Source organism: Micromonospora sp. NPDC049240, assembly GCF_040647835.1.
Classification (GTDB): Bacteria; Actinomycetota; Actinomycetes; order Mycobacteriales; family Micromonosporaceae; genus Micromonospora.
In genome coordinates this window covers 225,456-283,126 of record NZ_JBEZCX010000003.1, presented here as the reverse complement: position 1 = coordinate 283,126, position 57,671 = coordinate 225,456, and the positions used below count along the sequence as shown (strand labels likewise).

Sequence of the window (57,671 nt, the reverse complement as noted above, 5' to 3'; positions counted from 1 at the left end):
GGGGCTGCCGAAAGGCCGCCCGTGCTCAGCTCCAGGAGGTATCCATATGCGACTCTCCGGGTCATCGCGGCGTACCGCCACCGCCCTCACCGTGGCCGGCGCGCTGATCGTCGGCTCACTGGCCGGCGCTCCCGCAAACGCCGCACCCGAGACGTCCGCCACCCCCGAGAAGGCCACCGCGCTCGCCGCCGCACTCGGCGACCGCTCCGCCGGGACGTACGCCGACGCCGCCGGCGCCATGGTCGTCACGGTGACCGACGCCGCCGCCGCCCAGAAGGTCCGCGCGGCCGGCGCCACCCCGAAGCTCGTCACCCGGGGCGCGGACGACCTCGCCCGCGCCACCTCGGCGCTCGACAAGTCCGCCCGCATCCCGGGCACCGCCTGGTGGACCGACCCGGCGACCAACCAGGTGGTCGTCTCGGTCGACAGCACCGTCACCGGCGCGAAGCTGGACCGGGTCAAGGCCGTCGCGAAGCAACTCGACGGCACGATCCGGATCGAGCGCGAGGCCGGCACGCTCGGCACCCGGACGGCCGGCGGCGAGGCCATCTACGCCCAGGGCGGCGGACGCTGCTCGCTCGGCTTCAACGTGCGCAGCGGCAGCACCTACTACTTCCTGACCGCCGGGCACTGCACCGCGATCGCCGCCAACTGGTACGCCGACTCCGGGCAGAGCAGCCAGCTCGGCACCGGTGGCACCGGCAGCTTCCCCGGCAACGACTACGGCATCGTGCAGCACACGAACGCCGGCGCGGCCGAGAGCAGCGTCTCGCTCTACAACGGCAGCACGCAGGCCATCACCGGCGCGGCCGACGCGTTCGTCGGGCAGTCGGTGCAGCGCTCCGGCAGCACCACCGGCCTGCACGGCGGCACGGTCGAGGCGCTCGACGCCACGGTGAACTACGCCGAGGGCAGCGTCTCCGGCCTGATCCGCACGAACGTCTGCGCCGAGCCGGGCGACAGCGGCGGCTCGCTGTTCAGCGGCAGCAGCGCCATCGGCCTGACCTCCGGCGGCAACGGTGACTGCTCCTCCGGCGGAACCACCTACTTCCAGCCGGTGACCGAGGCGCTCAGCGTCTACGGCGTGAGCATCGCCTGAGCACGTCCGCGTACGGGAAGGGGTCGTCGGGAAACCGGCGGCCCCTTCCGGCCTCCTTTGCCGGAACGGCAAGGATCCTTGCTGCCGGCCCGGCCCCCGCGCACGATGGCGGAGCCGGGCCGCCGACGTGCCCGGCGGCGAAGGAGGCAGGCATGACCGGGCACCACCACCAGCACCACCAGGACCCGCCGGCGGACACCGACCCGGCCCGGTTCTGGGACGAGCGGTACGGACAGGCGGAGCGGATCTGGAGCGGCCGGGTCAACCCGGTGCTCGCCGAGGTGGCCGCCGACCTGCCCCCGGGCACCGTGCTCGACCTGGGCAGCGGGGAGGGCGGCGACGCGGTCTGGCTGGCGACCCGGGGCTGGCACGTCACCGCCGTGGACATCTCGACCGTGGCGCTGGAGCGGCTCGCGGTCGAGGCCGCGCGCGCCGACGTGGCGGACCGGATCACCACCGCCCGCCACGACGTGACCCGGGACTTCCCGGCCGGCCGCTTCGACCTGGTGTCGGCGCAGTTCTTCCAGTCCCCGCTGGTGCTGCCCCGGGACCAGGTGCTGCCCCGGGCGGCCGGGGCGGTGGCGCCCGGCGGCCGGCTGCTCGTCGTCGAGCACGGCGCGCCGCCGCCGTGGTCCGGGCTCGACGCCGACGACCCGCGGTTCGCCAGCCCGGAGCGGATCCTCGCCGCGATCGACCTCGACCCGGACGGCTGGCGGATCGAGCGGCTCGGCGCGGCACGCCGCACCGCCACCGGGCCGGACGGTCACCCGGGAGAGCTGGTCGACCACGTGGTCCTGGCCCACCGCCGCTGACCGTCCGCCCCGGGCCGGGTCAACAGCAGCACCAGCGTGCCGGCCGCGCACAACGTCGCCGCCATGGCGTACGCCCAGCGGAAGCCGACCTGCGCGGAGAGCCCCAGCAGCGGGCCGGCGAGCACCGCGCCGATCGGGAACGTGTTGGTGAACAGCGTGGTGGCCCGGCCGGGCTGACCGGGCAGCAGATCCTGCACGTACGAGATGCCGACCCCGGAGACCGCGGCGATGAACAGCGCGTTGACCGGCTGCGCGACGAGCAGCACCGGCACGCTCGTCGCCCCGGCGGCGACCGCGTAGTAGGCGATGCCGCAGCCGGCCCCGACCAGGATCAACGGCCGGAGCCGGACCCGCGCGGTGAGCGCGCCCAGCCCCAGCATGAGCGGGATCTCCAGTGCGGCGCAGAGGCCAAGCACGAGGCCCGCGTCCGCCGGGTCGCCGCGCAGCACCCGGCCGATGAACAGCGGCAGCACCTGCACGCCGAGCGTCAGCGGGCACTGCAACATGGTGAAGGCGGCCACCGTCAGCGCCAACCGCCACCGCGACGCGCCCGGCGGGCCGGCGGCCGGCTCGTCCGGGGCCGGCCGCGGCGGCACCGGCAGCTCCTCCAGCCGGAGCACGGCGATCAGCGCGGCCAGCGCGTACATGACCGCGGCCGCGCCGTAGACCAGCCGGAAGCCGCCGACGGAGAGCAGGATCGCGGCCAGCGGCGGCCCGGCCACCCAGGACAGCGAGAAGATGGTACGCATCACGCTGACGCCGAGCGCGGCCCGCCCGGGACTGTCCCGGTCGAGCAGTTGGCGGGTGTAGGCGAACGACTGCGGGAACAGCGAGTTGGCCAGCGCCATGACGGTCGCGGTCAGCACCATCAGGACCCAGTAGTCGCGGACGAACGCGATCAGGCCGGCGCCCACCATCCCGGCCAGCGACGCGCCGATCAGCAGCCGACGCCGGATCGGCCACCGGTCCGACAGCCGCCCCACCAGCACCGCCACGGCCACCCCGGACAGCGGCGTGACGACCAGGAAGACGGTGACCCGCACCGGATCGGCCCGCACCTCGGTGTCCAGGAACAGCGACAGGAAGGGCATCACCACGGAGACGGAGGTGCCGACGGTCAGGAACAGCAGGGCCAGCGGAAGCAGCCGGAAACGGCCGGCGCGCACCGCCGGCCTGGTGTCGACAGCCATGCGGCGCACGGTACGCCCTACCGGTGACAAACCCGGTCCGGACGTGATTCTTACCGTCCTCGAACACCACGCCGCTAACGTCGGCGGCATGAGGGAACGGGAAGCGGTGGCGCACCTGTTGCGCCGGGCGACGTTCGGGCCGACCGCCGACGAGGTGGACGACGCCGAGCGGGCCGGGCTCGCCGCCACCCTCGACCGGCTGCTCGACCCCGCCGGTCCGGACCGGGGCGCGGCGGCCACCCCGACGCCCGCGCTCGGCCCCGACCCGGCGGCGGCGCTCGGCCAGGACGCCACCCGTGAGCAGCGCCAACAGGTCAACCGCGAACGTCGTGAGCAGGTGAGCACGCTGACCGCCTGGTGGCTGGCGCGGATGATCGCCGCCGAGCACCAGGGCGACGAGAAGCTGCTGTTCTTCTGGCACGGGCACTGGGCCACGAGCGTGCGCAAGGTCCGGTCGGCGCCGCTGATGCTGCGTCAGTTGGAGACGCTTCGACGGTTCGGTCGAGGCCCGCTGGCGCCGCTGCTCGACGCCATGGTCCGGGACCCGGCGCTCATCCTCTGGCTCGACGGGCAGCAGAACACCCGGCGGGCGCCGAACGAGAACCTGGCCCGTGAGCTGCTGGAACTGTTCACGCTCGGCATCGGCGGCGGCTATGGCGAGGCCGACGTCAAGGAGGGCGCGCGGGCGCTCACCGGCTGGACGGTGGACCGGCGTACCGGCGTCGCCCGGTTCGTGGCCCGGCGGCACGATCCCGGGCCGAAGACGATCCTCGGCAGCCGTGCCTCGTTCGACGCCGGCTCGTACGCGGCGCTGCTCGCCGGCCGCCCGGAGACCGCCCGGTTCGTCGCCGGCCGGCTGTGGTTCCGCTACGCCGGCGCGCAGGTGCCGCCGCCGGCGGACCTCGCCGGCCCGGACACCGTCGGCACGCTGCGCCGGATCTTCACCGCGCCGGCGTTCGCGCAGACCCGCGACACGCTCGTCAAGCAACCCGTGGAATGGCTGGTCGGCGCGGCCCGGCAGCTCGGTGTGCGCCCGGCGGCGTTGTCGGAGGCGGGCCGGCGCCGGCTGCTGGCCGGGCTCAACGCCCTGGACCAGGTGCCGTTGCGGCCACCGAGTGTCGGCGGCTGGCCGGCCGGCACGGCCTGGCTGACCACCTCGTCGTTGCAGGCCCGGATGAGGGTCGCCGACCAGGTGGCCGGCGCGGCCGATCCGGCGGTGCTGGCCCGGCTCGCCGCCGCGCCGCCGGCGGGTCGGCCCGACGCGTTGGCGCGGCTGCTGGTCGTCGACCGGTGGAGCGATCGCACCCGGGCCGCCCTGGCCCCGCTGGCCGGACAGCCCCGCCGGCTGTTGGTCGCCGGCCTGGTCAGCCCCGAGTACGCGGTCAGTTGAGAGGAGCGATCCGTGGACGTCCTGACCCGACGGCGGTTCCTGGTGGCCAGTGGCGTGGTCGGCGCGAGCGCCCTGGCCGGCGGCGCCGCCGCGTACCGCCTGAACGACCTGCTCGCCACCGCCGGGGACCGGGATCCGCAGGCCCGCACGCTCGTCCTGGTCACGCTGTACGGCGGCAACGACGGCCTGAACACCGTCGTGCCCCACGCCGACCCCGCCTACCGGAACGCCCGGCCCGACCTGGCGTACTCGGCCGAGGAGGTGCTGCGGCTCGACGACGGCACCGGTCTCAACCCGGCGCTAGGCGGGCTGCACCGCGCGTACGGCGCGGGACGGCTCGCGGTGGTGCGCGGCGTCGGCTACCCGAAGCCGGACCGGAGCCACTTCCGGTCCATGGACATCTGGCACACCGCCCAGCCGGACCGGCCCGGCACCACGGGTTGGCTGGGCCGCTGGCTCGACCGGGCCGGCGCGGACCCCCGGCTGGCGGTGTCGTTCGAACCGGCCCTGCCGCCACTGCTGGCCGGGGAACGGGGGGCGGGGGCGTCGGTGCCGGTGACCGAGCGGGAGGGCCCGCCCCGGCTCGCCGCCGAGACGCTCACCGCGCTCGCGGCCGTCGCGCCGGACGACTCACCGGCCCGGGCCCGCGCGGCGGCCTGCTTCGCCGACCTGGGCGCGGTGGACGCGATGGTCCGGCAGGTCCGGGCCACGCCGGCGGGGGAGGACGCCGAGGACGACGGGGAGACCGCGTCGGCCACCGCGACCGGCGGCGCCCGGGCCTCCCTGGACGCGCAACTCGACCTGGTCGCCCGCTGTGTCGAGGCGGGGGTCGTCACCCGGGTCTTCTCCGTCTCGCTCGGCGGCTTCGACACGCACGCCGACGAGAAGCAGCTCCAGGAGGTGCTGCTCGGGCAGCTCGACGGCGCGTTGAGCCGCTTCACCGACCGGATGTCGCGCACCGAGGCCGGCCGCAAGGTGGTGGTGGCGGTCTACTCGGAGTTCGGCCGCCGGGCCCGGGCCAACGCCTCCGACGGCACCGATCACGGCACCGCCTCGAACGTGCTGCTGCTGGGCGCGCCGGTCGACGGCGGCCTGTACGGCGAGCCGCCCAGCCTCACCGACCTCGACGACGGCGACCTGAAGTTCACCACCGACTTCCGGGACGTCTACGCCACGCTGTTGGAGCGGGTGCTGGACACCGATGCGGGGGCGGTCCTCGGGGGCTGGCGGGGGCGGCTCGCCGACGCGCTCTGAGCCGGCGACGCCCGGTCAGCCGACCGCGGTGGCCGACGGCGGCGCGCTGCCGCCGCGCGGCACCTCGGCCGTCATCAGCCGGATGATCTCCGCCCGGTCGGCTTCCGACGGCAGCCCCCACTCCGGCCGGTAGCCGTACACCTCATCCAGCGGGGTGGCGGCGGTCCGGCCGTCGACGATCTCGACCGAGTCGGTGCCGATCAGGCCGGGATGCTCCACGCCGCACGCCTCCGCGACCTTGACCAGGTCCCGGCGCAGCGTCCGCACGTAGTTGGCGGCCCGCACCGACTTGCGGGCCGGGTCCAGGCCCCGGGCCAGCCAGGCGTTCTGGGTCGCGACTCCGGTCGGGCAGGTGTCGGTGTGGCACTTCTGCGCCTGGATGCAGCCGATCGCCAGCATCGCCTCCCGGCCGACGTTGACCATGTCGGCGCCGAGCGCGAACGCGACCACCGCGTTGTCCGGCAGGCCGAGCTTGCCCGCGCCGACGAAGACCACCTGCTCGTGCAGGCCGCGCTCGGCGAACGTCCGGTAGACGCGGGAGAAGCCCTGCTGGAACGGCAGCGACACCGAGTCGCTGAAGATGAGCGGGGCGGCGCCGGTGCCGCCCTCGCCGCCGTCGACGGTGACGAAGTCGACGCCCCGGCCGGTGTCCCGCATCAGCGTGGCGAGGTCCTCCCAGAAGCCCAGGTCGCCGACCGCCGACTTGATGCCGACCGGCAGGCCGGTCTCGGCCGCGAGCAGCTCCACCCAGTCCAGCAGGCTGTCGCAGTCGGAGAACTCGGCGTGCCGCGACGGGCTGACGCAGTCCTGCCCGGCCGGGATGCCCCGGGTGGCGGCGATCTCGGCGGAGACCTTCGCCGCCGGCAGCAGACCGCCCAGGCTGGGCTTGGCGCCCTGGCTGAGTTTGATCTCCAACGCCCGCACCGGCGCGCCCGCCACCAGCTCCCTGAGCCGGTCCAGGCTGAACCGGCCGTGGGCGTCGCGGCAGCCGAAGTACGCGGTGCCGAGCTGGAAGACCAGCTCACCGCCCTTGCGGTGGTACGGCGACAGGCCGCCCTCACCGGTGTTCTGGAGGCAGCCGGCCAGCGCGGCGCCCCGGTTCAACGCCTCGATCGCGTTGCCGGAGAGCGAGCCGAAGCTCATCCCGGAGATGTTGACCACCGACTCCGGCCGGAACGCCCGCGCCCGCCCGCGCGCCGCGCCCAGCACCTTGGCGCAGGGCAACACCACGTCGTGCCCGGCGGCCGGCGCGGACGGCGGCACGGCCCGCCCGAACGTGCGGTGCTTGATGATCGGGTAGCCGCGGGTGTGCTCGATGTCGTTGTCGGTGCCGAACCCGAAGTAGTTGTTCTCCTGCTTCGCCGAGGCGTACACCCAGCGCCGCTGGTCGCGGGTGAACGGCCGCTCCTCGTCGTTGCCGGCCACCACGTACTGGCGCAGCTCGGGCCCGATCGACTCGATCAGGTAGCGGGCGCGGCCGAGGACGGGAAAGTTGCGGCGCAGCGCGTGGTCACGTTGCAGCAGGTCCCGTGCGGCGAGCGCGGCGACGGCGGCGACGGCGGCGGGTACGGCTCTTCTGGCCCAGCTCATCACGCCACTCTTTCCGCCCGGGCCACCGATCAAACTCGGGCGGGAACCCGAGCGGCGCGAGCGGTGTCAGGGAAGTGTGCCGGACCGTCCACCGTCCACCGTCGACCTGCCGGCGGCCGGCTGCTGGCACCTGTGGCTGGCCTGGTCCGGCCGGTCCGACGCGATGGACCTCGGCTACCGGGCCGCCGGCTGGGGCCGGGGTCGGCGACGGGTTCGTGCCCCGGCGGCGGGGCATGGGCCGGTCCGGTCCGGGTAACGCCGGGTCATGGCGAAGTACACGAAGCCGGAACTGCGGGAGCGGCTGAAGGAGGAGATCAAGGCCTCCGACAAGGGCGGCCGGCCGGGGCAGTGGTCGGCCCGCAAGTCGCAGTTGCTGACCAACGAGTACAAGAAGCGCGGCGGGGGCTTCGCGGGCCCGAAGGACGCACGGCAGCGTTCCCTGCAACGCTGGGGCGGCGAGCAGTGGCAGACCCGGTCCGGTGACACCCGTGCCCGACACAACGGTGAAACCGATCGTTACCTGCCGAAACAGGCCTGGGATGAGCTGTCGGAGCAGGACCGGCGGGAAACCGACCGCCGCAAGCGGCGCGCGTCGCGCACCGGCCGGCAGTACGTGCCCAACACCGGCCCGGCCAAGCGGGCCCGCCGGGACGCGACCGCGGCCGAGCAGGTCAACGAGCTGCCGGTGGCGGAGGCGGCGAAGCTGGTGCGCGATCTCGACAAGCGCCAGCTCGACGCGGCGTTGCGCCGGGAACGTGGTGGCAAGGCCCGCAGCACGCTGATCCGGCGGCTGGAGTCGGAACTCCGCCGCCGGACCGCGTGAGCACCGACTACCGGCGCGGCTGCTGCGGGACGCGGGGCAGCACGAACGGCGGCCCGGAGAAGATGAGGTCGGCCTTCAGCTCCTGGTACGACCGCTTCGGCTGGTAGTTCTCGTCGTACACGGTGGCCAGGCCCTCCGGCGGGTCCGAGAACGCGCCCGGCACCCAGGAGTGCTTGTCGGTGAAGCCCCAGAGCGTGAACGACAGGCAGTGCCGCTCGGCCAGGCAGGCGCGCAGCAGCGTGCTGAAGTTGGCCGCGGACGCCTGCAACCGGGGGTTGATCTCGGCGGAGTCGCCGGCCCGCACCCCGGCGGTCAGCTGGCTGCGCACGTCCACCTCGGTGAACGCGGTGGCCAGGCCCAGGCCGGCGAACTTCCGCAGCGCGGCGGCGACCTGGAGCGTGTCGTAGTTGCCGTACTGGGTGCCCAGGTGGCCCTGGCTGCCGACGCCGTCGATCGGCACGCCCCGGGCCCGCAGGTCCCGCGCCATCTCGTAGACGAACTGCGTCTTGTCGTCGGCCGGGTTGCCGGAGCCGAACGCCTCGATGTTGTAGTCGTTGTAGAACAGCAGCGCGTTCGGGTCGGCGGCGCGCGCCCAGCGGAACGCGTCGGCGATGTAGCCGGGGCCGAGGTGCTCGGCCCAGAAGCCCTTGTAGTGCAGCGTGGACGGGGTGTCCCAGGGGTCGCTGACCGCCTCGTTCACCACGTCCCACTGCCAGATCCGGCCCTTGAAGTGGCGGACCACGGCGGTGATGTGGTCACGCAGGATGCGGCGCAGCTCGGCGGTGTCGATGGAGCCGTCCGCGACGCCGCTGGTCAGCCACGCCGGCAACTGGTTGTGCCAGACCAGCACGTGACCGCGGACCCGCTGGTGGTGCTGGCGGGCGAACGTGACCAGCTCGTCGGCCGGCCCCCAGTCGTAGGTGCCGCGGGTGGGTTCCAGGCTCTCCCACTTCATCACGTTCTCGGCGGTGACGGTGGAGAACTCGGACCCGACCAGCTCGCGGTAGCGGGGTTCGGCGGCGTTGTCGAGCGCGGCCATGTCGACCGCGGTGCCCACGTACAGACCGTGCCGTTGGGCCAGGGCCCGCAGGCTCTGCGCGGTCGGGTCGTAGGGGCGTCCGGCGGTGGCGGGTACGGCGTTGAGGGCGGCGGCGGTCGCGACGGCGACCAGGCCGGCGGCGATCCAACGGCTCGGCTTCACAGGTGTCCTTCCGGCAGCGGGCGAAACTTCCGGGAACTTTTCCGAAACTCGGCCGGAACATTACGGCCGTCGATGTGGCGTCGTCAATCGCCCGGCGCGCCGGTGTCTTGACACCTGCCGTTGTGAACGTGAACATAGATGGTTGTCTGTATGGGGAGGTCTTCGCGTGAACGAGGTGCGGCGTAGTCGGTTGCTGATCGCGCTGGTGGGCGTGCTGATCGCGCTGGTGGGTGGCGTGGCGGTCGCCCCGGCGCCGGCCGCCGCCGCCACCGACGGGTTCCGGGGCATGAACTGGGCGGTCCTGGGGGACAACTTCAGCACCGGCCCGCTCGTCGTGCAGGGCCTGAGCATGTCCGACAGCAACGCGACCGTGCGGGCCAAGGCCAACGCCCTCTACGACGACATGGCGGCCACCATGGGCGTCAACACCGTCCGGCTGCCGATCAACACGCACACCGTGGGCACGGCGTGGTGGGAGGCGTACCGGGGCGCGATCGACGCCGCCACCGCACGGGGCTTCAAGGTCATCCTCGCCTACTGGGAGGACGGCGCCGCCTCCGGCGGCCGGATCACGAACCTCGCCGCCTGGAACGCGATGTGGTCCACGGTGACCAACACGTACGGCGCGAACCCCAACGTCTACTTCGAGCCGATGAACGAGCCGCACGGCTACAGCTCGGCGGAGTGGCGCGACGTCGCGGCCAACTGGCTCAGCTACCACTACTCGGCGGTGCCCGGCCGGGTGCTCGTCGGCGGCACCGGCTTCAGCCAGGACCTGCGCGACGTCTGCAACGATTCCCGCTTCGCCGCGACGCTGTTCTCCTTCCACCACTACGCGTTCTTCTACGAGGCGATGAGCTACGACGCCTTCCGGAGCCACATCCAGACCCGCCTCGGCAACTGCGCCTCCCGCGCGGTGGCCACCGAGTTCGGCGCGCCGATGAACGACGGCCGCGACTACGCCGACGCCGCCAGCACCGACAACTTCGTCCGCCACATCCGCGCCATGGCCCAGGTCATGCGGGACAACCGGATGGGCGGCACCTACTGGCCGGCCCTCGGCGGCAAGCCCGGCACCATCGGGTACGACTGGTACTCGATGTTCTCGCTCAGCGGCAGCGGCACGAACCTCGACCTGACCGTCCGCAACCCCTCCGGCGCGGACCGGATCCGTTACGGGTGGGGCGACACGGTCGGCGGCGGACCGACCACGCCGCCCCCGTCGACCGGGACGTTCTACCGGGTCACGGTGCGCCACAGCGGCAAGGCGATGGACGTCCAGGCGCCGAACACCGACAACGGCGCGCGCGTCGGCCAGTACACGTACGGCGGCAACGCGTGGCAGCAGTGGCAGTTCGTCGACGCCGGCAGCGGCTGGTGGCGCCTCGTCAGCCGGCACAGCGGCAAGTGCCTCGACGTGACGGGCGCCTCGACCGCCGACGGCGCGGAACTCATCCAGTACACCTGCGGCAGCGGCGCGAACCAGCAGTTCCAGATGGTCGCCAACGGCACCTGGTTCCAGCTCCGGGCCCGACACAGCGGCAAGTGCGTGGACGTGCCGGCCCTGTCGACCGCGGACGGCGTGGTCCTCAAGCAGTATCCGTGCAACACCGGCGCCAACCAGCAGTGGTCGCGCACGCCCGTCTGACCGTGGTCTAGTCGAGCGGGCGGCAGGAGGCCCGCACCACCAGCTCGGTGGGCAGCCGGATGTGCGCGTCGCGTTCGACGCCGGCGATCAGGTCGATCAGCAGGCGCAGCGACTCCGCGCCCATCCGTTGCAGCGGCTGCCGGATCGTGGTCAGCGGCGGGTCGACGAGCGCCGACTCGGGGACGTTGTCGAAGCCGATCACCGACAGGTCGTCCGGCACCGGGATGCCCATGCTCCGGGCCACGTCCAGCGTGGAGATCGCCGAGAGGTCGTTGCCGGCGAAGATCGCGGTCGGCCGGTCGGGGAGCGCGAGCAGTTCCGCCGCCGTGCCGGCCGCGCCCTCGATCCGGAAGCCGCCGACGCGGACCAGCCGCTCGTCCACCGCCACGCCGGCGTCGGCCATGGCCTGGCGGAACCCGGCCTCCCGCAGGCGCGCCGACTCCAGGTCGGGCCGACCGCTGATGTGCCCGATCCGGCGGTGGCCGAGCGACAGCAGGTAGTTGGTGGCGAGCACCGCGCCGGCGAAGTTGTCCGAGTCGACGGTGGGCAGCCCGGACGGGCCGGTGTGCGGGTCGACGGCCACGACGTGGAAGCCGTGCTTGGTCTCGACCACGGTCGGCGTCACGATCACCGCGCCGTCGATGAGCGTCCCGGACAGGCGGGCCAGTGACCGACGTTCCCACCCGATGGCGGCGCCCTCGCCGTCGCCGCTGGAGTAGGCCAGCAACTGGTAGCCGCTGCCGGCCACCTCGCGGGAGGCGCCCTTGAGCAGCTCGGTCGAGAACGGCTCGAACTCGGCGACCAGGATGCCCAGCACGTTCGTCCGGTGGCTACGCAGGCTCTGCGCGCCCAGGTCGGCCTCGTACCCGAGGTCGTGGATGACCTGCCGGACGCGCTCGACGGTGGCCTGCGCGACGCCGTACCTCCCATTGACGACCTTTGATACGGTCGCCACCGAGACGCCGGCGGTACGGGCCACGTCCGACATCTTGACGCGCTGCGGGAAGGTCACGACGACGATGATAGAGGTCTCGGAGGGCTCTGGCGCGACGGTTCGAAAACGTTATCGATACCGATTGACATCGAGTTACGTGGCTGTAACACTCCCCGACAGGTAACCCGACTGAGTGGTCGAGGAGACATCTAATGGCGATGAAACGCCGCGCCGGTGCCGTGCTGGCACTGTTGATGACCAGCGCCCTCGTCGCCGCCGGATGCAGCGGCGGTGGCGACGACGACAAGGCGGCTCCGGAGAGTGAGCTGTACAAGAACCCGGTGACGCTGACCTGGTGGCACAACGCCTCCCAGGACGGCCCCGGCAAGACGTACTGGGAGAAGGTCGCCAAGGACTTCTCCACCGCCCACCCGACCGTCAAGATCGAGATCGAGGCGATCGAGACCAACCAGCTCCAGCGCACCCGGCTCCCGGCCGCGCTGCTGAGCAACGACCCGCCGGACGTCTTCCAGGCCTGGGGCGGCGGCGAGATGCGGGAGCAGGTGGAGGCCGACTACCTCAAGGACATCACCGACCAGGTCAAGACCGAGGTCGCCGACATCGGCTCCGCCGCCGAGATCTGGCAGGTCAACGGCAAGCAGTACGGCCTGCCGTACCGGATGGGCATCGAGGGCGTCTGGTACAACAAGGACATGTTCGCGAGGGCGGGCATCTCGGCGCCGCCGACCACCTTCGAGGAACTCAACGCCGCGGTCACCAAGCTCAAGGCCACCAACGTCATCCCGATCGCCCTCGGCGCCGGTGACAAGTGGCCGGCCGCGCACTGGTGGTACAACTTCGCGCTGCGCGCCTGCTCGGTGGACACGCTGAAGAAGGCCTCCACCGACCGGAACTTCGACGACCCGTGCTTCGTGAAGGCCGGCCAGGACCTCAAGACCTTCATCGACACCAAGCCGTTCCAGAACAACTTCATCGCCACGCCCGGTCAGAACGACCCGACCAGCGCCAACGGCCTGCTCGCCAACGGCAAGGCCGCGATGGAGCTGATGGGCGACTGGAACCGGGGCACGCTGGACACGGTCGCCACCGACAAGGCGAAGCTCGGCAAGTTCCTCGGCTGGTTCCCGGTGCCGGCGATCTCCGGGTCCGCCGGTGACCCGAAGGCGGCCCTCGGCGGTGGCGACGGCTTCGCCTGCGCCAAGCAGGCTCCGGCGGAGTGCGTCGAGTTCCTCAAGTACCTCGTGAGCCCCGAGGTGCAGAAGGGCTACGCCGCCACCGGCACCGGCCTCCCGGTCGTCAAGGGCGCGGCGGACGGCGTGACCGACCCCGCGCTGAAGTCCATCCTGACGGCCACGTCCGAGGCCACCTACGTGCAGCTCTGGCTGGACACCGCCTACGGCAGCACCGTCGGCAGCGCGATGAACGACGCCATCGTCGCCATCTTCGCCGGCAACGGCACGCCGGAGAAGGTCGTCTCCGCCATGAAGGCGGCCGCGAGCAAGTGACCTCCACCGACCAGACCCGGTTCCCCGCCGGCGGCGTCACCGCGCCGCCGGCGGGCTCCCGGCCCGCCGGACGCGCCTCCTCCCGTCGGGCCGAGACCCGCCGCAAGTGGTACGAGATCGTCGGGCTCACCACGCCGGCGCTCGTCGTCTACGTGACGTTCGTGCTGGTGCCGATGGGCTTCGCGTTCTACTACAGCCTGTTCCGGTGGCGCGGGGTGGGCCCACCCACCGAGTTCGTCGGCTTCAAGAACTACGTCCTCGCCTTCCAGGACCCGATCTTCCTCGACGCGCTGCGCAACAACGCGATCGTCGTGTTCGGGTCGCTGCTGGTCCAGGGTCCGCTCGCGCTCGGCGTCGCGCTGCTGCTCAACCGCCGCTTCCGCGGGCGCGGCGCGTTCCGCCTGCTGGCGTTCGTGCCGTACGTGCTCGCCGAGGTCACCGTCGGCATCATGTGGAAGCTGATCCTGACCGGCGACGGCACGGCCGACGAACTGCTGCGGGCGCTGGGCCTGGGCGGGCTGGTCCAGGCGTGGCTCGCCGACCTCGACGTGGTCATCTGGACCCTGCTGTTCGTCCTCACCTGGAAGTACGTCGGCTTCGCCATCATCCTGCTGCTCGCCGGCCTGTCCAACGTGCCGGAGGAGCTGACCGAGGCCGCCGCGATCGACGGCGCGAGCTGGTGGCAGACCCAACGCCACATCACGCTGCCGCTGCTCGGCCCGACGATCCGGATCTGGATGTTCCTGTCGGTGATCGGCTCGCTCCAGGTCTTCGACGTGGTCTGGGTGACCTCGGTGCCCGCGGTGCGCTCCCTCGGCGCGTCGGCCACCATGGCCACCTACATGGTGGACAACGGCTTCTTCGCCCGGCTGTGGGGCTACGGCAACGCGGTGGCCGTGATCCTGTTCGTCATCTCCTTCGTGGCGGCGCTGCTGTTCCAGCGCTTCCTGCTCCGCCGCGACATCGAGGGCGCCATCACCAGAAGGGCGAACTGACCGTGACCGCGAATTCCGTCCTGCCCCCGTCCGCCGGGCGCCGGCCGATCTCCTGGGGCACGCCGCTGACGTACGCGCTCGCGCTCGCGGTCGCGGCCGTGTCGATCGCCCCGATCGTCTACGTCATCGTCGGCGGTTTCCGCACCACGCCGCAGATCGTCGCCGACCCGGCCGGGTTGCCCGACCCGTGGGTGTGGGACAACTACGCGCGGGTGCTGACCCAGAGCGACTTCTGGCGGCAGGCGTTCAACAGCGCGGTGATCGCGTTCGGCACCACGCTCGGCGTGGTGGTGCTCGGCCTGTGCGCCGCGTTCGTGATCGCCCGCTACACGTTCCGCGGCCGGGAGGCGCTCAACACGTTCTTCACGCTCGGCCTGCTCTTCCCGGCCGGCGCGGCCATCCTGCCGCTCTACCTGATGCTGCGGGACCTGAACCTGATCAACTCGTACTACGCGGTGATCCTCCCGCAGGTCGCCTTCTCGCTGCCGATCACGATCGTCATCCTGCGGCCCTTCCTGGCGGCCATCCCCCGGGAGTTGGAGGACGCGGCCTCGATCGACGGCGCGGACCGGCTCGGCTTCCTCTGGCGCATCGTGCTGCCGTTGTCGCGGCCCGCGCTCGTCACCGTCGGGATCCTCGCGTTCGTCGCGAGTTGGAACGCGTTCCTGCTGCCGCTGCTCGTCCTCGGCGACGTCAGCCTGCACACCCTGCCGCTGGGGGTGCAGAACTTCTCCAGCCAGTACACCACCGACACCGCGGGCGTCCTCGCCTTCACCTCGCTGGCGATGCTGCCGGCACTGCTTTTCTTCACGCTCGCCGAGAAGCAGATCGTCGGTGGCCTGCAGGGTGCGGTCAAGGGCTGAGCGGCAGCGGTACGAGCACAACCGAGGGAAAGGCACACCATGACAGAGGTCCACGCGGTGGTGGACGGGCCGGCGCCGGCCCAGCAGCGCCGGGACGGGCAGGCCGGCGAGACACGCGTACGCGAGCTGCTCGGCCGGATGACGCTCGACGAGAAGATCGCGCAGCTCGTCGGGTTCTGGGAGAAGGAGGACGGCGAGGCGGTCGCGCCCCTGCAGGGCGAGTTCGCCGACACCGGCCGGCTGGAGGACTTCTCCCGGCACGGGCTGGGTCACCTCACCCGCGCCTACGGCACCCGCCCGGTCGACGCCGTGGCCCGCGCGGCCTGGCTGTGGAAGTTCCAGCGGGACCTGGTGACCGGCACCCGGCTGGGCATCCCGGCGCTGGTGCACGAGGAGTGCCTGACCGGCCTGGCGGCGTGGAAGGCGGCGACCTTCCCGACGCCGCTGGCCTGGGGCGCCGCGTGTGATCCCGATCTTGTCACCGAGATGGCGGCGGCGATCGGGGCCTCGATGCGGGCGCTCGGCATCCACCAGGGCCTGTCCCCGGTACTGGACGTGATCCGGGACCCGCGGTGGGGGCGGGTCGACGAGTGCATCGCCGAGGACCCCTACCTGGTCGGCACCATCGGCACGTCGTACGTGCGGGGGTTGCAGTCGCAGGGCGTGCACGCCACGTTGAAGCACTTCGCCGGCTATTCCGCGTCGCGCGCCGGGCGGAACTTCGCGCCGGTGCACGCCGGCCCCCGGGAGCTGGCCGACGTGCTGCTGCCGCCGTTCGAGATGGCGATCCTCGACGGCGACGCGCGCAGCGTCATGCACTCGTACGCCGAGATCGACGGCGTGCCGGTGGCCGCCGATCCGACGATGCTGACCGGCGTGCTGCGGGACCGCTGGGGCTTCGACGGCACCGTGGTCGCCGACTACTACGCGGTCGCCTTCCTGAACCTGCTGCACCACGTGGCGGCCGACAACGCGGACGCGGCCGCGCAGGCGCTCGCCGCCGGCCTCGACATCGAGCTGCCCACCGGCGACGCCTACCTGACGCTGCGGGAGTCGGTGCGGACCGGCGCCGTCGACGAGGCGCTCGTCGACCGTGCGGTGCTGCGCGTCCTGCGCCAGAAGCGGGACCTCGGGCTGCTCGACGCCACGTTCGACGACGAGCCGCCCCGCGTGATCGACCTCGATCCGCCGGAGCACCGGTCGATCGCCCGCCGACTCGCCGAGGAGTCGGTCGTCCTGGTCGCCAACCAGGGCGTGCTTCCGTTGGCTCCGGGCCGGCGGGTGGCGGTCGTGGGCCCGAACGCGGACCGGCAGGGCGCGCTCTTCGGGTGTTACTCCTTCCTCAACCACGTGCTCGTCCAGCATGCCGGCGTGGAGACCGGCATCGAGGTGCCGACCGTCCTCGACGCGGTGCGCGGCGAGTTCGGCCCGGACCTCGTCACCTGGGCCGGCGGTTGCGACGTGGACAGCGACGACCGGTCCGGTTTCGACGAGGCGGTCGCCACCGCGTCCGCTGCCGACGTCGCCGTCCTGGTCGTCGGCGACCACGCCGGTCTCTTCGGGCGTGGCACGGTCGGGGAGGGCTGCGACCGGGACGACCTGGAGCTGCCCGGCGTCCAGCGGGAACTGGTCGAGGCGGTCCTGGCGACCGGGACGCCGGTGGTCCTGGTGCTGCTCACCGGCCGGCCGTACGCGGTCGGCTGGGCGCTGTCCCGCTGCGCGGCCGTGGTGCAGGCGTTCTTCCCCGGCGAGGAGGGCGCCGGCGCGATCGCCGCCGTGCTCTCCGGGCGGGTCAACCCGTCGGGCCGGCTCCCGGTCAGCCTGCCCGGCTCGGCCGGCGCGCAGCCGTACTCCTATCTGCACCCGACGCTGGGTGAGGGCAGCAACGGCACCAACCTGCCGGCGACGCCGGTGGCGCCGTTCGGGCACGGCCTGTCGTACACCACGTTCGCGTACACCGATCTCGCCGTGCCGGCCACCGTGCCGACCGACGGCGCGCTGCGCGTCACGGTGCGGGTGACCAACACCGGCGCGGTCGCCGGCGACGACGTGGTCCAGCTCTACGGCCGCGACGTGGTGGCCTCGGTGACCCGGCCGGTGGCGCAGTTGCTGGGCTACCGGCGGGTCCGTCTGGAGCCGGGGGAGTCGGTCACCGTCGCGTTGACGGTGCCCACCACCCGCCTGGCGTTCTCCGACCGCACGCTCACCCGGGTGGTGGAGCCCGGCGAGGTCGAGGTGTGGGTCGGCACGAGCGTGCGGCGGGACGCGGGGGCGTCCACCACGCTCACCGGGCCCACGGTCCCGGTGACCAACGCGTCCGCGCGCTGGACGACCACGGAACTGAGCTGACCTCCGGGCCGCCGGTCGTCCACGGGGACGACCGGCGGCCCGGCCCACCGCACGTCCCCGCGGTGGGGTAATTCGCCGGAAAACGACCCTACGTCGGTTTTGCACTCCGTAGGCTCCGGACGTCGTTCAGCCCTCGCAAGGTGGGCTCCTGGTGCCGGGCCGCAGGGGATGCGTGAGTCACGATGATGGACGCGGACACCATGGTCCTGCCCCGGCTCGGGCCGGCCGACGGCGGCGTCGAGGACCCGTGGGGAGAGGACCGGTCACCACGCCCGCGCCGGGCCGCCGCCCGCGTGACGGCCGGCGCCACCCGGTGGCGGATCGCCGCCTGGCTGCTGCCGGCGCTGCTGACCGGCGGGCTCGGCGGGGCCGGGCTCGGGACGCCGGGGCTGCGGACCGAGGAGCTGGCGACCTGGCGCGCCGCCACCTCCCCGTGGCGTGACGTGTGGGCCGGGGACCGGACGCTGGCGCCGTACCACCTGCTGATGCGCGGCTGGGCGGAGCTGTTCGGCGCGGGCGACGTCGCGCTGCGCGTACCGTCGCTGCTGGCGATGACCGCGGCCGCGGCGCTGGTCGGCGCGCTGGCCGCGCGGATGTTCGCGCCCGGTACGGGGGTGCTGGCCGGCGCGCTGTTCGCGGTGCTGCCGTCCGCGACCCGGTACGCGCAGGAGGCCCAACCGCACGCGTCGGCGCTGTTCGCCGCCGTGCTCGCCACCTGGCTGCTGCTGCCGGTCCTGGACCGGCCGACCGCGCGGCGGCTCGCGGCGTACGCCGGCGCGGTGGTCCTGCTCGGCCTGTGTCAGGCCGGGGCGGTGCTGCTGCTCGCCGGCCACGGTTGGGTGGTGCTGGCGTTCCGGCGCGCGACGGCCGGTCGCTGGCTGGCCGCGGTGCTGCCGGGCCTGCTCGTCGTCGCGGCGTTGCTCCGGTCCGGCGCGCGGGTCGACGGCGGGTTGCTGCCGCCCGGCGTCCGCGTCGATCCGGGCGCGCTGGCGGCCACCCCCCGGGAGCTGTTCGGCGTCACCGTGCTGGGTGCGGTGCTGGCCGGGTTGGCGCTGTTCAGTCTCCCGCTCCGGTACGCCGCCGCGATCTGCACCGCGTGGGCGTTGGTCCCGGCGCTCGGGCTGCTGCTGGTGGCGCGGGTGGTCCCGGTCTGGTCGCCGGCCGGCCTGCTCTTCACGGTGCCGGCCTGGGCGGTGCTCGCCGCGGTGGCGCTGTCCCGGCTGCGGGCCCACGGGGCGGTCGCGGGGCTGGCGGCGGTCGCGCTGGTGGGCGCGCCGGCCCAGGCGGCCGTGCGGGGGCCGGACGGGCACGGCCAGGACCCCCGCCGGGTCGCGGCGATCGTCGACGGGCTGGGGCGGCGCGGGGACGGCGTGCTCTACGGCGACCCGGCGGCGCGGACGCTGGTGGCCCGGTACGTGCCCGCCGACCGCCGCCCGGTCGACGTGCTCGCCACCCGGTCGGTCGACGTGTTCGCCACCCGGCCGGGTCCCGACTGTGGCGGGTGCGACGTGGCCCCGCGCCGGCTGTGGCTGATCCAGCCCGGTCACCCGACCGTCGGGTGGGCGCCCGGGGACGGCGACGGCGCGGCGGCGCGGGCCCTGCGGGTCGGGTACCGGCCGGCGCAGGTCTGGCGGCCCGCCGGGTTCACGGTGGTCCTGCTGACCGACCAACGGCGGACATCGCCCTGATTCGCGCCTTTTCCACCTGGTTGTCTGCTTAGCATCGGTCCGGGTTCCTGGCGAGCCCGATGCAGACCATGGGGGAAATGTGGCTGTCGCCGCTGATACACGCCTGTCCCGCGCCACCCGGCCGGCGCCGTCGGGTGACCGCGCTCGGTCGGGCGTCCCGCCCGGGCGGCCCGTCCCGCCGGGGACCGACCGCCGGCAGCGCAACATCCGGGCCCGCCTGGCGTACGCGCGCTGCGGCGCCACCGCCGGCCCGCTGCGCCCACCTCGACGCCCCGACGCGCCCGTCGAACTCCGTCCCGCCGCCTCGGTCGCCGCGCGGGCGGTGCTCACCCTGCTGGTGCTCGTCAACAGCGCCGCCGGCCTGCTCCTCGTCGGCTGGCTGCTGCTGCCGCAGCACGTGCCCGGAGCGGGCGTCGTCGGGCCGGGCGGCTGGTCGACGCTCGCCGCCCGGCTCGCGTTCTGCGTGGTCGTCGGCGTCGAGCTGATCCGGCTGGCGCAGAACGTGGTGGTGTGGGTGTTCGCCTTCCACGCCAAGGATCCGGTGCCGGTCGATCCGCCGGTCGGCCTGCGGGTGGCGCTGCTCACCACGATCGTGCCGAGCAAGGAGCCGCTCGACGTCGCGGAGCGGACGCTGCGCCGGCTCCGGGAGATCGTCTACTGCGGGCGGGTCGACGTGTGGATCCTCGACGAGGGCGACGACCCGGCGGTGCGGGCGATGGCGGCGCGGCTGGGCGTCCGGCACTTCACCCGCCGGGGGCGGCCGGAGTACAACCAGCCGCGCGGCGAGTTCCGGGCCCGGACCAAGTCCGGCAACCACAACGCCTGGCGGGCCGAGCACGAGCACCGCTACGACGTGGTGGCCAACGTGGACCCGGACCACGTGCCGCTGCCGCACTTCCTGGAACGGACGCTCGGCTACTTCCGCGACCCCGACGTCGCGTTCGTGGTGACCCCCCAGGTGTACGGCAACATGCACCAGAACTTCGTCGCCCACGGCGCGTCGGTGCAGCAGTACCTCTACAACGGCCTGATCGCCCGGGGCGGCAACGGGCTGGACGCGCCGCTGCTCACCGGCACCGGGCACCTCTACCGGCCGGCGGCGTGGCGGACCGTCGGCGGCTACCAGGACTCGATCATCGAGGACCACCTCACCAGCATCCGGATCCACGCCGCCGTCAACCCGACCACCGGCCGTCGGTGGAAGGGCGTCTACACCCCGGACGTGGTGGCGCTGGGGGAGGGGCCGACCTCCTGGGCCGACTACTTCAACCAGCAGCGCCGCTGGGCGGCCGGCATCTGCGAGATCCTGCTCCGCCGCGAGCTGCGCGCGCCGCGTGAGCTGCCGTCACGCCGCCGCTGGCAGTACCGCCTGCTCCAGTTCTACTACCCGAGCGTGGCGGTCAGCCTGCTGCTGGGCAACGCGGCCACCGCGCTGTACCTGCTCACCGGCATCGACGCGGGCCGGCTCGACCCGCAGGTGTGGGGCACGCTGTGGGGCTCGACGATCGGCACCTGGTTCCTGCTCTGGCTCTGGCTGCGCCGCTTCAACATCGCTCCGCACGAGCGGGAGGAGGTGGGCATGGTCGGCATGGCGCTCGCGTTGTTCGCCGGGCCGGTCTACCTGGCCGCGGCCGTGGGCACGGTGCTGCGCCGTCGGCTCGGCTTCGTGGTGACCGCCAAGGGGACACTGCGCACCGCCGAGTCGCCGCGTACCTTCCGGCTGCACCTCTGCTGGGCGGCGGCCGCCGCCGGCCTGCTCGGGGCCAGCTTCGTGCTGGACCACGACCACCCGCTGCTGCGGGTCTGGCCGGCGTTGACGCTGGTCACCGGGCTCGCGCCGCCGCTGATCGCCTGGGCGGAGAACGCGCGCGCCCGCCGGGACGAGCCGGCGCCGGCGCCCGAGCGGCCGAGGCCGGTCCGCGAGGGAGCGCCGTGCTGAGGTTGACCGTGCCCCGGGTCGGCCTGGCGCTGGCCGGCGTGCTCCTGCTGGCGTACGCCTTCGTGGTGGCGCCCGGCCTCCGGCACGACACGGCGCCGGGCCCCGCGCCGGCCCCGCCCCGGGCCGCGTCGCTGGCCGACGCCCCCGCGACCACCGCGTCCCCTTCCGCCACCGGGGTGTTCCCGCCGGCCGGCCGGGCGTTCGTCGGGGTGATGACCGACAAGGGCCCCTACGACCTCACCGCCGTGGACCGGTACACCACCGCCGTGGGACGGGCGCCGCAGGTGATGCTCTTCGGCACGTCCTGGGCGTCGGCCACCTTCGACCGCGCCCTGTTCGACCGGATCGCCGACCGGGGCATGATGCCGATGCTGGGCTGGGAGCCCTGGGACCACGCCGTCGACGAGGCGGCCCGGGACACCGGCCTGCCGGCCCGCCAGGTCGACCGGCTGCGGTCCACCCAACCGGCCTACCGGCTGGCCCGCATCACCGCCGGCCACTTCGACGGCTATCTGCGCTCCTGGGCCGAGGGGGTGCGGACGCTGGGCTACCCGATCGCCATCCGGTTCGCGCACGAGATGAACGGCGACTGGTACCCGTGGAGCGAGCGGGCCAACGGCAACCACCCGGGCGACTACGTGCGCGCCTGGCGGCACGTGCACGACGTCTTCGCCGCGGCCGGCGCCACGAACGTCACCTGGGTGTGGAGCCCGAACGCCAGGTGGGACAAGACGACCGCCGGGCTGACCGGTCTCTACCCCGGCGACGACTACGTCGACTGGGTGGGCGTCACCGGCTACTACGGCATGGGCGCCTTCACGAAGACCTACTCGTCCTTCGACCAGATCTTCGGGCCTACCGTCGCGGAGATCCGCGCGATGACCCGCAAGCCGCTCGTCGTCACCGAGACCGCTGCCGCCGAGAGCAGCGGACACAAGGCCCGGTGGATCCGGGAGACGTTCGCCTCGCTGCCGCGCTACCCGAACCTGATCGGGCTGATCTGGTTCGAGGTGGACAAGGAACAGGACTGGCGGATCGCCGGTTCGCCGGCTGCTGCGGCGGCGTTCGCCGAGGCGGTCGCCACCGACCGGTACGACGTGACCTGGTCGCCCTTGTCGCGGCCACGCGCCGGGCCCTGAGCCCGGCCCGCGCCGGGGGAGGGTGGCGTCCCGACGGCGTCACCGCACGCAGACACCGCCCGGTGCGCCGGTGACGACCGGGTGACGCGGACTCCGGCAGGGTCGCGGCACGAGGCGGCACGGCGCGAGGGGGCGGCATGGTCAGGACGATGCTCTTCAGACGCGCGCGCCCCGGCTGCGAACCCGCCGTCGGGCCGGCCTGGGAGACCGTCGCCGGCCAGGTCAGCGCAGCGTCCGGCAGCCTCCGGCGCGAGCTGCTGCGCGACGCCCTGGACCCGTACGGGTTCGTCGTGGTCACCGAGTGGGTCGACGAGGCGGCGCTGCGCGCGTACCGGGACGGGCCGGTGGCGGCGCGCCTGACCGAGCTGCTCCGGCCGCTGACCGAGCCGGCCGGCCCGCCCGCCTACCCGACGATGACCGAGGACGTCGACGGGGCCGGGCCGGTCTACGTCGACGTGGAGCTGATCGTGCCGGGCGCCCGCCTCGCCGAGTTCCACCGGGGCTACCCCGAGGTGGTGCGGCGGATGGCGGCCGTGCCGGGCTACCGGCGGGAACGGCTGTTCCGCGAACCCGGGTCGGACGTGCACCACATCTTCGCCGAATGGGACGGCGCGGCCGAGTTCCTCGACTGGATCGCCGACCCGGCGCACGCCTCGGCGCAGGCCGGGCCGATCGCCCCGTTCCTCCTCGACATCCGACGCCGTCTCTTCCACGTCGTGCCCGACGCGGACGACCGGCGACACCACACCACGGTCAGGGAGGCCGACGTGCAGAGGACAACTGACGTACTGGTGGTCGGGGCGGGCCCCACCGGGCTCACCGCCGCCGTCGAGCTGGCCCGGCGCGGCCTCGACTGCCGGGTGATCGACCGGCTGGCGACCCCGCCCGACCAGGCCGACAAGGCGATCGGCGTGCACTGCCGCACCATGGAGATCTGGGAGGAGCAGGGCGTCGTCCGGGAGGCGATGGACGCCGGCATCTGGCTCACCGGCAACATGGTCTTCGTCAACGGCGTGCAGACGCACCGGATGAGCTGGGAGCTGCCCGGCCTGCCGTACGCCCACCTCGGCCTGCCGCAGTACGAGACCGAGCGGATCCTCACCGAGCGGCTGGCCACGCTCGGGGTGCGCCCCCGGCGCGGCGCCGAACTGGTCGACTTCACCCAGGACGCGGACGGCGTCACCGCCACCGTCCGCACCGCCGACGGCGGCACCGAGACCGTCCGCGCGGCGTACCTGATCGGCTGCGACGGCGCGCACAGCCGGGTCCGGGAACGGCTCGGCCTCACCTTCACCGGCGGGCTCGGCCGCTTCCCGCAACTGTTCATGCTCGTCGACGTCGACGTGGACTGGGACATGCCGGACGGGCACCTGCTGCGGTTCCTGCACACCACCGACGGACAGATGGACGGAATGCTGGTCTGCGTCCCGCTGCGCGGCGAGCGCCGGTACCGGATCGCCACCCTCGCCCCGCCCCGGTTCTTCGCGCAGACCGGCGGTCGGGACGCCCCGCCCGGGTTCAGCGAGGAACTCGCCTCGCCGACGCTCGACGACGTGCAGGCCGCCCTCGACCGGCTCGCCCCGCCCGGGACCCGGGCGTCGAACCTGCGCTGGTCGTCGGTGTTCCGGATCAGTCACGGCATCGTCGACCGCTACCGGCAGGGTCGGGTCTTCGTCGCCGGCGACGCCGCCCACCTGCACCCACCGGCCGGCGGCCAGGGCATGAACACCGGCATCCAGGACGCCTGGAACCTGGCCTGGAAGCTGGCCCTGGCGGTACGCGGGCGCGCCGCCCCCGGGCTGCTGGACAGCTACGAGGCGGAGCGGCGGCCGGAGGGCGAGGAGATCGTCGGCCGCGCGGTGCGGATGGCGGGCACCGAGGAGGTGGACCGCGCCGACCTGGAACGGCAGTTCCTCCAGGAGATGTCCCTGCTGCTCAGCTACGCCGGCAGCCCGCTGGTCGGGGAGACCGTCGCCGACCCGGCCGCGCTCGGCGACGCGCCCCGCCCCGGCGACCGCGCGCCGGACGTCGAGGGGCTGCGGCGGCGCGGCGTCGGGCACCCGCTGCGGTTGCGGGACCTGACCCGGGGCACCGGGCACACGCTGCTGCTCTACGCCGATGCCACGGCCGACGCGGCGGAGCTGGCCGGGTTCGCCGACCTCTGCGCCGACGCGCGGCGGCAGGCCGGCGGGGAGCTGGACGCGTACCTGTTGCTCGACCCGGACGTCGCCGAGCCGCACCTGGCCGACCCGCCGGTGCTGCGCGACGCCGACCGGCGGTTCCGCGCCGGGTACGGCCTGGCCGGCACCGGGCTCTATCTGATCCGCCCGGACGGGCACGTCGGGTTCCGGGGCGCCCCGGTCGACGCCGACACGCTCCGCAAGCACCTGTGCCTGGTGTTCGGCGGTGTCCGATGAGCCGGGTCCGGACGGTGCTGGCGATGCGCACCCGGGAGGGCTGCGAGGAGCGGTTCGAGACGGAGTGGCGGACCGCCGCCGAGGAGATCCGCACGCTCGACGGCTGCCTGCACCAGGACCTGGTCCGCGACGCCGACGACCCGCGGGTCTATCTGGTGATCAGCGACTGGGCCGACCGGGAGCGGCTGGACGCGTTCGGCCGCAGCGCGCACCGGGACCGGCTGCTGCGCGTGGTCCGGGAGCTGCGCGAGTCCGCGGAGCGGCACACCTACCAGGTGCTGCACAGCGTGGCCGGCGAGACGGGGGAGGCCCGATGACCGACGACGTGGTGCCCGCCGGCGAGCTGTACACGGACGCGTTCGCGGCCGACCCCTATCCCACCTTCGCCCGGCTGCGCGCGCAGCGGCCGGTCTGCCCGGTGGGGTCGCCGCGCTTCGACTCGTGGTTGATCACCCGCTTCGACGACGCGCGTGCGGCGTTGACCGACCCGCGGCTGTCCAAGGACCTCTACGGACCGGACCGGCACTTCCTGCGGATCTTCGGCCCGAACTCGGAGGGGCTGAACCGCAACATGCTCAACTCCGACCCGCCCGAGCACACCCGGCTGCGCCGCGTGGTGTCGCAGGCGTTCGCGCCCCGGCGGATCGAGGCGCTGCGACCCCGGGTGGCCACCGTCGTCGACTCCCTGCTCGACAAGATCGTGCCGCGCGGCGAGGCGGACCTGATGCGGGACTTCGCCATCCCGCTGCCGATGACGGTCATCTGCGAGCTGCTCGGCGTGCCACCGGCCGACCACGACCGGGTGCTCGACTGGACGCAGGTCATCCGCACCTCCGGCTCGACCCGCCGGCCGCCGGAGGAGGAACGCGCGGCGGTGCAGGAGGCCCAGGCGCGGCTGCACGACTACCTGACCGAGCTGGTCCGGGCCAAGCGGGGCGACCCGGCCGACGACATCATCGGCGCGCTGGCGCGGGCCGTCGACCGGGACCGGACGCTGTCCGAGGCGGAGCTGGTGACCACCACGTTCCTGCTGCTGTTCGCCGGCCACCAGACCACCGCCGACTTCCTCGGCAACGCGGTGCTTGCCCTGCTCACCCACCCGGAGCAGTTGGCGCTGCTGCGCAGCACGCCGCGCCTGCTGCCCACCGCGATCGAGGAGCTGCTGCGGTTCGACGGCCCGCTGCCGGTGGCCAGCCCGCGCGTCACCACCGAGGACGTCGAGTACCAGGGGGTACGCATCCCGCGCGGCTCGATCGTCGGGGTGGCGATCAACGCGGCGAACCACGACCCGGCCCACTTCGCCGACCCGGACCGGCTCGACCTGCGCCGGGTCCGGGGGCCGCACCTCGGCTTCGGCCACGGCGTGCACTACTGCCTGGGCGTCTCGCTGGCCCGGATGGAGGCGCTGCTCGCGCTCTCCGCGCTGCTGCGGCGGCTGCCCGGGCTGCGGCTCGCCGTGCCGCTCGCCGAGGTACGCCGACTGCCCGCCGCCTCGCCCTTCCGTGGCCTGCTGGAACTGCCGGTCACCTTCTCCGCCTAGCCCGCCTAGCCCGCCCACCCAGCCAAGGAGCACGTCATGGTCTTCCGGAACGTGATCGTCTGCCACATGGTCCCCGGCAGCGACGAGATCGTCGGCAACGTCTTCGGCCACTACGACCAGATCACCCGACCGCAGGACCTCGGCGTCGTCGGCCGGTACCTGCTGTCGCACCACGACCTGTACCTGCACGTGATCGAGCGCGAGCAGGACCCGAGGATCTCCGGGCAGACCCGCGGGCTGCCCGCGTTCCAGAAGATCGCCGAGGAGATCGGCCCGTACGTGACGCCGTACCCGCGGTACTGGAAGAACCCGTCGGACTCGGTGGCCAAGGAGTTCTACCACTGGGCGCCGGAGGGGGAGCCGCCGGACGACACCACGCTGACCGTGATCGTCGGACGGATCAAGCCGGGCGCCGAGCCGGACGTGGCCCGGGTGTTCGCCGAGTCCGACGCCGGGTCGCTCCCGGCCGAGCTGGGCGTCACCGGGCGCTGGCTCTACTCGATCGACGACGTCTACGTGCACCTGCTGGAGCAGGAGTCCTCGGCCGCCGAGGCCACCCGCGACCAGCACGCCGACACGCCGACGTTCGACAGGGTGCGGCGGGAGCTCGGCCCGTACGTCGAGCCGTACCGGCCGGACCTCTGCCACGGCCCGCAGGACCAGGTGGCCACCGTCTTCTACCGCTGGCGCGCGCAGGACTGAGCCGGGTGGAGTTTACAAGCCGGTAACGCTGTGCCAGCCTCTTGGGCGCGCTCCCACGATCGCCGACGGTCGGGATCCCGCGGGGGCCGGAGGGCGGTGCGCGGTGACCGCGGAGGCGGACGTCGACCTGGTGACGGCCGCGCGTCGAGGTGACCGGGGCGCGCTCACCGCGTTGCTCGCCGCCCACCTGCCGCTCGTCTACAACGTGGTCGGCCGCGCGTTGGCCGGGCACGCCGACGTCGACGACGTGGTGCAGGAGGTCATGCTGCGGGTGGTCGAGCGGCTGCCCGCGCTGCGCGAACCGGAACGCTTCCGGGCCTGGCTGGTCACCATCGCCATCCGCCAGGTGCGGGAGCACGCCCGCCGGCGGGTCGTCGCCCGGCAGGTGCCGTTGGACCCGTACGCGGACGCGCCGGACCCGGCCGTGGACGTGGCCGGCGAGGTGCTGGCCGGGGCGGAGCGGGACGCCGAGCGGCGGGACGTGCTCGCCGCCGTCGCCTGGCTCGACACCGACGACCGCGAGGTGCTCACGCTGTGGTGGCAGGAGCTCAACGGCGAGCTGAGCCGGGCCGACCTGGCCGAGGCGCTGGCGGTCGGCCCGGCACACGCGGCGGTCCGGATCCAGCGGATGCGCACCCGGCTCGCGCAGGCGTACACGGTGCTGGCCGCGTGGCGGGCCCGGCCGCGCTGCCCCGAGCTGGCCCGCACCGCGCGGGGCTGGGACGGGGTGCTCGTCCCGCTGTGGCGCAAGCGGCTGGGCCGGCACGTGTTCGCCTGCCCGGCGTGCCTCGCGGCCGGTGGACGTCGGACCACGCCGGAGCAGGTGCTGCCCGTCCTGGCCGGGCTGGCGGTGCCGGCCGGGCTGCGCCTGGCGGTCGAGGCCCGGGCGGTCGCGCCGACGGCGTCGGCCGCCGTGTCCGGCGTGGCGGGCGGCCTGCGGAGCCTGCTGTCGCACAAGGCCGCGGTCGCGGCGGGCACGGTCGCGATCCTGGCGGTCGGTGGCCTCGTGCCCGCCGTGCTTCACACCCCGGACGGGCGCGACGGCGTGGTGGCCGCCGCGCCGACGATCCCGGCGTACGGCGGCCCGTCGGCCCCGCCCGCGCCGTCGGGACCGCCGGGCGACACCCCGACGCCTCGGCCGTCGCGGGCGCTCACCGGCGTCATCGACGCCGACATCGTCGTCGCACCGGACGGCCACGACGACGGCGACGGCAGCCTCCGCCGTCCGTTCGCCACGCTGGGCCGGGCGGTCGAGGTGGTCCGGCCCGGCCAGACCATCGCGCTGCGCGGTGGCACCTACCGGATGACCGAGCCGGTGACCATCACCACCGACGGCACCGCGGACCGGCGTATCGTGCTCGGCGCCTACCGGTCGGAGCGGCCGGTGCTCGACGCCGCCGCGATCCCCGCCGACAGGTGGGCGGTCACCCAGCGGACCGCGTGGTGGACCGTGCAGGATCTCGAGGTACGCGGCTCCCGCAGCCACGCCTGGGTCTGCCGGTCCTGCGCCCACACCGTGTTCCGCCGGCTCTCCATGCACGACAACGTCCGCTCCGGTCTGACGCTGCGCGACCCGGGGACGGTCGACAACCAGGTGCTCGACAGCGACTTCTTCCGCAGCTACGACCCGGCGGACCCGGGCGGCTCCGGGATCGGGCTGGCGGTCAAGTTCGGGGCCGGCGCCGGGAACGTGCTGCGCGGCAACCGGGCCTTCCACAACGCCGACGACGGCGTCGACCTGGGCGGGTTCGCGGACCCGGTGACGGTGGAGCGGAACTGGTCCTACGGCAACGGGCAGGACCGCTGGGACGTGGCCGACTGGGACAGCAACGGATGTGGCTTCACCCTCGGCGGCGGTGAGTCGATCCCGGTCGGGCACCGGGTGCGGGGGAACGCGGCCTGGGGCAACCGGGGACACGGGTTCGGCGTGGAGGCCAACACCGGTCCGATCGACCTCACCGGCAACACCGCGTTCGGTAACGGCGGTGTCGGCTTCGACCTGGCCGACGGCGGGGCCACCGCGCGCCGGAACCTGGCCGTGGGGAACGCCGCACCGGCGCGTGGCGCCGCGGACACCGCCGGCAACTCCTGGGACGGCGGGACCGCCGTACGGCTGCGGTCGACCGACCCGGGTGCGGCCGAGGGACCGCGCCGGCCGGACGGGACGCTGCCGTCCACCCGCTACCTCGGCACCGGCACCGGCATCGGCGCCGACCTGACCGCCTCCTGAGAAATCCGCCGGAAAACCGTTGCCGCGGTCGTGGTGGCCCGTCTGTGTGCTGACGGGGTCGCCGGGCAGCACCCGTTCCGGGCACCGCTCCCTGCCGTGCGGGCCGCCGCCAGCCGCTGGCGGTGACGGTCGGGGAGACCACACCGCATCCGCACCGAACCCCCCGGGAGAACCGTGAGAATCCTCCTCCGACGACGGACGGCCACCGTGCTCGCCGTGCTCGTCACCACCGCCATCGCCGCCGTGGGCGTCGCCACCGCCGGCCCGTCCCAGGCTGCCGCGGGCTGCCAGGTCGACTACCGGGTCACCGCGCAGTGGTCCGGCGGCTTCAGCGCGGCCATCACCATCCGTAACCTCGGTGACACGCTCACCGGCTGGCGTCTCGGCTGGACGTTCCCGGCCGGGCAGACCGTCACACAGGCGTGGGGCTTCACCGCCGGTTCGTCCGGCGCGGCCGTCGTCGCCACCAACGTCGACTGGAACGCGACCATCGCCGCCGGCGCGAGCGTCGAGGTCGGCTTCAACGGCGCCTCGACCGGCACCACCAACCCGAGCCCGACCGCGTTCACGCTCAACGGCGTCGCCTGTGCCGGCTCGTCCACCCCCACGCCGACCCCGACCCCGACGCCGACCTCCGGGCCGACCACCCCGCCGCCGACCACCCCGCCGCCGACCACCCCGCCGCCGGCCGGCACGCCGACGGTGGCCGCGGACGGCAGCGGCAGCTACCGCACCGTGCAGGAGGCGGTGGACGCGGTGCCGGCGAACAACACCACCCGCCGGGTCATCACCATCAAGCCCGGCACCTACCGGCAGGTGGTACGCGTGCCGGCGAACAAGCCGAACATCACCTTCCAGGGGCTCGGCTCGTCCCCGTCGAACACCACGATCGTCTACAACAACTCGGCCGCCAGCAACGGCACCTTCGCCAGCGCCAGCATGTTCGTCGACGGCGCCAACTTCGTCGCGGAGAACCTGACCGTCGCCAACGACTTCGACGAGAACTCCTCGACCGTCAACCAGCAGGCCGTCGCGTTGCACCTCAACGCCGACCGGGCCGTGCTGCGCAACGTGCGGCTCCTCGGTGACCAGGACACCTTCCTGGTCAACGCGCGCACCCGCGCCTACGTGGTCAACTCCTACATCGAGGGCACCACCGACTTCATCTTCGGCGACGGCACCGTCGTCATCAACGCCTCCACCATCCACGAGAAGCGCTCCACCGGCAGCGCCATCACCGCCGCCCGAACCGACCCCGCCAAGACCTACGGCTTCCTGATCTACCGGTCCACCGTCACCGGCACCGGCACCAACAACACCACGCTCGGCCGCCCCTGGGGCCAGGGCGCGCAGGTCCTCTACCGCGAGTCCACGCTCAGCAACACCATCAAGATCAGCCAGCCGTGGACCAACATGGGCGACGCCACCTGGCAGAACGCCCGCTTCTCCGAATACCGCAACACCGGCGCCGGCGCGACCGTCAACAGCAACCGCCCCCAGCTCAGCGACGCCCAGGCGGCGAACTACACGCCGCAGAAGTACCTGGCCGGCACCGACGGCTGGAACCCGCTGTGAGCACCACCCGGGGGAGGGACATGACGCACCCGATGCCGCGCCGGTCCTGGCGTACCGGCCTGGTGCTGGGCGCCACCGCGGCGCTCGCCGTGGCCGGCGCGGTCACCGCGGTCACCGCGCAGGCGGCGGCCGGCTGCCGGGTCGACTACCGGGTGTCCAGCGAGTGGAGCGGTGGCTTCAACGCCGACGTGACGGTCACCAACCTGGGCGACGCGCTCACCGGCTGGCGGCTGGCCTGGACGTTCCCCGCCGGCCAGCAGGTGAGCCAGGCATGGAACGCGACGATCCCGACCGGTACGTCGAGCGTCACCGCGACCGATGTCGGCTACAACGCCGCGGTGCCGACCGGCGGCAGCGTCTCGTTCGGCTTCACCGGCTCGCGTGGCGTCACCAACCCGGCGCCGACGGCGTTCACGCTCAACGGCACCGCCTGCACCGGCGGGGTCACCCCGACGACCGGCGTGCCCGGCCCGACCCCCACCGCGCCACCGTCGACCACACCGCCGTCGAGTGGGCCGTACCCGAACGCGCCGGACGGGTTCGCCGGGGCGGCCGGCACCACCGGTGGGGCCGGTGGCACCACGGTCACCGTCACCAACCAGGCCGACCTGGAGCGCTACGCCGCCGCCAGCACGCCGTACGTGATCCGGGTCGGCGCGGCCGTCACGATCACCCCGTACGGCAGGGAGATCCCGGTCAGGTCCGACAAGACCATCGTCGGCGTCGGCAGGAACGGCCAGATCGTCAACGGCGGCTTCAACCTCGGCACCGGCACCAGCAACGTCATCATCCGCAACCTCACCATCCGCGACACCCGGATGACCTCCGACGACCCGGACGACAAGGACTTCGACTACGACGGCATCCAGATGGACACCGCCGACCGGATCTGGATCGACCACAACCAGATCGTGCGGATGAACGACGGCCTCATCGACAGCCGTAAGGACACCACCAACCTGACCGTGTCCTGGAACGTCATCGCCGAGGGCAACAAGGCGTTCGGCATCGGCTGGACCACCAACGTCACCGCCCGCATCACCATCCACCACAACTGGATCCACGACACCAACGTGCGCAACCCCAGCACCGACAACGTGCGGTACGCCCACCTCTACAACAACTACATGCAGAACGTCCGCGGCTACGGCAACTACTCCCGCGGCGCCACCAGGATGGTCATCGAGAACACCTACTACGACACCGTCAAGGATCCCTACTACCGCGACGACACCGCCGAGCTGCGCCAGACCGGCAGCGTCTGCGTGAGCTGCACCGGCCAGCGGGAGACCGGTGGGTCCGCCTTCACCCCGTCGAGCTTCTACAGCTACCGGCTCGACGCCGCCGACCAGGTCCCGAACCTCGTCCGGACCTACGCCGGACCCCAGGCCGCCATCGGCCAGTGAGGGCCGCCGGCCGGGGCGGTGCGGTCCACCGGACCCACCGCCCCGGCCGACGTCCCCCACCGGCTGCCGGGTCGCGCAAACCCGCTCGCCGCCCCCGCCGGATACGCCAGGCTGAGGCGGACGGAGGTGTCGGGTGCCGACCAAGGAGATCATCCAGCACATCGGCGCGTTGCTGGACCTGACCGGGGTGCTGGTCATCGCGGTGGGCGTCACTGTCGCCACGGTGGTGTTCGCGGCGCGCTGCGGTCGTACCCGGCAGGTGGTGGCGCACTACCGGGCGTACCGGCAGGGGGTCGGCCGGGCCATCCTGCTCGGCCTGGAGTTCCTGGTCGGCGGCGACATCATCCGTACGGTCGCGGTGTCGCCCACCTTCACCAGCGTGGGCGTGCTGGCGTTGATCGTGGCGGTCCGCACGTTCCTCAGCTTCTCGCTGGAGGTGGAGCTGGACGGCCGCTGGCCCTGGCAGGGCAAGCTCCCGCGGGCCGGGCAGGCGGGTGCCGACTGATGGGCCACGCGCACCACGCCGGGCACGACCCGGAGCAGTTCCGCCACCGGTTCTGGCTGAGCCTGGCGTTGACCGTGCCGATCGTCCTCACCAGCCACATGGTGATGGACTGGTTCGGCTACTCGCTGGCCGTCCCGGGCGTGCGCTGGGTGGGCCCGGTGCTCGGCACGGTCGTCTTCGGCTACGGCGGCTGGCCGTTCCTGGCCGGCGGTCTGCGCGAGCTGCGCGACCGCGCGCCCGGCATGATGCTGCTGATCTCCATGGCGATCGTGGTGGCGTACCTCGCCTCGGTGGCCACCAGCCTCGGCGTGTTCGACCTGGACTTCTGGTGGGAGCTGGCCGCGCTGGTCACCATCATGCTGCTCGGCCACTGGCAGGAGATGCGGGCGGTCGGGCAGGCGCGCGGCGCGCTGGGCGCGCTGGCCGCCCTGCTGCCCGACGACGCCGAGCGCCTGGACGGGACCGGCCGGCCGCAGCCGGTGCCCGTCGCCGAGCTGCGGGTGGGTGACCTGGTGCTGGTCCGCCCCGGCGGTCGGGTGCCGGCCGACGGCCGGATCGTCGAGGGCGCGGCCGAGCTGGACGAGTCGATGATCACGGGGGAGTCCCGGCCGGTGCCCCGCGCCGCCGGGGACCGGGTGGTCGCCGGCACCGTGGCCACCGACGCCACCCTGCGGGTACGCGTCGACGCGGTTGGCGCGGACACCGCGCTGGCCGGCATCGGCCGGCTGGTCGCCGAGGCGCAGTCCTCCGGCGGGCGCGCGCAGGTGCTCGCCGACCGGTTCGCCGCGCTGCTGTTCTACCTGGCGGCGACCGCCGGCCTGGTCACCTTCGTGGTCTGGCTCCTGCTCGGCGACACCGACCAGGCCGTGGTGCGGACCGTGACCGTGCTGGTGATCGCCTGCCCGCACGCCCTCGGGCTGGCCATTCCGCTGGTGGTGGCGCTCTCCACCGCGCTCTCCGCGCGCGCCGGCATCCTGGTGAAGGACCGGCTGGCGCTGGAGCGGATGCGCACCGTCGACACCGTCCTGTTCGACAAGACCGGCACGCTCACCACCGGTCGGCACACCGTCACCGGGGTGGTCGCCACCGGCGGTCTGGACCGCGACGCCGCGCTGGGCCTCGCCGGCGCGGTGGAGGCCGACAGCGAGCACCCGCTCGCCCGGGCGCTCGTCGCCGCCGCCGACGCGCGGTCCATCCGCCCGGCCGCCGCCGACGCGGGCCCACCCGGTCCGGCCGCCGCCGACGCGGCCGCGCCGGATCCGGCCGCCGGGGACGCGGGCCCGCCCGGTCCGGCCGCCGGGGACGCGGGCCCGCCCGGTCCGGCCGCCGGGGACGCGGGCCCACCCGGTCCGGACGCCGCCGATCCGGGTCCGGGGCGCCCGGCCGCGCACGGCTTCCGCGCGCTCGCCGGTCGCGGCGTGCGAGCCACGGTGGACGGCGTCGACTGGGCGGTGGGCGGTCCGGCGCTGCTGCGCGAGCTGGACGCCGCGGTGCCCGACGACCTGGCCCGGGCCGCGGCGGACTGGTCCCGGCGGGGCGCGGCGGTGCTGCACCTGGTCCGGCTGCCGGCCGGACCCGGCCCCGAGGTGACCGCCGCGTTCGCGCTTGAGGACCGCGTCCGACCGGAGGCGCGGGCCGCCGTGGCCGAGCTGCGTGAGCTGGGCGTACGCAAGATCGTGATGATCACCGGCGACGCCCGCCCGGTGGCCGGGGCGGTCGCCGCCGATCTCGGCTTCCGGCCCGGCGTCGACGAGGTCTTCGCCGAGGTGCTGCCGGCCGACAAGGACAAGGCGGTCGCCGACCTGCAGGCGCGCGGGCTGACCGTGGCCATGGTCGGCGACGGCGTCAACGACGCCCCGGCCCTGGCCCGCGCCGACGTCGGGGTGGCCATCGGCGCCGGCACCGACGTGGCGATCGAGTCCGCCGGGGTGGTGCTCGCCGGCTCCGACCCGCGCGGCGTCGGCGGGGTGATCCGGCTGTCCCGGGCGTCGTACCGCAAGATGCGGCAGAACCTGGCGTGGGCGGCCGGCTACAACGTGGTCGCCATTCCACTCGCCGCCGGTGTGCTGGCCGGGGCCGGTGTGGCGCTCAGCCCGGCGGTCGGCGCGGTGCTGATGTCCGCCTCCACCATCGTGGTGGCGCTCAACGCTCAACTGCTGCGCCGGGTCCGGCTCGCGCCGACCGGGACGTGAGATGTATTGCTGGCCGGCACCTGCGCACGGGTGAGAGGTTTGATGTCGACTCACCGGGTCACTGACACCGGGAGTGACGAGGGAAGGGGAACACCGGTGCCCGACACGATCCGGACCAGGTCCAGTCAGGACGCCGTCCTGCCACGCGGCGTCACCGACCCGTTGCTGTGGCGCAGCGCGTACGACGTGGCCGCCGCGCACCGGTCGGACGCCGACGGCCGGTGCGCCAGCCTGCTCTGCGCCGGTGCGCCGGCACCCTGCGAGCCGCTGAACGCCGCCCGCCGGGCGATGCGCCTGGCCGGGGACGCCGGCCGCCGCGCCGAGTCGGACACCCGGCCGGCCGGGGAGCGGCGGCGGGCCGCCTGAACGGCCGGTGGGCCGGGCGGTTCGAACCCGGGTCGTCCCGCTTCCGTGTCTATGATCGACAACCCGGCCGGAATGCGGAGAACGAGGAGGATTCGTGACCGTCGACGCCCACGCGTTCTGGCTCCGCGCGCCTGGCGAGGGCGAGATCCGGCCGGTCCGCCTCGACCCGCCCGGCGACGGTGAGGTGCTGGTCCGCACCCGGTTCACCGGCGTCAGCCGGGGCACCGAGACGCTGGTCTTCACCGGCCGGGTCCCCGCCGACCAGCACGCCGCCATGCGCGCGCCGTTCCAGTCCGGCGACTTCCCGGCGCCGGTCAAGTACGGCTACCTCAACGTCGGCACGGTCGAGGCCGGCCCGGCGGAGCTGCGCGGGCGCACCGTGTTCTGCCTGTACCCGCACCAGAGCGCGTACGTGGTCCCGGCCGGATCGGTGGTGGTCGTGCCGGACGGCGTGCCGGCGGCCCGGGCGGTGCTGGCCGGCACCGTGGAGACCGCGGTGAACGCGCTCTGGGACGCCGCGCCGCTGGTCGGGGACCGGGTCACCGTGATCGGCGGTGGCATGGTCGGGTGCAGCGTGACCGCGCTGCTGGCCCGCTTCCCGGGCGTCCGGGTCGAGCTGGTCGACGCCGACCCGGGCAAGGCCGGGGTCGCCGAGGCGCTCGGGGTCGACTTCGCCCTGCCCGCCGACGCGACCGGGGGGCGCGACCTGGTGGTGCACGCCAGCGCCAGCGCCGACGGGCTGCAACGCGGCCTGGAGCTGCTCCGCCCGGAGGGCACCGTGCTGGAGCTGAGCTGGTACGGCGACCGCCCGGTCACCCTCGCCCTGGGCGGCGCGTTCCACTCCCGGCGGCTCGCGATCCGCAGCAGCCAGGTCGGCACCGTCTCGCCCCGGCGGGCCGACCGCAGCTACGCCGACCGGCTCGCCGTCGCCCTGGACCTGCTGACCGACCCGGCCTTCGACGCGCTGCTCACCGGCCGGTCCCGCTTCACCGACCTGCCCGACGTGCTGGACCGGCTCGCCTCGGGCCGGCTCCCGGCGCTCTGTCATCTCATCACCTACGGCGAGGAGTGAACGTGTTCAGCGTGACCGTCCGGGACCACATGATGGTCGCCCACAGCTTCCGCGGCGAGGTGTTCGGCCCGGCCCAGCGGCTGCACGGCGCCACCTTCGTCGTCGACGCCACGTTCCGCCGGGCGGAGCTGGACGCCGACGGGATCGTGGTCGACATCGGTCTGGCCACCGAGCAGCTCAAGGCCGTGCTCGGCGAGCTGACCTACCGCAACCTGGACGACGAGCCGGCCTTCGCCGGGGTGAACACCACCACCGAGGTGCTGGCCCGCACCGTCGCCGACCGGCTCGCCGACGCGGTGCACGCCGGCCGGCTGGGGGAGGGGGCGCGGGGTCTGGCCGGGATCACCGTCACGCTGCACGAGTCGCACGTCGCCTGGGCGAGCTACGAACGGCCGCTGTGACCGGATGACCGCCGTCCACGTGGTGCTGCCGGGCGACATCGACGACCCGGCGAACCCCAGCGGCGGCAACGCCTATGACCGGCATGTCTGCCGTGGGCTGGCGGCGCTCGGCTGGACCGTGCGCGAGCACCAGGTGCCGGGCCGCTGGCCGCACCCGGGGGACCGGGAACGATCCGCGCTGGCCGGGCTGCTCGCCGGGCTGCCCGGCGGCGCGACCGTGCTGCTCGACGGCCTGGTCGCCTCGACCGTGCCGGACGTGCTCGCCCCGCACGCCGCGCGACTGCGCCTGGTGGTGCTGGTGCACCTGCCGATCGAGGACGAGGCCGAACGGCGGGCCCTCGGGGCGGCGACCGGGGTGGTCGCCACCAGCGAGTGGACCCGCCGGCGGCTGCTCGACCGCTACCCCCTCGACCCCGCTCGGGTGACGGTCGCGCCGCCCGGCGTCGAGCCGGCGCCGGTCGCCCCCGGCACGCCCGCCGGCGGGCGCCTGCTCTGCGTCGCGGCGGTCACTCCGGTCAAGGGCCACGACGTGCTGGCCGCCGCGCTCGCCGGGGTCGCCGACCTGGACTGGACCTGCGACTGGATCGGCCCGCTCGACCGGGACCCGGCGTTCGTGACCCGGCTGCGCCGGTGGCTGACCGGGGCCGGGCTGGCCGACCGGGTCCGGCTGACCGGCCCGCGCGCCGCACCGGAGCTGGCCGCCGCGTACGCCGCCGCCGATCTGCTGGTCCAGCCCTCCCGGCGGGAGACGTACGGCATGGTGGTGACCGAGGCGTTGGCCCGGGGCGTACCGGTGCTGGCCAGCGACACCGGCGGCCTGCCGGCCACGCTCGGGCACGCCCCCGGCGGCGACCGGCCCGGCCTGCTGGTGCCACCGGACGACCCGGTTCCGACCGCCGACGCGTTGCGCCGCTGGCTCACCGACCCCGCCCTGCGGGACCGGCTGCGCCGCGCCGCCCGGCAGCGGCGGCACACCCTCACCGGCTGGCCGGTCACCGTGGACCGGCTGGCGACGGCGCTCAAGGAGGCGACCGCGGCATGACCACCTCACTCCCGCCCGACTTCGCGGACTGGCTGCGACTGCGCGAGCCCGCCGACGCGGCCGCCCGCTCGGTCGAGCTGGCCGACGCGGTCCGCGACCGGCTGCCCGCCGGACGCCCGCTGGTGGTGCACGACCTGGGCAGCGGCACCGGGTCGATGGCCCGCTGGCTCGCCCCCCGGCTGCCCGGCCCGCAGCGCTGGGTGCTGCACGAACGTGACCCGCACCTGCTGGCGCTGGCCACCGGCGGCGGGCTCACCGCCGCCGACGGCGCGGCGGTCACGGTGACCACCCGCGGCTCGGACATCACCCGGCTGACCCGCGCCGACCTGGCCGACGCCCACCTGGTCACCGCGTCGGCGCTGCTGGACATGCTCACCGCCGAGGAGGTCGACCGGATGGTGGCCGCCTGCGCCGGTCACCCGACGCTGTTCGCGCTCACCGTGTCCGGCCGTGCGGAGTTCACCCCGGCGGATCCGCTCGACGCCGAGCTGGCCGACGCGTTCAACGCCCACCAGCGGCGGACCGTCGACGGGCGGGCCCTGCTCGGGCCGGAAGCGGTGGCCGCCACGGTGGCCGCGTTCGGTCGGCACGGCGTCGAGGTGGCGGTGCGGTCCACCCCGTGGCGGCTCGGGCCGGAGCAGGCCGCGCTGACCGCCGAGTGGCTGACCGGCTGGGTGGACGCGGCCGTCGAGGAGCGACCGCATCTGAACGGCCCCGCGCGGGCGTATACCGAGTGGCGGCTCGCCGAGGCCGCCGCCGGCCGGGTCGAGGTGGTGCTGCACCACGCCGACCTGCTCGCCGGCTGAACCGTACGGCCCGCCGACACGTGACATCCGGTGGGAACGAGGGAGGACCGTTTGTCACATGTCGCCGTCGCCGCGCCCGTGCCCGTACCGGTCCGGCCGCGTCCGGCCCGGGTGCGCTGGGCCTGGACCCGCCGGGCCTGGTTGCGGCCGGCCGCCGGGCTGGCCGTGCTCGCCGCGCTGGTCGCCTTCGTCGGCACCGGTCCGTTCCTGGCCGGGCTGCGGCTGATCGACGCGCCGGCGCTGGCCGCCGCGCTCGGCATCGGCGTGGTCACCACCGTGAGCGGCGCCTGGCGCTGGTCGCTGGTGGCCGGCGGGCTGGGCGTACGGCTGCCGATGCGCGCCGCGGTGGCGCACTGCTACCGGGCGATCTTCCTCAACTCCACGCTGCCCGGCGGTGTGCTCGGCGACGTGCACCGGGCGGTCCGGCACGGCCGGGACGCCGGGGACGTGGCCCGGGGGGTCCGCGCGGTGGTCTGGGAGCGTGCCGCCGGCCAGGTGGTGCAGGTCGTCATCGCGGTGGCGGTGCTGGCCGCGTTCCCGTCCCCGGTCCGCCGGTACCTGCCGGCGTTGGCCGCTGTCGGGGCGGTGACCGTGGTGGCGCTGGTGCTGGTGGCCCGTGCGGTGCCGCGTTCCGGGGCGTCCCGTCTCGCCCGGCTGGCGCGTACCGCGCTGGCCGACGTCCGCGCCGGGCTGCTGGCGCGGCGGACCTGGGCCGGCGTGGTGATCGCCTCGACCGTGGTGTTCGCCGGCCACCTGGCCACGTTCGTGGTGGCCGCCCGCACCGCCGGGGCGGACGCGCCACTGTCCCGCCTGCTGCCGCTGACCCTGCTCGCCCTGCTGGCCATGGCCCTGCCGCTCAACGTGGGCGGCTTCGGGCCGCGCGAGGGCGTCGCCGCCTGGGCGTTCGCGGCGGCCGGCCTGACCGCGGCCCAGGGCGTCGCCACCGGCACCGTCTACGGCGCGCTGGTCCTGGTGGCCAGCCTGCCCGGTGCCGTGGTGCTGCTGTTGCACCCGACCGGCAACTGTCGGTGATCCCGCATACGGTGAGGTGCGAGGTGTGAGTCGTCGGTCAGCCCGGCGACCGGACGGAGGAGAACCATGGACGAATCCCTGCCCAGCGCGACGGTCCGGACCCGGGTCACGGTCCCGCTTCGGTTCCCCGACGGATACGCCACCACCGCCCTGGTGCACACGTTCCACGGCCTGGTGGACGGCCGGGAGCACCTGGCGTTCGGGCTCGGCGGGTACGCCGACGCCGACCCGCCGCTGGTCCGCCCGCACAGCGAGTGCCTGACCGGTGACGTGTTCGGCAGCCAGCGCTGCGACTGCGGCCCGCAGTTGCGCGAGGCGGTCGAGCGGATCGCCGAGGCCGGCGGCTACCTGCTCTACCTGCGTCAGGAGGGGCGGGGCATCGGCCTGTACGCCAAGCTCGACGCGTACGCCCTCCAGGACGACGGCCTGGACACGTACGAGGCGAACCTGGCGCTCGGCCGGGGCGCCGACGAGCGGGACTACACGGTGGCCGCGCAGATGCTCACCGCGCTGGGCGTGGACCGGGTGGCCCTGCTGAGCAACAACCCGGACAAGGCGGCACAACTCGAAGGGCTGGGCGTCGCGGTGGCCGACCGGGTGGTCACCGGCGTGCACCTGTCCCCGGCGAACGCCGACTACCTGGCGGCCAAGGTCACCCGCGCCGACCACGCCCTCGACCTGCCGTTCGTGCCGTGACCACCCGCCCGTACGTGCTGCTGAGCTGCGCGATGTCGATCGACGGTTACATCGACGACGCGACCACCGAGCGGCTGCTGCTCTCCAACGACGACGACCTGGACCGGGTCGACGCGACGCGGGCCGGGTGCGACGCGATCATGGTGGGCGCGGCCACGGTCCGCCGCGACGACCCCCGGTTGCTGGTACGCAGCGATCGGCGGCGTGCCGACCGGGTGGCCCGGGGCCTGCCCCCGTCCCCGGTGAAGGTGACGGTCACCGGCAGCGGCGACCTCGACCCGGTGGCCCGCTTCTTCACCGTCGGCGACGGCGTCAAGCTGGTCTACTGCCCGAGCGGGGTGGTCGACAAGGCCCGGGAGCAGGTCGGCGCGGTGGCCACCGTGGTGGACGCCGGCGAGCCGGTCACCCCGGAGGCGGTCGTCGCCGACCTGGCCGGGCGCGGGGTCGGCCGGTTGATGGTGGAGGGCGGCGGCACCATGCACCGCCAGTTCCTCACCGCCGGGCTCGCCGACGAGCTGCACCTGGTGGTCGCGCCGTTCTTCGTGGGGGACGGCCGGGCCCCCCGGTTCGTCGGGGAGGGCCGCTTCCCGTGGCACCCGGGTCGCCGGGCCCGGGTGGTCGAGGTGCGCCAGATCGGCGACGTGGTGTTGACGCGCTACGCGCTCTCCGACCGCTGCCGGGCCTGACCAACGCCGCTCCGGTTCGCTCTTGTGCAAGCTCACGGTCGAGATTAGTTTGTTGCTCATCCATACGAATGCATCCCTCCCGAAGGGGTATCGATGAGCGTGCACCACCCCGATCCGGGCGCCACCCGTCGCCGTTTCCTCGGCCTGGTCGGCCTCGGCGTGGCCGCCACCGCCGGCGGCCCGCTGCTCGCCGGATGCTCCGAGAAGCCCGCCGGCTCCGGCGCCGCCCAGCAGCTCGACGCCGTCTCCGGCCTGCTGCCCACGCGAAAGGACCTGCCCGGCGCCGTCAAGCCCGACATCGTCGGCACCCGCCCGGTGCCCGACGGCTACACCAGCTACCCGGCGACCCTTGTCGACGCCATCACCGACAAGCCCGGCACCAGCGGCAAGCAGATCACCGCGATGACGCCCGCCTGGGGCGCGGCGCCGCCCGGCATCGCGCAGAGCGCCTACCTCCAGGCCGTCAACGCCGAGCTGGGCACGCCTGTCAACTTCACCATCCAGGACGGCAACACGTACGCCGACAAGCTCAACGCCATGCTCAGCGCCCGCGACGTGCCGGAGCTGCTCTGTGTGCCGGGCTGGGAGGTGGAGAAGATCCCGCGCTTCGCCGAGGCGATCAAGGCGCTCTTCGAGGACCTCACCGACCACCTCCGGGGCGACGCCGCGAACGCGTACCCGATGCTGGCCAGCTTCCCGACCGGGGCCTGGCGCCAGGCGGTGTGGAACGAGCGGCTGATGTCCGTGCCCAATCCCACGGACGGGCCGTTCCCCTGGGCGCTGTTCGCCCGCAAGGACCTGCTCGACGCGCGCGGCCTGGGGGTGCCGACCAACCTCGACGAGCTGCTGACCGCGGCCAGGCAGGTCACCGACCCGGCTCGCAAGGTGTGGGCGTTCGACGACGTCTTCGCCATGATCCAGATGTTCCACCGGGTGCCCGGCGCCAACCAGGGGTGGCGGCTGCGCTCCGACGGGACGCCGGAGTTCAAGTACGAGACGCCGGAGTTCCGCCAGGCGCTCGAGGTGATGGCCAAGATCTACAAGGACGGCCTGGTCCACCCGGACATCGTGGCCAGCCGGGGCGCGGACGCGAAGCAGCTGTTCGCCAAGAACGGCGCGATCGTGTTCAAGCAGGACGGCATCGGCTTCTGGCAGGGCGCCCAGGCCGAGCACCAGAAGACCAACCCGACGTTGAACATCCAGCCGGTGCCGGTCTTCTCCGCCACCGGCGGCGACCCGCTGGTCTGGGGCGAGGACAAGCCGATCTCCTTCACCTTCGTCAGGAAGGGCCTCGGCAAGGACCGGGTCCAGGAACTGCTGCGCGTCATCAACTGGTGCTCCGCGCCGCTGGGCAGCCAGGAGGCCCAACTCCGGGACTTCGGCGTCGAGGGCAAGCACCACACGAAGTCGCCGAACGGGCCGGTCAAGACCGACCTGGCGTTCAAGGAGATCGCCAACCAGTACTTCTTCATCAGCGGTCGCAACCCCACCATCGGGCCGTACCCGGACACCCCCCGCTACGTGCCGGACGTGCTGAACTACTCCAACCAGATGGTCAAGTTCCTGGAGAAGAACCCCTGGGCCGGGGTGAAGCTGGAGATGCCGGCCGCCTACAAGGCCAACCAGGTGCCGACCGAGGACAAGTTCACCGACGTCCTGCGCGGCCGGCGTCCACTGAGCGACGCGGACGCGATCGTCGCGGAGTGGAAGGCCAACGGCGGGGAGGAAGCCCGCAAGCTGCTCGCCGACTCGCTGCCCAAGGCGGCCAAGTGAGCGAGCCGGCCGTCGCGGTCGGGCCCGGGCGGGCCCGACCCGACGAGCCGGCCCCACCGGCCCGCCGCCGGCCGCCCCGCCGTCGCCGGGTGCCGCTGGGCAGCCGGCTGCGCCGCGACTGGCAGTTGCTGGCCATGGTGGCGCCCGGCTTCCTGGTGTTGCTGATCTTCAGCTACCTGCCGATCGCCGGCAACGTCATCGCGTTCCAGGACTACAACCCGTACCTGGGCGACAATCCGTGGCAGGCGTTCACGCACAGCAACTGGATCGGCTTCGGCCAGTTCCAGCTCCTCTTCGACGACCCGGCGTTCTGGGACGCGTTCCGCAACACGCTCGCCATCACCGCGTTCCAGCTCGTGTTCTTCTTCCCGCTGCCGATCCTGCTCGCGGTGATGCTGCACAACCTGCTCTCCAGCCGGCTGCGCGGCCTCGTCCAGACCATCGTCTACCTGCCGCACTTCTTCAGCTGGGTGTTGGTGATCAGTTTCTTCGTCGCCATGCTCGGTGGCGCGGGGCTGCTGGCCCAGACCATGCGCGACGCCGGCATGCAGCCGTGGAACGTGATTACCAACCCGGACACGTTCATCGTCCTGGTCACCGCCGAGGCGGTCTGGAAGGACGTGGGCTGGGGCACCATCGTGTTCCTCGCCGCGCTGTCCACCATCGACCAGAGCCTCTACGAGGCCGCCGCGGCGGACGGCGCCGGCCGGTGGCGGCGGCTCTGGCACATCACGCTGCCCGGGCTGCGTCCGGTGATCGTGCTGCTGCTGATCCTGCGCCTCGGTGACGCGCTCTCGGTCGGCTTCGAACAGTTCCTGCTGCAACGCGACGCGGTCGGCCGGCAGGCCGCCGAGGTGCTCGACACCTTCGTCTACCACTTCTCCATCGCCACCGGAAACTACGGCTACGGCGCGGCGGCCGGCCTGTTCAAGGCCGTCGTCGGCCTGGTGCTGATCCTGGCCGCGAACCGGGTGGCGCACCTGCTCGGCGAACGAGGGATCTACTCGAAGTCATGACCGTGATCATCCGACGGCCGCCGCGCGCGCGGCCCCACCGCCCGGTGTGGGAGGAACCCCCCACCCGCGTCGGCCAGGCGCTCAAGGCCACCCTGCTCACCCTGCTGGTGCTCGGCGTCCTCTTCCCGCTCTGGGTGGTCCTGGTGACCAGCCTCTCGTCGCGCCGGACGATCGCCGACGCGGGCGGCCTGGTGGTGGTGCCGAAGGGCATCGACACCTCGGCGTACGCCACCATCTTCGCCGGCGGCGCGGTCACCCGGGCGCTGTGGATCAGCACGCTGGTCACCGTCTGCGGCACCGCGATCGCGCTGACCGTCACCGTGCTGGCCGCGTACGGGTTGTCCCGGCCGGGCACGGTGGGGCACCGCTGGCTGCTGGCGTACTTCCTGATCCCGTTCCTGGTCTACCCGCCGCTCGTGCCCCGCTACCTGGTGGTCACCGGGCTCGGGCTCAAGGACACCATCTGGGCGCTGGTGCTGCCGTCCGCGATCAGCGTGTTCAACCTGGTGGTGGTGCGCGGCTTCTTCCAGGGCATCCCGCAGGAGCTGCTGGACAGCGCGCGCATCGACGGCGCCAGCGACTTCCGGACGCTGGGCCGCATCGTGCTGCCGTTGTCCCGCGCGGTGATCGCCGTGGTCGGTCTCTTCTACGCGGTCAGCTACTGGAACGTGTGGTTCGACGCGCTGCTGTTCATCGACCGCAACGACATGTACCCGATCCAGCGGGTGTTGCAGAGCTACCTGCTGGCCGGGCAGGCGCCGCACACCTCCGGCGCGGCCAGCGGGGTGACCATGCCGCCGACCGAGGCGATCAAGATGGCGGTGGTGGTGCTGACCGTCGCGCCGATCGTCGCGGTCTACCCGTTCATCCAGCGGCACTTCATCAAGGGGGTGCTGATCGGCGCCGTCAAGGGCTGATCAGAGCACCTGGGACAGGAACCGCCGCAACCGGGGGTGTTCGGGGGCCTCGAACACGGCGGCCGGCGGCCCGGCCTCCAGCACCCTGCCGGCGTCCATGAACGCGACCGTGTCGGCGACGGTGCGGGCGAAGCCCATCTCGTGCGTGACCACCACCATGGTCATGCCGGCGGCGGCGAGGTCGGCCATCACCGCGAGCACGCCCTTGACCAGCTCCGGGTCCAGCGCCGAGGTGGCCTCGTCGAAGAGCATCACCTGCGGGCGCAGCGCGAGCGCGCGGGCGATGGCGACGCGTTGCTGCTGGCCGCCGGAGAGCTGCGCCGGCCGGGCGTCGGCCTTCGCGGCGAGCCCGACCAGGTCGAGTTGGGCGCGGGCCACCGCCTCCGCCTCGTCCCGGTCGAGCTTCTTCAGCTTCCGCAGCGCGAGCGTGACGTTGCGCAGCACGCTCAGGTGCGGGAAGAGGTTGAACTGCTGGAACACCATGCCGACGCGTTGCCGCAGCGCGTCCGGGTCGTCGCGCAGCACGCTGCGCCCGTCCAACAGCACGTCGCCCCGGTCCGGCTCGATCAGCCGGTTGATCGTGCGCAGCAGCGTGGACTTTCCGGAGCCGGACGGTCCGATCACGCAGGCGGTGCCGCCCCGGGCCACGTCCAGGTCCGCGCCGCGCAGTACCCGGTGCGCGCCGAACGCCAGGTGCACGTCGCGGACGGCGAGGCTGACCGAGGTGACGGTGCTGGTGCTCATCGCGGGTCCCTTCCGGTCGGGGTGACGCCGGCCGGCGTCAGGTCGGTGTCGGGCTCGGACGGCGGGGTGGCCGGGCGGCCCTGGCGCAGCCGCCGGTCCAGCCAGTTGACCGCGTGCGTCAGCGGCACGGTCAGCAGCAGGTAGCAGAGGCCGGCCAGCAGCAGCGCGGACTGGTTGCCGGTGTTCGCCGCGTAGTCCTGGCCGATCCGGAACAGCTCCCGCTGGCTGGCCAGCAGGCCGAGGAAGTAGACCAGGCTGGAGTCCTTGATCAACGCGATGAGCTGGTTGACCCAGGCGGGCAGCACCCGGCGTACGCCCTGCGGGATGATCACCAGTCGCATCGACTCGGCCCAGGAGAAGCCGAGCGCCCGGGCGCCCTCCAACTGGGCGGCCTCCACGCTCAGGATGCCGGCCCGGAAGATCTCGCCGAGGTAGGCGGCGGCGATGAGCGACAGCGCCAGCACGCCCAGCGGGTAGGGGTTCGGGCCCCAGACCTCCATGCCCAGCGGCGCCAGGCCGACGCCGATGAGCAGGATGGTGGCCGCGGCCGGCAGGCCGCGGAACACGTCGGTGTAGACCCGGGCCGGCCACCGCAACCAGCGGGTACGCGAGATGCCGGCGACCGCCAGCAGCATGCCCAGCACCGAGCCGAGCAGGGCGGCGGAGGCGGCCAGGATCAGCGTGTTCGGCAGCCCGACGGTCAGCATCTCGGGCAGCGCCTCGCGCATCGACCCCCAGTCGAAGAACGTCTCCCAGAGGGTGCTCAGTGGATCCATGTCCGCTCCGTCCGTCCCGCTCGTGCCCGGTTACCGGTTCGCAGAGGCCGCCGACGGCGACGGCACGGCGACCGATCCGCTGCCGGGGGTGAAGTCGGCCGGGATCGGCCGGCCCGGGTAGTACCGCGCCTGGAGGCGGCTCCAGGTGCCGTCGGCGATCACCTGGTCGAGGCCCTTGTCCAGCGCCTCGCGCAGCCTGTCGTTGCCCTTCGCCACCGCGTACGCCGTCGGCGCGGGGCTGAGCTGCTTCGCCGCGACCTTGATCTTGCCGGTGCTGTCGGCCGCGGACTTGTCGCCGATCTCGGCCGGGGCGATCCAGGCGTCGGCGGTGCCGGCCTTGAGCTGGTTGACCGCGCCGTTGTAGTCGGGCACCCGCACCGGGTTCAGCTTCTCCCTCGTGGCGAAGTCGTCCTGCACGGTGCCCTGGACCACCACCACGCGCTTGCCGGCGAGCTGGTCGAAGCCGGTGATCGCGGAGCCGGCCGGCACGTCCAGGCCGAAGTAGCCGAAGTCGTAGCCGTTGCCGAAGTCGACGGTCTTCTTCCGCGCCTCGGTGACCGTGATCGAGGAGCTGCCCACGTCGAACTTGCGGTTGTTGACCTGGGCGAGCAGCGCGGAGAAGTCGGTGCCGACGAACTCCACCCGCAGACCGACCTTCCCGGCGACGGCCCGCAGCAGGTCGTTGTCGAAGCCGGTGAACTCGCCGTCCTTGAGGAAGACGTTCGGCGGGGCGTCGGTGAGCGTGCCGGCCCGGATCACACCGGGTTGCAGCAGGCCGTACGGGTTGTCGGCCGCGTCGTCGGCCGACCCGCCGCAGGCGGTCAGCGCGGTGGCGGCGAGCACGGCGGCGGTGCCGAGCGCGGCCACGCGGGTCAGGGCGGTACGGATACGCACGATGTCTCTCCAGAGTGGACGGACACGCGGGACGCGTGCCGGTACCGGCGCCGCCGGGCACGGCGAAGCCGGAAGGGTGGATCGGGGAAGGGTGGAGCGGTCGCTCAGCGCACGTCGCGACAGCGGTCGCTGCACACCCGCATCAGGTCGACGTGGCGACGCGTGACCAGCATGAGGCGGGTCGGAACGAGGGGTGGTGCGAACATCGGGTCTCCCTGGCCGGTTGGTGCTGACCTGGGTGCCAGGCCACGCTTGCGCCGGCTGCGGCCGGCGCCTGGTCCTCACCCGGAGCACCCCACCGTGGCGGAGGGTTGCCGGCCAGCGAGCCGGGGCTTGACGCTGGCGCTCATGACCTCCCGAAAGGCTAGCAGCACCGGTGCGCCGGTCGTCCAGCCGTTATGACCACCCTCACGGCCGTGCCTTACCGGGCGGGGTCTTGCTATGCAACAAAGTGCATAGCAAGATGACCGGCATGTCGCTGGAGCACGCCATCCTCGTCTCGCTGCTGGAGCAACCCGCCTCCGGCTACGAGCTGGCCCGTCGCTTCGACCGCTCGATCGGGCGCTTCTGGACCGCCACGCACCAGCAGATCTACCGGGTCCTCAAGCAGCTCGCCGAGGACGACCGGATCACCGGTGAGGAGATCGGTCAGGAGAGCCTGCCGGACAAGAAGCTCTGGTCGGTCACCCCGACCGGCCGGGCCGCGCTTGTCGGCTGGCTGCACGCCCCGGTGCGCCCGGAGGCGGTCCGGCACGAACTGGCGGTCAAGATCCGGGGCGCCGCGTTCGACGACGCGGCCGGGCGCGCGCTCCTGGTCGCCGAGGTCGAGCGCTATCGCGCCGACCACCAGACCGTCCTCGCCGGCTACCTGGCCGGCGAGCGCCGCGACTTCGGCTCCGCCGCACCCGACGCCCGGGCGGCGTTGCAGCACGTGGTGCTGCGCGGCGGCATCGCGTACGAGCGGATGGTGCTGGCATGGCTGGACGACGTCCTGGCCACCCTCCGCGACCTCGACCCGGAAAGGCCCCCCGCGTGAGCGACCCGCTGCTGTTCCACCCGCACCACTACGACCCCGCCGACCTCGACGAGACCTCGCGGCGGCTGCTGCGCGGCACCATCGACTGGTTCGAGACCCGGGGCAAGCGCGCCCTGGTCGACAGCTACCACGCCCGCGAGTGGTACGCCGACTTCCTCGACTTCGCCGCCCGGGAACGCCTCTTCGCCACGTTCCTCACCCCGTCCGCCGACGGCGGCGACGACGCCGACAAGCGCTGGGACACCGCCCGCAACGCCGCGCTCAGCGAGATCCTCGGCTTCTACGGGCTCGGCTACTGGTACACCTGGCAGGTCACCGTGCTCGGCCTCGGGCCGGTGTGGCAGAGCGGCAACGCCGCCGCCCGGGCCCGCGCCGCCGAGCTGCTCGACCAGGGGCACGTGATGGCGTTCGGTCTCTCCGAGCGTCCGCACGGCGCCGACATCTACGCCACCGACATGCTGCTCACCCCCGACGGCGCGGGTGGGTTCCGGGCCACCGGCGGCAAGTACTACATCGGCAACGGCAACGTCGCCGGGCTGGTCTCGGTCTTCGGCCGGCGCGCCGACGTCGAGGGCCCCGAGGGGTACGTGTTCTTCGCCGCCGACAGCCGGCACCCGGCGTACCGGCTGGTCCGCAACGTGGTCGCCGCCCAGATGTACGTCTCCGAGTTCCGGCTGGAGGACTACCCGGTGCGCGCCGAGGACGTGCTGCACACCGGGCCGGCCGCGTTCGACGCCGCGCTGAACACGGTCAACGTCGGCAAGTTCAACCTCTGCACCGCGTCCGTCGGCATCTGCGAGCACGCCATGTACGAGGCGGTCAGCCACGCCCACGGCCGGGTGCTGTACGGCCGGCGGGTCACCGACTTCCCGCACGTGCGCCGCGAGCTGACCGACGCGTACGCCCGGCTGGTGGCGATGAAGCTGTTCAGCGACCGGGCGGTCGACTACTTCCGCTCGGCCGGCCCGGACGACCGCCGCTACCTGCTGTTCAACCCGATGACCAAGATGAAGGTCACCACCGAGGGCGAGAAGGTGATCGACCTGCTCTGGGACGTCATCGCCGCCAAGGGCTTCGAGGCCGACACCTACTTCGACAAGGCCGCCAAGGACATCCGCGGCCTGCCGAAGCTGGAGGGCACCGTCCACGTCAACCTGGCGCTGATCCTCAAGTTCATGCCCAACTACCTGTTCCGGCCCACCGAGCACCCGGCGGTGCCGACCCGGCGGGACGCGGCCGACGACACGTTCCTGTTCCGGCAGGGCCCGGCGCGCGGCCTCGGCGCGATCCGGTTCCACGACTGGCGCGACGCCTACGACGCGCACGCCCACCTGCCCAACGTGGCCCGGTTCCGGGAACAGGCCGACGGGCTGGTCACGCTGCTCGCCGCGCACGCGCCGGACGAGACGCAGCAGCGCGACCTGGACTTCCTGCTCACCATCGGCCAGCTCTTCGCGCTCGTGGTCTACGGTCAGCTCGTCCTGGAGCAGGCGGAGCTGACCGGCCTCGACCCGGACCTGCTCGACGAGATCTTCGACCTGCTGGTCCGGGACTTCTCCGGCTACGCCACCGAGCTGCACGGCAAACCGGCCACCACCGACGAGCAGGCCGCCTGGGCGCTCGCCCACATCCGCCGCCCGGTGGTCGACGCCGATCGCAGCGCCCGGACGTGGCAGCGGGTGGCCGACCTGGCCGGCGCGTACGAGATGCGACAGTGAGCGGCGAAATCGGCGGGCGGGACCGCACGGTGGGCCGGTAGGTTGCACGGATGTTCGCGCTTGCCCTGACCGACGACGCCGAGCTGCGCCCGTTGCAGCCCTGGCACGCCGACGAGTTCCTCGCCAACCTCGACCGCTGCCGGGAGCACATCGCGCCCTGGGTCGGCGCGTCCTTCGTGGCCACCGACGCCGAGTCGGCCCGCCGGGTCCTCCAGGCGTACGCGGACCGGTGGGCCCGCGACGACGGCGGGATCTGGGGCATCTGGCAGCGCGGCACGCTCGTCGGTGGCGTGCTGCTGGTGTCGCTGAGCACCGCGCGCGGCGTCTGCGAGGCCGGCTGCTGGCTGGAGGCCGACGCGGAGGGCCAGGGCCTGGTCACCCGGGCCGCCCGGGTCGTCATCGACTGGGCGGTCCGGGAGCGCGGCATCCACCGCGTCGAGTGGGTGACCCGGGCCGGCAACGAGCGCAGCATCGCGGTCGCCCGCCGGCTCGGCATGCGCCGCGACGGGGTGCTCCGGGACGCCGCGCCGGTGCCGGAGGGCCGGGCGGACATGGAGGTCTGGTCGGTGCTGGCGCCGGAATGGACGGCCTGAGAAGGGTTCTTGTCGTACCCGGACGTCAACATGTGTCCATGGCTGTCCCCGCACTGGCCGACCGGTCCCCCCAGCCGCGCGCCCTGCCGCTGCGCGAGGTCCGCACCCGGCTCACCCAACTCGTCTCCCTCGCCGAGCTGACCGACACGGTCACCGTCGTCACGCGTGACGGCGACCCCCGCCCGATCGCCGCGATCGTGCCCGCCCCGGCCGCCCGCACCGGGGCCCAGGCCCGGGCCGACGCGGAGCGGATCGCCGCGATCAGCGCCGGCTGGGCCCGCCGCCTGGAGGAGCTGCACCGGCAGTCCAGCCGGCGGCACGCCGCCGAGTTGCGGGCCCTCACCGACGCGCTCGCCGAGGCGTGGGCCGAGCTGGACCGGCGCGCGCCGGCCGGCGACGCGGCCCTCACCCGGCTCCGTGCCGCCCACGCCGACCTGCTGCGCCCCTGACCGGCCGGGCCGACCGACGCCCGGCGGCAAGCGCCGCCCGTGCCTCGGCCGAGGGCCAGGCGCCACCGGCCCCGTGGCGTGGGTCGTCCGCACCACGCGCCCGACCCCGGGAGCCGCCCGGCCCGACCCCGCCGGCGCCGCCGTGCCGCGCGCACCCCCGTGGCGCGCGGCACGACGGCCGTCCGAGCGGCGGCCCGAGCGACCGCCGCCGCTTCCGGGCGCGTCCCGGCCGCCGCCGTTCACGGCTCGACCGGGCCGCTGCCGTGTCACGGCGTGACCGGGCTGCTGCCGTCGTGCTTGCCGGCGACCAGGCCCGCGGCGAGGTGCCGGGCCTCGAAGGACGCCCGCTGTGCCGGGTGCAGCACGGCCAGCGTGGTCCGGGCGGCGGCCGCCACGGCGCTGTCCGGGTCCGCGTCGGCGGGTGCCTCCGGCAGCCGGTCGCCCAGCCACGGCTCGTACGCCCCGGTGAGACCGACGTACGCGTCGTGCATGGCCAGGTGGACGATGGCCAGCGCGCGGGCGCTGCCCACCGGCCCCTGCGACTGTGCCTCGGTGACGTCGCCGGTGGTGTGGGTGACCCGGTTCGCCTCCAGGGCCACCTCGTTCCAGTACAGGATCTGATCCACGATTTCCCCCGTCGTGATCCGCTGTCGAATGGCGGCGGCAATGCCGTTTCCGCAACGGATCACGGGTGCGGGAGAATAGGCGCGCGCCAGCGCATCCGGAATGCCGTCCGGATCGGTGACGTGCGGAAAGCCGTTTCCCCGTCGAGCCCCCGTTGCGAACCGACGCCCCACTGCTCAGGTGGTCCGCCGCGCCGTCGTCGAAATGTGAATCGACGTCGGCTCATCCATGGTTGCGGCGGCCGACGCGCGGGGTCAAGGTGAGGCGCGGGTAAATGTGGCGACTGTCGGGGAGTAAGCAGTCGAGCAATTCGTGCAACCGAATGGCGGGTTCACGTCACCGCAGGTCACGACGACGCCCGGGCGGTCGGGTCACCCGGGCGTCGTCGGCGGAGGTCAGCTCCGGCCGCGCTCGGCGCGGTAGCGGCGGATCAGTTCCGCGGTCGAGGTGTCCACCTCCGCCAGGTCCGGGGCCGCTCCGGTGAGCTTCGGGGCGAGCTGGTTGGCCATCACCTTGCCCAGTTCCACGCCCCACTGGTCGAAGGCGTTGATGTCCCAGACCGCCGCCTCGGTGAAGACGATGTGCTCGTAGAGCGCGATGAGCTGGCCCAGGGTCGCCGGGGTGAGCTTCGGGGCCAGGATCGAGGTGGTCGGGTGGTTGCCCGCCATCACCCGGTGCGGCACCACGTCGGCCGCGGTGCCCTCGGCCTCCACCTGCTCACGGGTGCGCCCGAACGCCAGCGCGGCGGTCTGGGCGAAGAAGTTCGACATGAACAGGTCGTGCATGTCGCCCAGGTCGTGGTTGGGCCGGCTGAACGCGATGAAGTCCGCCGGGATCAGCCGGGTGCCCTGGTGGATGAGCTGGTAGAAGGCGTGCTGACCGTTGGTGCCGGGCTCGCCCCAGAAGATCTCCCCGGTCGGGTACGTCACCGGGGAGCCGTCGACGCGTACCGACTTGCCGTTGCTCTCCATGGTGAGCTGCTGGAGGTAGGCCGGAAACCGGTGCAGGTACTGCGCGTACGGGAGCACGGCGTGGGTCTCCGCGCCGAGGAAGTCCGAATACCACACGTTGAGCAGCCCGAGCAGTGCCGGCACGTTGCGCTCGACCGGAGTCGAGCGGAAGTGCTCGTCGACGGCGTGGTAGCCGGCCAGCATCTCGCGGAACCGGTCCGGGCCGATCGCCAGCATCACCGACAGCCCGACCGCCGAGGGCAGCGAGTACCGCCCGCCCACCCAGTCCCAGAAGCCGAACATGTTCTCCGGATCGATGCCGAAGTCACGCACCCGCTGCTCGTTGGTGCTGACCGCGACGAAGTGCCGGGCGACCGCGTCGTCGTCCGCGTCCAGCCCGGCGAGCAGCCAACGCCGTGCCTGGTCGGCGTTGGCCAGCGTCTCCTGGGTGGAGAACGTCTTCGAGACCACCACGAACAGCGTGCGCGCCGGATCCAGGTCGGCGGTCTTGTCGTGGATGTCGGTCGGGTCGATGTTGGACACGAACCGGCAGGAGATCCCCGCGTCCCGGTACGCCTTCAACGCCTCGTACGCCATCACCGGACCCAGGTCGGAGCCGCCGATGCCGATGTTGACCACGGTGGTGATCCGCTCACCGGTGTGGCCGCGCCACCCGCCGGAGCGCACCCGGTCGGCGAACGCCGACATCCGGTCCAGCACGGCGTGCACGTCGGCGACGACGTCCTGGCCGTCCACGTGCAGCGTGGCGTCCCGGGGCAGGCGCAGCGCGGTGTGCAGCACGGCGCGGTCCTCGGTGACGTTGATGTGCCGGCCGGCGAACATGGCCGCGATCCTCTCGGCGAGGCCGACCCGCTCGGCGAGCGCGGTGAGCAGCGCGATCGTCTCGTCGGTGACCAGGTTCTTGCTGTAGTCCACGTGCAGGTCGGCGACCTCGCCGATGAGCCGCTCGCCCCGCTGCCCGTCGGCGGCGAAGAGGTCGCGCAGGTGGGTGGCGCGCATCGCCTCGGCGTGCTTGCGCAGCGCCTGCCATTCGTCGGTGGTGGTGACGTCCACAGCCATCGGGTCGATCTTCTCCTTCACGACGGGGCGGTCGGCGGGCCTTCGCCGGCGACCCCACCAGCCTGCCATCCGGGGCCGGTCACCGCGACGCGACCCGGCATCGCCTCACCTGGTGGGCGCGTCCCACGCGGCGTCGAGCCCGACACGAGCCTGGCGCGTCCGTTCGACACGCCGGTCACCGGCTGACACCGGTCGATTGCCGAACGTAATATCCTGCTGCCCGGTCCCCGTGTGGGAGGTGCCATGCCCCGAGTGGTCCACCCTCGTCCCCCGTCCGACCCGGACGAGCCGGCCGGTGAGTCGGCGCTGCCGGAGCTGGTCGATCCGCACTGGATGCACCGGGCCACCGAGCTGGCCCACACCGGCTTCTGGTCGGTGGCCCGTCGGCTGCCCGCGCTGGTCCGCGAGGCGGTCGGCCTGGCCTGGGCGACCAGCCGCCGGGACACCGCGGCGTCGCTCGGCCTCAACGTGGCCGCCGGCGTGCTCACCACGCTCGGCCTGCTCGCCACCACGGGTGTGCTCCAGCAGCTTTTCGCGGCCGGTCCGACGCCGGCTCGGATCCGGGCGGCGCTGCCCGCCCTGGTGCTGGCCGCGGCGGCCGTCACCACGCGGGGCGCGCTGACCGTCGCGGCGGGATGGGCGCAGGCCCGGCTCATCCCACAGATCAACTACGCGGTGGAGCGGCGGCTGTTCGAGACCACCTCCGCGGTCGAGCTGGCCGCTTTCGACGACGCCGGTTTCGCCGAGGAGATGGACCGGGCCCGCGACCGCGGGCTGGCCGAGGCCGGGTCCCTGGTCGACGACACGGTCAACCTGGTCACCGGCGTGGTGGGGGTGGTGGCCACCGCCGTCGCGGTGGCCGTCGTCCACCCGTCGCTGCTGCCCTGTCTGCTCGTCGCCGCCGCCCCGGAGGCGGTGACGGCGGTGCGGATGGCCCGCCGGCAGCACGTCGACTGGCTCGCCCGGATCACCCGGCGCCGCCGCAAGTGGATGCTCGCCGACCTGATGGCCAACCGGCACACGGCGGCCGAGATCCGCGCCTACCAGATGCGCGACTTCCTGCTCTCGGAGTACCGCCTGATGACGCGTCTGGAGACCCGGGCCGAGCTGCGCCTGGCCCGGGCTCAGACGATCACCCGGGGTGTCGGCCTGTCCGTCACCGGGATCGCCACGTTCGGGCTCTACCTGGTGCTGGGCGCGTTGCTCATGGGAGGCGTGGTGGCGCTCGCGGCGGCGGCCACCGCGCTGCTCGCCCTCCAGTCCGCGCGTGGCAGCCTGCGCACCGCGATCTTCGCCACCAACTCGCTCTACGAGGACGCCCTCTACTACCAGGACTACCGGGACTTCCTCGACCGGGCCGACCGGCGGGTCCCGGCCGGTGGCGAGCGGCCGGTCGACGGGTTCGACCGCATGGAGCTCGACCGGGTCAGCCTGCGGTACCCGGACACCGAGGGCGTCGCCGTCGACGAGGTCAGCCTCACGGTCCGGCGCGGCGAGGTGGTCGCGCTGGTGGGGGAGAACGGCTCCGGCAAGACCACGCTGGCCAAGCTGATCGCCGGCCTCTACCGGCCCACCGACGGCACGATCCGCTGGGACGGGGTGGACATCGCCGAGCTGGACCCGCGCCAGGTCGCCGCCCAGGTCGCGGTGATGAGCCAGGACTGGTGGAAGTTCCCGTTCACCGCCCGGCAGAACATCCGGGTCGGTCGCCACGACCGGGGCGGGCGGCCCGGCCCGACCGTGGAGGCCGCCGCCCGGGACGCCGCCGCGCACGACATGATCAGCGAGCTGCCGTTCGGGTACGACACGCTGCTGGACCGGCAGTTCAAGGACGGTCAGGACCTGTCGGGCGGGCAGTGGCAGCGGCTGGTGGCCGCCCGCAGCCTCTACCGCGACGCCCGGCTGCTGATCTGCGACGAGCCCTCCGCCGCGCTGGACGCGCGCGCCGAGCACGCCCTCTTCGCGCACCTGCGGCGGCACCCGCAACGGGCCGTCGTGCTGATCACCCACCGGCTGGCCAACGTGCGGCACGCCGACCGGATCTTCGTGCTGGACCACGGTCGCCTCGTCCAGCAGGGCGACCACGGCACGCTGATGGCCTCCGACGGCCCCTACCGGCAGCTGTTCGAACTACAGGCGGCCGGTTACCTGGCCGGCACCGGCGAGCCGGCCGCCGAGCGTTGACCGCCAGCTCACGCGTGGGGCAGGATCGCCGGGATGCCCCGCCCCCGCCGCGCCGCCGTCGTCGTGCTGGCCCTGTTGACCGCCGGCTGCTCCGCGTCCGGGGCCGATCCCGCCGCGTCCACCGCCGCGCCCGGGTCCGCCGGCGTGACGCCGGGTGCGCCGTCCGCCACGACAGCGCCGTCGCCCGTGCCGGCCGCCCGGGCCGGGATCGGCGCCCGGCCGAGCGCCCCGGCCCACCCGTGCACCGTGTTCCCGGCCGACAACGTCTGGCACGCCGACGTCTCCCGGCTGCCCGTGCACACCCGGTCCAGCGCGATGATCGGCGCGATCGGGGCCGGCGCGACCGTGCACGCCGACTTCGGCTCCGGGCAGTGGGCGGGCGCGCCGATCGGCATCCCGGTCACCGTCGTCGCGGCCGGGCAACGGAAGGTCCCGGTCACCTTCGGGTACGCCGACGAGAGCGACCCGGGGCCGTACCCGATCCCGCCCGACGCGAAGGTCGAGGGCGGCCCGGCCGGCACCGGCGACCGGCACGTGATCGTCTGGGACCGGGCCGCCTGCCGCGCGTACGAGCTGTTCGACGCGCACCGCTCCGGCGCCGGCTGGCGGGCCGGCTCTGGCGCGGTCTTCGACCTGCGGGCAAATCGGATGCGGCCGGCCGGCTGGACCTCCGCCGACGCCGCCGGGCTGTCCGTGCTCGCCGGGCTGGTCCGCTACGAGGAGGTGGCCGCCGGTCGGATCGACCACGCGATCCGGGTGACCGTGCCGCGTACCCGGACCGGTTGGACGTGGCCGGCCGGTCACTCCGCCTCGTCGGCCACCGACCCCGCCCTGCCGCAGCTCGGTCAACGGCTGCGGCTCAAGCGCTCGGTCGACCTGTCCGGGCTGCCCCGGCAGGCCCGGATCGTGGCCGAGGCGATGCGCCGCCACGGGCTGATCGTGGCCGACCACGGCTCGGCCTGGTACGTCTCCGGCGCACCGGATCCGCGCTGGGACAACGACGCGTTGCATGCGCTGGACCGCCTGCGCGGCAGCGACTTCGAGGTGGTGGACGTCGCCGGCCTGATGGCCGACCCGAAGTCGGCCGCCGTCCGCTGAACCCCGCCGGCTACCGAACCCGGTCGACGCGGCGCGGCCGAACGCCCACACTGTCCGGATGGAACACCGTGACCTGGTCCGGGTGAGCAGACGGATGTCGTTGGCGTTGCGGCACCGTCCCGACCGGTTCGGCCTGACGCTCGATCGGGCCGGCTGGGCGCCGGTCACCGACCTGCTCGCCGCGATGCGGATCAGCCGCGTCGAGCTGGACGCCGTGGTCGCCGGCAACGACAAGCAACGCTTCGCGGTGGAGCCCGGCCCGGACGGGGCCGACCGGATCCGCGCCAACCAGGGCCACTCGGTCCCGGTCGACCTCGGTCTGACGCCGGCGTCGCCGCCCGGCCGGCTCTACCACGGCACCGCCGACGAGGTGCTGGACGCGATCCGGGCCGAAGGGCTGCGGCGGGGACGCCGGCACCACGTACACCTGTCGCCGGACGTGGCGACGGCCCGGCGGGTCGGCGCGCGGCGCTCCGGCGCGGTGGTCGTGCTCGCGGTCGACGCCGCCGCCATGGCCGACCACGGCTATCTGTTCTACCGGTCGGCGAACGGGGTGTGGCTGACCGACACCGTCCCGCCCGGCTACCTGACCGTCAGCACGCCGTGACCGGGTGCGCCACCACGGCGTCGAAGACGTAGGCCAGCGTGTTCGGCGCGGCCCGGTCGGGCTGGCCGGCGCCGGTGCGGTCGGTGGCGCGGGCCCGCAGCGTG

51 protein-coding genes and 1 riboswitch (1 of these 52 only partly in view) are annotated in these 57,671 nt (G+C 73.7%); of the genes, 41 read left to right on the top strand and 10 right to left on the bottom strand.

What is annotated here, in order from left to right:
* Positions 1-46: 46 nt before the first annotated feature.
* Together AB0B02_RS06575 and AB0B02_RS06570 are read left to right on the top strand one after the other, a co-directional pair.
* The gene (locus AB0B02_RS06575; RefSeq protein ID WP_281942011.1) at positions 47-1,099 is read left to right on the top strand and encodes a S1 family peptidase; all 1,053 of its coding nucleotides are present in this window, start codon (positions 47-49) and stop codon (positions 1,097-1,099) included.
* A 152-nt stretch (positions 1,100-1,251) separates the two neighbouring features.
* Positions 1,252-1,911, top strand: coding sequence for a class I SAM-dependent methyltransferase (locus AB0B02_RS06570; protein WP_357297437.1), 660 nt, complete (start codon positions 1,252-1,254; stop codon positions 1,909-1,911).
* Here AB0B02_RS06570 and AB0B02_RS06565 read toward each other — a convergent pair.
* The gene (locus tag AB0B02_RS06565) at positions 1,863-3,101 is read right to left on the bottom strand and encodes a sugar efflux transporter (protein WP_357297432.1); all 1,239 of its coding nucleotides are present in this window, start codon (positions 3,099-3,101) and stop codon (positions 1,863-1,865) included. The genes AB0B02_RS06570 and AB0B02_RS06565 overlap by 49 nt on opposite strands.
* Positions 3,102-3,189: 88 nt before the next feature.
* On the opposite strand from AB0B02_RS06565, the gene AB0B02_RS06560 reads away from it, so the two are divergent.
* Together AB0B02_RS06560 and AB0B02_RS06555 are read left to right on the top strand one after the other, a co-directional pair.
* Entirely contained in the window at positions 3,190-4,491 is a 1,302-nt protein-coding gene (locus tag AB0B02_RS06560; protein WP_357297429.1) for a DUF1800 domain-containing protein, read from the top strand.
* Between the two features lie 12 nt (positions 4,492-4,503).
* Positions 4,504-5,745 carry a DUF1501 domain-containing protein gene (locus AB0B02_RS06555; RefSeq protein ID WP_357297427.1) on the top strand — a complete coding sequence of 414 codons (1,242 nt, stop codon included), beginning with the start codon at positions 4,504-4,506 and terminating at the stop codon, positions 5,743-5,745.
* Positions 5,746-5,760: 15 nt separating this feature from the next.
* On the opposite strand, the gene AB0B02_RS06550 is transcribed toward AB0B02_RS06555, so the two are convergent.
* Positions 5,761-7,335: an FMN-binding glutamate synthase family protein gene (locus tag AB0B02_RS06550; RefSeq protein ID WP_357297423.1), complete on the bottom strand. Its 1,575-nt coding sequence runs from the start codon at positions 7,333-7,335 to the stop codon at positions 5,761-5,763.
* Between the two features lie 76 nt (positions 7,336-7,411).
* Between AB0B02_RS06550 and AB0B02_RS06545 the strand changes: the two genes are divergently transcribed.
* Positions 7,412-7,591 (top strand): hypothetical protein, encoded by a 180-nt coding sequence (locus AB0B02_RS06545; protein ID WP_357297420.1) that lies wholly within the window; start codon positions 7,412-7,414, stop codon positions 7,589-7,591.
* A gap of 9 nt (positions 7,592-7,600) precedes the next feature.
* Complete coding sequence (locus AB0B02_RS06540) at positions 7,601-8,158, top strand: DUF5872 domain-containing protein (RefSeq protein ID WP_281942001.1); 558 nt, start codon at positions 7,601-7,603, stop codon at positions 8,156-8,158.
* A 7-nt stretch (positions 8,159-8,165) separates the two neighbouring features.
* On the opposite strand, the gene AB0B02_RS06535 is transcribed toward AB0B02_RS06540, so the two are convergent.
* Positions 8,166-9,359: an endo-1,4-beta-xylanase gene (locus AB0B02_RS06535; protein ID WP_281941999.1), complete on the bottom strand. Its 1,194-nt coding sequence runs from the start codon at positions 9,357-9,359 to the stop codon at positions 8,166-8,168.
* A gap of 166 nt (positions 9,360-9,525) precedes the next feature.
* Here AB0B02_RS06535 and AB0B02_RS06530 point away from each other — a divergent pair, with 166 nt between their 5' ends.
* Positions 9,526-11,007: an RICIN domain-containing protein gene (locus AB0B02_RS06530; RefSeq protein ID WP_357297416.1), complete on the top strand. Its 1,482-nt coding sequence runs from the start codon at positions 9,526-9,528 to the stop codon at positions 11,005-11,007.
* A gap of 7 nt (positions 11,008-11,014) precedes the next feature.
* Here AB0B02_RS06530 and AB0B02_RS06525 read toward each other — a convergent pair whose 3' ends face one another.
* The gene (locus AB0B02_RS06525) at positions 11,015-12,019 is read right to left on the bottom strand and encodes a LacI family DNA-binding transcriptional regulator (protein WP_107157346.1); all 1,005 of its coding nucleotides are present in this window, start codon (positions 12,017-12,019) and stop codon (positions 11,015-11,017) included.
* Between the two features lie 134 nt (positions 12,020-12,153).
* Here AB0B02_RS06525 and AB0B02_RS06520 point away from each other — a divergent pair, with 134 nt between their 5' ends.
* The 27 genes from AB0B02_RS06520 to AB0B02_RS06390 all read left to right on the top strand — a co-directional run bounded on the left by AB0B02_RS06520 (position 12,154) and on the right by AB0B02_RS06390 (position 44,814).
* A complete protein-coding gene (locus AB0B02_RS06520; RefSeq protein WP_281941995.1) occupies positions 12,154-13,467 on the top strand; it encodes an extracellular solute-binding protein in 1,314 nt (437 codons plus the stop codon).
* Positions 13,464-14,462: a sugar ABC transporter permease gene (locus tag AB0B02_RS06515; protein ID WP_357297412.1), complete on the top strand. Its 999-nt coding sequence runs from the start codon at positions 13,464-13,466 to the stop codon at positions 14,460-14,462. Before AB0B02_RS06520 ends, AB0B02_RS06515 begins: the two co-directional genes overlap by 4 nt.
* Positions 14,459-15,325, top strand: coding sequence for a carbohydrate ABC transporter permease (locus AB0B02_RS06510; protein WP_281942699.1), 867 nt, complete (start codon positions 14,459-14,461; stop codon positions 15,323-15,325). The genes AB0B02_RS06515 and AB0B02_RS06510 overlap by 4 nt, the downstream gene beginning before the upstream one ends.
* Before the next feature lie 39 nt (positions 15,326-15,364).
* A complete protein-coding gene (locus AB0B02_RS06505) occupies positions 15,365-17,674 on the top strand; it encodes a glycoside hydrolase family 3 N-terminal domain-containing protein (protein WP_281941994.1) in 2,310 nt (769 codons plus the stop codon).
* Between the two features lie 182 nt (positions 17,675-17,856).
* Positions 17,857-19,362, top strand: a complete 1,506-nt coding sequence (locus AB0B02_RS06500; RefSeq protein ID WP_357297407.1) for a glycosyltransferase family 39 protein — start codon at positions 17,857-17,859, stop codon at positions 19,360-19,362.
* Positions 19,363-19,441: 79 nt separating this feature from the next.
* Positions 19,442-21,301, top strand: coding sequence for a glycosyltransferase family 2 protein (locus AB0B02_RS06495; protein WP_357297404.1), 1,860 nt, complete (start codon positions 19,442-19,444; stop codon positions 21,299-21,301).
* On the top strand, positions 21,295-22,440 hold the full coding sequence (locus AB0B02_RS06490) for a glycosyl hydrolase (protein WP_281941991.1): 1,146 nt from the start codon (positions 21,295-21,297) through the stop codon (positions 22,438-22,440). Before AB0B02_RS06495 ends, AB0B02_RS06490 begins: the two co-directional genes overlap by 7 nt.
* A 149-nt stretch (positions 22,441-22,589) precedes the next feature.
* Positions 22,590-24,857: an FAD-dependent monooxygenase gene (locus tag AB0B02_RS06485; RefSeq protein WP_357297399.1), complete on the top strand. Its 2,268-nt coding sequence runs from the start codon at positions 22,590-22,592 to the stop codon at positions 24,855-24,857.
* Positions 24,854-25,174 (top strand): antibiotic biosynthesis monooxygenase family protein, encoded by a 321-nt coding sequence (locus AB0B02_RS06480; RefSeq protein WP_357297395.1) that lies wholly within the window; start codon positions 24,854-24,856, stop codon positions 25,172-25,174. Before AB0B02_RS06485 ends, AB0B02_RS06480 begins: the two co-directional genes overlap by 4 nt.
* Positions 25,171-26,397: a cytochrome P450 gene (locus AB0B02_RS06475; RefSeq protein ID WP_281941987.1), complete on the top strand. Its 1,227-nt coding sequence runs from the start codon at positions 25,171-25,173 to the stop codon at positions 26,395-26,397. Before AB0B02_RS06480 ends, AB0B02_RS06475 begins: the two co-directional genes overlap by 4 nt.
* A 36-nt stretch (positions 26,398-26,433) precedes the next feature.
* The gene (locus tag AB0B02_RS06470) at positions 26,434-27,099 is read left to right on the top strand and encodes a TcmI family type II polyketide cyclase (RefSeq protein ID WP_281941985.1); all 666 of its coding nucleotides are present in this window, start codon (positions 26,434-26,436) and stop codon (positions 27,097-27,099) included.
* 103 nt (positions 27,100-27,202) lie between these two features.
* Positions 27,203-29,329 (top strand): sigma-70 family RNA polymerase sigma factor, encoded by a 2,127-nt coding sequence (locus AB0B02_RS06465; RefSeq protein WP_357297390.1) that lies wholly within the window; start codon positions 27,203-27,205, stop codon positions 29,327-29,329.
* A 174-nt stretch (positions 29,330-29,503) separates the two neighbouring features.
* Complete coding sequence (locus AB0B02_RS06460) at positions 29,504-30,904, top strand: pectinesterase family protein (protein ID WP_281941983.1); 1,401 nt, start codon at positions 29,504-29,506, stop codon at positions 30,902-30,904.
* Positions 30,905-30,924: 20 nt separating this feature from the next.
* On the top strand, positions 30,925-32,310 hold the full coding sequence (locus AB0B02_RS06455; protein WP_357297387.1) for a cellulose binding domain-containing protein: 1,386 nt from the start codon (positions 30,925-30,927) through the stop codon (positions 32,308-32,310).
* 133 nt (positions 32,311-32,443) lie between these two features.
* On the top strand, positions 32,444-32,815 hold the full coding sequence (locus AB0B02_RS06450; protein ID WP_281941979.1) for a DUF1622 domain-containing protein: 372 nt from the start codon (positions 32,444-32,446) through the stop codon (positions 32,813-32,815).
* Positions 32,815-35,007, top strand: a complete 2,193-nt coding sequence (locus AB0B02_RS06445; protein WP_357297379.1) for a heavy metal translocating P-type ATPase — start codon at positions 32,815-32,817, stop codon at positions 35,005-35,007. The genes AB0B02_RS06450 and AB0B02_RS06445 overlap by 1 nt, the downstream gene beginning before the upstream one ends.
* Positions 35,008-35,103: 96 nt before the next feature.
* On the top strand, positions 35,104-35,373 hold the full coding sequence (locus AB0B02_RS06440; RefSeq protein ID WP_281941975.1) for a hypothetical protein: 270 nt from the start codon (positions 35,104-35,106) through the stop codon (positions 35,371-35,373).
* A gap of 94 nt (positions 35,374-35,467) precedes the next feature.
* Positions 35,468-36,445: a zinc-binding alcohol dehydrogenase gene (locus AB0B02_RS06435; protein WP_357297375.1), complete on the top strand. Its 978-nt coding sequence runs from the start codon at positions 35,468-35,470 to the stop codon at positions 36,443-36,445.
* A 2-nt stretch (positions 36,446-36,447) separates the two neighbouring features.
* A complete protein-coding gene (locus tag AB0B02_RS06430) occupies positions 36,448-36,846 on the top strand; it encodes a 6-carboxytetrahydropterin synthase (RefSeq protein ID WP_107157360.1) in 399 nt (132 codons plus the stop codon).
* A gap of 4 nt (positions 36,847-36,850) precedes the next feature.
* Positions 36,851-37,888 carry a glycosyltransferase family 4 protein gene (locus AB0B02_RS06425; protein ID WP_357297370.1) on the top strand — a complete coding sequence of 346 codons (1,038 nt, stop codon included), beginning with the start codon at positions 36,851-36,853 and terminating at the stop codon, positions 37,886-37,888.
* On the top strand, positions 37,885-38,694 hold the full coding sequence (locus AB0B02_RS06420) for a class I SAM-dependent methyltransferase (protein ID WP_357297367.1): 810 nt from the start codon (positions 37,885-37,887) through the stop codon (positions 38,692-38,694). Before AB0B02_RS06425 ends, AB0B02_RS06420 begins: the two co-directional genes overlap by 4 nt.
* A gap of 111 nt (positions 38,695-38,805) precedes the next feature.
* Positions 38,806-39,726 carry a lysylphosphatidylglycerol synthase domain-containing protein gene (locus AB0B02_RS06415; protein ID WP_281942697.1) on the top strand — a complete coding sequence of 307 codons (921 nt, stop codon included), beginning with the start codon at positions 38,806-38,808 and terminating at the stop codon, positions 39,724-39,726.
* A gap of 66 nt (positions 39,727-39,792) precedes the next feature.
* Positions 39,793-40,422: a GTP cyclohydrolase II gene (gene ribA, locus AB0B02_RS06410; RefSeq protein ID WP_281941965.1), complete on the top strand. Its 630-nt coding sequence runs from the start codon at positions 39,793-39,795 to the stop codon at positions 40,420-40,422.
* Positions 40,419-41,108 (top strand): RibD family protein, encoded by a 690-nt coding sequence (locus AB0B02_RS06405; protein ID WP_357297362.1) that lies wholly within the window; start codon positions 40,419-40,421, stop codon positions 41,106-41,108. Before ribA ends, AB0B02_RS06405 begins: the two co-directional genes overlap by 4 nt.
* A 93-nt stretch (positions 41,109-41,201) precedes the next feature.
* The gene (locus AB0B02_RS06400; RefSeq protein WP_281941961.1) at positions 41,202-42,881 is read left to right on the top strand and encodes an extracellular solute-binding protein; all 1,680 of its coding nucleotides are present in this window, start codon (positions 41,202-41,204) and stop codon (positions 42,879-42,881) included.
* Positions 42,878-43,897, top strand: coding sequence for an ABC transporter permease subunit (locus AB0B02_RS06395; RefSeq protein ID WP_357297357.1), 1,020 nt, complete (start codon positions 42,878-42,880; stop codon positions 43,895-43,897). Before AB0B02_RS06400 ends, AB0B02_RS06395 begins: the two co-directional genes overlap by 4 nt.
* The gene (locus AB0B02_RS06390) at positions 43,894-44,814 is read left to right on the top strand and encodes a carbohydrate ABC transporter permease (protein WP_281941957.1); all 921 of its coding nucleotides are present in this window, start codon (positions 43,894-43,896) and stop codon (positions 44,812-44,814) included. The genes AB0B02_RS06395 and AB0B02_RS06390 overlap by 4 nt, the downstream gene beginning before the upstream one ends.
* On the opposite strand, the gene AB0B02_RS06385 is transcribed toward AB0B02_RS06390, so the two are convergent.
* The 3 genes from AB0B02_RS06385 to AB0B02_RS06375 are packed head-to-tail and all read right to left on the bottom strand — an operon-like array spanning position 44,815 to position 47,228.
* Entirely contained in the window at positions 44,815-45,558 is a 744-nt protein-coding gene (locus AB0B02_RS06385; RefSeq protein ID WP_281941955.1) for an amino acid ABC transporter ATP-binding protein, read from the bottom strand.
* Positions 45,555-46,334: an amino acid ABC transporter permease gene (locus AB0B02_RS06380; protein ID WP_281941953.1), complete on the bottom strand. Its 780-nt coding sequence runs from the start codon at positions 46,332-46,334 to the stop codon at positions 45,555-45,557. Before AB0B02_RS06380 ends, AB0B02_RS06385 begins: the two co-directional genes overlap by 4 nt.
* Positions 46,335-46,364: 30 nt before the next feature.
* Positions 46,365-47,228 (bottom strand): ABC transporter substrate-binding protein, encoded by an 864-nt coding sequence (locus AB0B02_RS06375; RefSeq protein WP_357297352.1) that lies wholly within the window; start codon positions 47,226-47,228, stop codon positions 46,365-46,367.
* A 243-nt stretch (positions 47,229-47,471) separates the two neighbouring features.
* Positions 47,472-47,582: riboswitch (SAM riboswitch) on the bottom strand.
* 118 nt (positions 47,583-47,700) lie between these two features.
* Between AB0B02_RS06375 and AB0B02_RS06370 the strand changes: the two genes are divergently transcribed.
* From AB0B02_RS06370 to AB0B02_RS06355, 4 genes are read left to right on the top strand one after another with little or no spacing between them, the layout of a single operon-like run.
* The gene (locus AB0B02_RS06370) at positions 47,701-48,264 is read left to right on the top strand and encodes a PadR family transcriptional regulator (protein WP_281941948.1); all 564 of its coding nucleotides are present in this window, start codon (positions 47,701-47,703) and stop codon (positions 48,262-48,264) included.
* A complete protein-coding gene (locus AB0B02_RS06365; protein WP_357297347.1) occupies positions 48,261-49,982 on the top strand; it encodes an acyl-CoA dehydrogenase family protein in 1,722 nt (573 codons plus the stop codon). Before AB0B02_RS06370 ends, AB0B02_RS06365 begins: the two co-directional genes overlap by 4 nt.
* Positions 49,983-50,032: 50 nt before the next feature.
* Positions 50,033-50,575, top strand: coding sequence for a GNAT family protein (locus tag AB0B02_RS06360; protein WP_107157374.1), 543 nt, complete (start codon positions 50,033-50,035; stop codon positions 50,573-50,575).
* Positions 50,576-50,613: 38 nt separating this feature from the next.
* Complete coding sequence (locus AB0B02_RS06355; protein WP_281941943.1) at positions 50,614-51,024, top strand: type II toxin-antitoxin system Phd/YefM family antitoxin; 411 nt, start codon at positions 50,614-50,616, stop codon at positions 51,022-51,024.
* Between the two features lie 266 nt (positions 51,025-51,290).
* Here AB0B02_RS06355 and AB0B02_RS06350 read toward each other — a convergent pair whose 3' ends face one another.
* Together AB0B02_RS06350 and pgi are read right to left on the bottom strand one after the other, a co-directional pair.
* Positions 51,291-51,650 carry a hypothetical protein gene (locus AB0B02_RS06350; protein WP_357297342.1) on the bottom strand — a complete coding sequence of 120 codons (360 nt, stop codon included), beginning with the start codon at positions 51,648-51,650 and terminating at the stop codon, positions 51,291-51,293.
* 393 nt (positions 51,651-52,043) lie between these two features.
* On the bottom strand, positions 52,044-53,678 hold the full coding sequence (pgi, locus tag AB0B02_RS06345; RefSeq protein WP_357297339.1) for a glucose-6-phosphate isomerase: 1,635 nt from the start codon (positions 53,676-53,678) through the stop codon (positions 52,044-52,046).
* A 243-nt stretch (positions 53,679-53,921) separates the two neighbouring features.
* On the opposite strand from pgi, the gene AB0B02_RS06340 reads away from it, so the two are divergent.
* The 3 genes from AB0B02_RS06340 to AB0B02_RS06330 are packed head-to-tail and all read left to right on the top strand — an operon-like array spanning position 53,922 to position 57,567.
* Positions 53,922-55,862 (top strand): ABC transporter ATP-binding protein, encoded by a 1,941-nt coding sequence (locus AB0B02_RS06340; protein WP_357297336.1) that lies wholly within the window; start codon positions 53,922-53,924, stop codon positions 55,860-55,862.
* A gap of 33 nt (positions 55,863-55,895) precedes the next feature.
* Positions 55,896-56,960, top strand: a complete 1,065-nt coding sequence (locus tag AB0B02_RS06335) for a hypothetical protein (RefSeq protein ID WP_281941935.1) — start codon at positions 55,896-55,898, stop codon at positions 56,958-56,960.
* A gap of 58 nt (positions 56,961-57,018) precedes the next feature.
* Positions 57,019-57,567, top strand: a complete 549-nt coding sequence (locus tag AB0B02_RS06330) for an RNA 2'-phosphotransferase (protein WP_357297332.1) — start codon at positions 57,019-57,021, stop codon at positions 57,565-57,567.
* Here the strand turns inward: AB0B02_RS06330 and AB0B02_RS06325 are convergent.
* Positions 57,554-57,671 carry the 3' portion of a sulfite oxidase gene (locus tag AB0B02_RS06325; RefSeq protein WP_357297329.1) on the bottom strand. It continues 1,154 nt past the right edge of the window, so the window shows 118 of its 1,272 coding nt (coding positions 1,155-1,272); the start codon falls outside the window, past its right edge — the gene reads right to left on this strand; it ends in the stop codon at positions 57,554-57,556. The genes AB0B02_RS06330 and AB0B02_RS06325 overlap by 14 nt on opposite strands.

Coding starts and splice junctions, on each gene's coding strand:
- AB0B02_RS06575 (WP_281942011.1), top strand. CDS start 47: ATGCGACTCTCCGGGTCATCGCGGCGTACCGCCACCGCCCTCACCGTG.
- AB0B02_RS06570 (WP_357297437.1), top strand. CDS start 1,252: ATGACCGGGCACCACCACCAGCACCACCAGGACCCGCCGGCGGACACC.
- AB0B02_RS06565 (WP_357297432.1), bottom strand. CDS start 3,101: ATGGCTGTCGACACCAGGCCGGCGGTGCGCGCCGGCCGTTTCCGGCTG.
- AB0B02_RS06560 (WP_357297429.1), top strand. CDS start 3,190: ATGAGGGAACGGGAAGCGGTGGCGCACCTGTTGCGCCGGGCGACGTTC.
- AB0B02_RS06550 (WP_357297423.1), bottom strand. CDS start 7,335: ATGAGCTGGGCCAGAAGAGCCGTACCCGCCGCCGTCGCCGCCGTCGCC.
- AB0B02_RS06540 (WP_281942001.1), top strand. CDS start 7,601: ATGGCGAAGTACACGAAGCCGGAACTGCGGGAGCGGCTGAAGGAGGAG.
- AB0B02_RS06520 (WP_281941995.1), top strand. CDS start 12,154: ATGGCGATGAAACGCCGCGCCGGTGCCGTGCTGGCACTGTTGATGACC.
- AB0B02_RS06505 (WP_281941994.1), top strand. CDS start 15,365: ATGACAGAGGTCCACGCGGTGGTGGACGGGCCGGCGCCGGCCCAGCAG.
- AB0B02_RS06500 (WP_357297407.1), top strand. CDS start 17,857: ATGATGGACGCGGACACCATGGTCCTGCCCCGGCTCGGGCCGGCCGAC.
- AB0B02_RS06485 (WP_357297399.1), top strand. CDS start 22,590: ATGCTCTTCAGACGCGCGCGCCCCGGCTGCGAACCCGCCGTCGGGCCG.
- AB0B02_RS06480 (WP_357297395.1), top strand. CDS start 24,854: ATGAGCCGGGTCCGGACGGTGCTGGCGATGCGCACCCGGGAGGGCTGC.
- AB0B02_RS06475 (WP_281941987.1), top strand. CDS start 25,171: ATGACCGACGACGTGGTGCCCGCCGGCGAGCTGTACACGGACGCGTTC.
- AB0B02_RS06470 (WP_281941985.1), top strand. CDS start 26,434: ATGGTCTTCCGGAACGTGATCGTCTGCCACATGGTCCCCGGCAGCGAC.
- AB0B02_RS06455 (WP_357297387.1), top strand. CDS start 30,925: ATGACGCACCCGATGCCGCGCCGGTCCTGGCGTACCGGCCTGGTGCTG.
- AB0B02_RS06445 (WP_357297379.1), top strand. CDS start 32,815: ATGGGCCACGCGCACCACGCCGGGCACGACCCGGAGCAGTTCCGCCAC.
- AB0B02_RS06425 (WP_357297370.1), top strand. CDS start 36,851: ATGACCGCCGTCCACGTGGTGCTGCCGGGCGACATCGACGACCCGGCG.
- AB0B02_RS06420 (WP_357297367.1), top strand. CDS start 37,885: ATGACCACCTCACTCCCGCCCGACTTCGCGGACTGGCTGCGACTGCGC.
- ribA (WP_281941965.1), top strand. CDS start 39,793: ATGGACGAATCCCTGCCCAGCGCGACGGTCCGGACCCGGGTCACGGTC.
- AB0B02_RS06400 (WP_281941961.1), top strand. CDS start 41,202: ATGAGCGTGCACCACCCCGATCCGGGCGCCACCCGTCGCCGTTTCCTC.
- AB0B02_RS06390 (WP_281941957.1), top strand. CDS start 43,894: ATGACCGTGATCATCCGACGGCCGCCGCGCGCGCGGCCCCACCGCCCG.
- AB0B02_RS06385 (WP_281941955.1), bottom strand. CDS start 45,558: ATGAGCACCAGCACCGTCACCTCGGTCAGCCTCGCCGTCCGCGACGTG.
- AB0B02_RS06380 (WP_281941953.1), bottom strand. CDS start 46,334: ATGGATCCACTGAGCACCCTCTGGGAGACGTTCTTCGACTGGGGGTCG.
- AB0B02_RS06370 (WP_281941948.1), top strand. CDS start 47,701: ATGTCGCTGGAGCACGCCATCCTCGTCTCGCTGCTGGAGCAACCCGCC.
- AB0B02_RS06360 (WP_107157374.1), top strand. CDS start 50,033: ATGTTCGCGCTTGCCCTGACCGACGACGCCGAGCTGCGCCCGTTGCAG.
- AB0B02_RS06355 (WP_281941943.1), top strand. CDS start 50,614: ATGGCTGTCCCCGCACTGGCCGACCGGTCCCCCCAGCCGCGCGCCCTG.
- pgi (WP_357297339.1), bottom strand. CDS start 53,678: ATGGCTGTGGACGTCACCACCACCGACGAATGGCAGGCGCTGCGCAAG.
- AB0B02_RS06340 (WP_357297336.1), top strand. CDS start 53,922: ATGCCCCGAGTGGTCCACCCTCGTCCCCCGTCCGACCCGGACGAGCCG.
- AB0B02_RS06335 (WP_281941935.1), top strand. CDS start 55,896: ATGCCCCGCCCCCGCCGCGCCGCCGTCGTCGTGCTGGCCCTGTTGACC.
- AB0B02_RS06330 (WP_357297332.1), top strand. CDS start 57,019: ATGGAACACCGTGACCTGGTCCGGGTGAGCAGACGGATGTCGTTGGCG.